This window comes from Streptomyces sp. NPDC057099 (assembly GCF_042671245.1).
GTDB classification, from domain to species: Bacteria; Actinomycetota; Actinomycetes; order Streptomycetales; family Streptomycetaceae; genus Streptomyces; species Streptomyces purpurascens.
The window spans coordinates 1-57,671 of sequence record NZ_JBHUTX010000030.1 but is presented as its reverse complement, the minus strand read 5'-3'; the positions used below and the strand labels follow the sequence as shown (position 1 = coordinate 57,671).

Below are 57,671 nucleotides of genomic sequence, written 5' to 3'. Positions count from 1 at the left end.
GTCGAGCGGGAAAGTGGGGTTTTTACCAGACTCTTCACGAATTCTTACGTCGGGACGGGACCGTATCGTCGCAACGTGAGCGTAGGCCTTTCGAGCGTCGGAACGCAACCGTTTCGTCGTGACGCCCCTATGCTGTCGGCATGACGACGAACGCGAACGCCGACGAGCCGCCGCAGCCGCGTCCGGAGCCACGTCCGCGCCGCCGGGCCCCCGCGGGGGCGGCCGTGCTGCGGGAGGACGTGACGGACGCGATCCGGGCGGCCGTGTTCGAGGAGCTCGCGGCCGTCGGCTACGCGCGGATGTCCATCGAGGGCATCGCGCGCCGGGCGGGGGTCGGGAAGACGGCGGTGTACCGCCGCTGGCGCTCGAAGCTGCACCTCGTGCTCGACATCGTCTCGGCGCTCGCCGTGCAGGGCCTGCCCGCGCCGGACACCGGCTCCCTGGAGGGCGACCTGCGGCTGCTGTACGAGGTGACGTCCCGCGCCCTGCGCCACCCCGTCGCCTCGCAGATCATCCCCGACCTCCAGGCCGAGGCGGCCCGCAACGCCGAGATCGCCGAGGCCCTCCAGAAGGCCCTGCGCGAGGGCCAGGACGGCGTCGCCACCGGCATCGTCACGGCGGCGGAACGCCGCGGCGAACTCCGCGAGGGCCTCGACCGCGACCTGGCCCTCGACCTGATCTCGGGCCCCCTGTACTGGCGCTCGGTGGTCATCCGCAGCCCGAAGCTCCCACAGGGGTACCTGGGCTCACTGGCCCGGGCCACGGCGGGGGCGCTGCGGGCGCTGTAGGGCTGGGGCCGGGTCCGGGTCGTCGCGCTGCCGGGGATCTGCCGGGGGTGTGGGCGGGGGCGCCGCATGCCGGGCTTGATCGGCGCCGGTGTCGGCCGACGGCCCGGTGGCGCTGATGGGTGGGGGTGCGCTCGGGCGCTCGGGCTCCGGGGTGTGGGGGTGGATGCCCCGGGGGCTTGTGAACCCCGTGCGGTGAGGGCAGTCGCCCAAGCCGCGCTGACCGCGCCCGGGCGGCTCGGTCCCCTGAGCGTGGGACGGAGGCCCGGGGCCTCGGGAACGCCGTGTGATGAGTGCGGTCGCCCCGGCCGCGCTGATGGGCGGGGGCGGGCCCGGGCGCTTGAGTCCGGGATGTGGGGGCGGAGGCCCAGGGGCTTGGGAACGTCGTGTGGTGAGTGCGGTCGCTCCGGCCGCGCTGATGGGCGGGGGTGTCCTCGGGCGCTATCGGGCCCCGGGGTGTGGGGCGGACACCCCCGGGGGGCTTGTGAACCCCGTGGCGGTGAGTGCGGTCGCTCCGGCCACGTTGATGGGCGGGTGCGCGGCCGGGCGCTCGGCCCCTGGGCGTGGCGCCGACGCCCCGGGGGCCTCGGGAACGCTGTGCGGTGAGTGCGGTCGCCCCCGCCGCGCTGATGGGTGGGGGCGTGCCCAGACGCTCGGGCTCTGGGGGCGGACGCCCCCAGGGGGCTTGGGAACCCCCTTCGGCGAGTGCGCGGTCGAACCGGCCGCGGCGACGAGCCGGACGCCGGTTCAGCGCCGCCTCGCCTCCGGGTGCTGCCGTACCCAGCCCTCCCACGCCGACGCGATCATGTCCTGGACATCGTGCCGGGCCTTCCAACCCAGTTCCGTGGCGGAGCGGTCGGCCGAGGCGACGACGCGGGGCGGGTCGCCGGGGCGGCGGGGGCAGATCGTGGGCGGGCGGTCGTAGCCGGTGATCGTGTTGATGCGGTCGATCATCTCGCGGACGGAGACGCCCTCGCCCCGGCCGATGTTGAGCGTGAGGTCGCGGCCGGGGGAGGAGCGCAGGGCCCGGGCCGCCGCGACATGGGCCTCGGCCAGGTCGACGACGTGGATGTAGTCGCGTACGCAGGTGCCGTCCGGGGTCGCGTAGTCGTCGCCGAAGACGCGCGGCGGGGCGCCCTCCGTGAGCTTCTCGAAGACCATGGGCACGAGGTTGTAGACCCCGGTGTCCGCGAGCTCCGGGCTCGCCGCGCCCGCCACGTTGAAGTAGCGCAGGCACGCGGTCGACAGGCCGCTCGCCCGGCCCGTCGCGCGGACCAGCCACTCACCGGCCAGCTTCGTCTCGCCGTAGGGCGACATCGGCACGCAGGGCGTCTCCTCCGTGACCAGGTCCACGTCCGGCATGCCGTACACCGCCGCCGAGGAGGAGAACACGAAGGACGGCACCTTCGCCGCCGTCACCGCGTCCAGCAGGATCCGCAGGCCCTCGACGTTCTCCCGGTAGTAGCGCAGCGGCTGCTCGACCGACTCTCCCACCTGCTTCTTCGCCGCGAGATGGACGACGCCGGTGACCGAGTGGTCCGCGAGGACGCGCGCGAGCCGCTCGCCGTCCAGCGTCGAGCCCACCACCAGCGGCACCCCCTCGGGCACCCGCCCGGCGATACCGGTGGACAGGTCGTCGTAGACCACGGCCCCTTCTCCCGCCGCGGTCATCGCCCGTACGACGTGCGCGCCGATGTAGCCGGCGCCGCCGGTGATCAACCAGGTCATGTGCGACCGTCCCCTCGTCAGCTGTCCCGTCGTCCACCCAGTGAAGCAGGCGCATCCTCGTGCTCGCGGCGCGCAGCGCCGCGGTATCGCTGCCCGTACCCGGCCGCTCCGCGGCCGGGTGTCGTCTCCCGCGGAGCGGGACGGTGTGCGGTGACGGGTTCACCCGGTCGGGTGATCAAGCGGGAACGTGCGGTGGGTGGTCGTACGTGTGTGTACGTTGAGTGATCGTGAAGCTGACCATGCAGGTGAGACTGCTGCCGACGCCCCAGCAGGCGGCGGCACTTGAGGCGACTCTGCGCGCCTGCAACGAGGCAGCCACCTGGGCCAGCGGTGTGGCGTTCGAGAAGGACGTAAAGCGGAACTTCGCGCTGCGTGAGCACACCTACGGCGAGATCAAGACGCGGTGGGGGCTGGGGGCGCAGGCCGCCCAGCACGTGATCAAGAAGACGTGTGATGCGTACGCCACGCTGAAGGCGAACCTGACGGCGGGGAATCTGGGCAGGCCCGGCTCGAAGCGGTACCAAAAGGCCACCGAGAAGCCGATCGTCTTCCGGCCGGAAGGGGCGCAGCCGTATGACGACCGGATGTTGTCCTGGCAGATCGCCGAGCGGCGGGTCTCGGTCTGGACCGTGGCCGGGCGCATCAAGGACGTGGCCTTCACTGCCTCTGCGGAGCAGCTGGCCACGCTGGCCCTGTACCGCAAGGGCGAGTCGGACTTGCTGTGCCGGGACGGCACGTGGTTCCTCCTGGCGACCTGCGAGGTCCCCGAGCCCGAGCCGAACACCGATCCGCACGACTTCCTCGGCGTCGACCTGGGCATCGTCAACATCGCCACCACCTCCGACGGCGAGATCATGGCCGGACGCGAGATCAACCGCGCCCGCACCAGGGAACGGACCCTGCGCGCCAAACTCCAGAAGAAGGACACACCCTCCGCCAAGCGCCGCCTGAACAAACGCAGGCGCAAGGAAGCGCGGCGGGCGAAGGACATCAACCACAAGATCGCGAAACATGTGGTGGCCGAGGCAGAACGCACCGGTCGCGGGATCGCCCTTGAAGATCTGACGGGCATCCGTGAGCGGGTACGGCTTCGAAAGCCCCAACGGGCCACCCACTCCAGCTGGGCCTTTGCCCAGCTGGGGCAGTTCATCGCGTACAAGGCCCGCAAGGCCGGTGTGCCGGTGGTGTACGTCGACCCGGCGTACACCTCCCGCACCTGCGCCGAATGCGGGCACATCGACAAGGCGAACCGGGTCTCCCAGGCTTGCTTCGCGTGCCGGAACTGCGGATTCGTTGATCACGCAGACCGCAATGGCTCCCGCAACATCCGCGCTCGTGCGTGGCAGTTGTGGCGACGCGGGGTCCCGTCAACGGCCCCCGCCCCACCACCGCGCCAGCGGGGCGGGGCCGGACGCGAACGCAGCATCACCGCCAGTGGTGCCCGTTGCGCAAGCCCGGCGCTTTAGCGCCGGGCAGTTGACTGAAGCAGGCGGCGCAGTCTCGCGCGTACGACGGACAGCACACCACGCACGCCGGGCGCCACCCGCAGCGCCAGCGCGCCGGAGTAGGTGGCGTACGGCTGCACGAGCACCACACCGTGCCGGGCGCTCGGCACGGCACTGCGGCGCAGCAGACCGGCGCCCGCGAGCGCGTGCGCCGTGACCTCGCGGCGCACACCGTCACGGAAGCGGACCCGAAGGCGCAGGTCCCAGGTGCCCGTACCGAGCGCGGCCAGCGCGGGCAGATCGAGGTCCGCCTCCGCCGACCAGCCGCCGGCGGCTTCCGCGAACCGGGTCGTGGCGCGGACGCTGACGTCCCCGTCGTCCCGGTGCCGCCACTCCGCCTCCACCGCCTCCGGTCCCGCCCGCGCCACCCGGCCGTACAGCTCGTGCAGGCGCAGCCGCAGCCGGGCACCCCGCGCCCGCGGCCGCAGCTCCGCGTCCACGGCGAGGGGCAGCGCACGCACCGGCCGGGTCAGCAGGGGCTCCAGGGAGACCTGCGGGAGGTCCTCCGACCAGACGGGCGTGCCGTCCGCGCCCCGGGCGTACGGCGGACACAGCCGGGCCGGACGCGCCGCCAGCTCCCGCAGCCGGGGCAGGTCGCGCGGCTCCGGGGAGGCCAAGACGACCCGCCCGGCCAGCCGGCCCGGAGCGGCCGGGTTGCGCGCCCAGTCGTCGGCGTCGTACTCCGCGAGATGCGCCCGCGTCAGCTCCCACCACGCGCGCCGGTAGGCGGCGTCGCGCAACCCCAGCTCGCGCACGTACATCCGCAGCTCGTGGTCGAGGAACTTGGCGCGTGCGGCCCGCGCGAGTTCCTTCTGCCCGGCGCCCAGCAGGATCTCGTACGCCTGCCGGCACGCCTCCGTCCGGGCCCGCCAGTTGTCGACGCCGGCCCGGTCCAGGGAGATCGACAGCCGCTCGGCGGACCGGCGTACGTGCCAGACGTACACCCGGTCGGGGATCAGGGCGATGCGCGGCGCCGCGGCCAGTACGCGCGCGGAGAAGACGACGTCCTCGTACGGGAAGCGGCCCTCGGGGAAGCGGATGCGGTGCTCGCGCAGGAAGTCGGTGCGGTAGAGCTTGTTGACGCAGAGCGTGTCGTGGACCAGGTGCGGGCGCTGCGCGGGGCGCGGGACCGCTGCGTGGAGCGCGTAGAGGCGCGCCTGCCAGGGCACTTCACGCCCCGACGGCAGCTCCCGGCGTACGCACAGACCGCCCGCGACCTCCGCGTGCGCTCCCGTCGCGGCCCCGAGCAGCGCGTCGACCGCGCCGGGCGGCAGGACGTCGTCGCTGTCCAGGAACATCACGTACGGCGATGTCACCGCGTCGAGCCCGGTGTTGCGCGGAGTGCCGCAGCCGCCGCTGTTGACCCGGCGGCGGATCACCCTGAGGCGTGGCTCCGACGCGGCGAGCCGTTCGAGGAGCTCGGCGCTGCCGTCCGCCGAGCAGTCGTCGACGGCCACGACCTCGCGCACGGCCGGGCCCTGCGCGAGCGCCGAGCGCACGGCGTCCGTCACATGGGCGGCGTCGTCGTAGCCGATGACCACGACGGCGACCTGGGGGCGAGGCCTGTCGGCCTCCACAGCGGCATTCATTACAAGGGATCGTAAGTCGGATGAATGCCGTGAAAGCGATAAAACGCCCTATGCGGCCACGGCTGTGACTACGACTGCCCGTCTCCCGGCACCCCGCCCGGCACCTCCGGCAGCGCCGCCGCGTCCAGCGCCGACGTGAGCTCGTCGAGGCGGGCCCGCAGGGCGCGGACCTCGGTGGTGTCGAAGCCGGTCGCGCCGGCGATCCGGCGCGGCACCTGGAGCGCCCGCGTCCGCAGCGCCGTGCCCTCCTCGGTCAGCCGCACCTCCACCGACCGCTCGTCGCGCGCGCTGCGCTCCCGGCGTACGAGACCGGCCGCCTCCAGCCGCTTGAGCAGCGGCGACAGGGTGCCGGAGTCGAGGCGCAGGTGCTCCCCGAGCTTCTTCACGGGCAGCTCGCCCTGCTCCCAGAGCACCAGCATCACCAGGTACTGCGGGTAGGTGAGCCCGAGGTCCTTGAGGATCACGCGGTACACGCCGTTGAAGGCGCGGGAGGCCGCGTGCAGGGAGAAGCAGATCTGCTGGTCCAGGCGGAGCCAGTCGTCGTCCGGCGTGTTCATGGCTCCAGGGTAGCTCGCACCCACCATTCAATTGCGCACAACTTAATTGTGTGCTCTAATCATGGCTGTCGGGCGGACCGGAAGCGGGCCCGCCGGCACCTGACGTGAGAGGGAAGGATTTCCATGGACGCGCTCTACACCGCTGTCGCCACCGCCACCCACGGCCGCGAGGGCCGTGCCGTCAGCTCCGACGGCACGCTGGACCTCGCGCTGGGCATGCCTCAGGCGCTGGGCGGCAACGGCCAGGGCACCAACCCGGAGCAGCTCTTCGCCGCCGGTTACGCCGCCTGCTTCGGCAGCGCCCTCGGCCTCGTCGGCCGTTCGGCCAAGGTCGACGTCAGCGACGCCGCCGTGACCGCCGAGGTCTCCATAGGCAAGCAGGGCGAGGGCTTCGGTCTCGCCGTCACGCTCCGCGTGGAACTGCCCGACAGCGTGGACGAGGCGACCGGCCGCAAGCTGGTCGAGCAGGCCCACCAGGTCTGCCCGTACTCCAACGCCACCCGCGGCAACATCGAGGTCGACCTCGTCATCGAGTAATCACCGGCACGTCACCCCCCGACCCGCGCCAGCACCTCCCCCGTCTCCTCGCTCCACGCCACCACCACGGCCTCCTCGGGCAGTGGGTGCCGGCGTGTGAGCAGCAGCCAGCGCACGTGTTGGCGGCGGACGACGGCGGCACGCCCGGCGCGGGTCGAACCGGGGGCCAGATAGGCCCGCACGTCGGCCGCCCGGCGCTCCCGCTCCCGCTCGTCCAGGGCCGGGTCGGGCCGCACGGGCGCGACGAGGTTCGGCCCGTACCCGGCGAGGGAGAGGCCGGCCCGGTACCCGTCGGTGATCACCACCTCGCCCGGCCCGATGTGCCGTGCCGCCCAGTCGTACGCCGGCCGGCGCACGGGCTGTGCGAACCCCACCGGGTCGACCGAGCGCGGCACGACCGCCCCGGCGTGCACGGTGACGAACCCGGCGCACACCCCGGCCGCCGCCGCCCCGCCCAGCACCTTCCGGGCCCGCCGCCAGGGCCGGGGAGCCGCCAGCTCCACCGCCAACGCGCACTGCGGCGGCAGCAGTACGGCCCACAGGGCCATGGCGTACGCGTGGTGCCCGCTCACCCAGCCGTACGCCACCAGCGGGCACTCCAGCAGGAACAGCAGCACCAGTGGGTCCCTCACCGACCTCCGGGCCCGCACCCACAGCGCGGGCAGGCCGAGCAGCGCCAGCCAGGAGTCGGCGAGCATCTCCTCGTACAGCCGCCGGTGCGGGTCGTCCATGCCGGGGTCGCCCACCGGCGCCAGGACGTCGTAGTACGGCCACGCCACCGCGACCGCCCCGCAGACGGCCCCGGCGAGCGCCCAGCGCGCCACGACCGGCCGGCGCCACCCGCGCTGCCGGGACGCCACGACCGCCACCGCGCCGATGAGCGCCGAGACGCCTGTGACGGAATGGGTGAGCAGGATCAGCCCGTACAGGCCGCCGAGCCCCGCGTACCCCGGCCGGCCGCCGAGTCCGCTCGGACCGACGAACCGCACGGGGGCGTCCGCACGCGCCCGCGTCGCCGTCCAGGCCCATGCCCAGAGCGTCAGCCCGATCGCGAGCGCGGACGGATAGCCCAGGTTCGTCGTCATCGGCATCAGCCCGAGCCGGCCGCTCCACAGGATCCGCGCCGTGCCCCACAGCAGCGTCATGAACAGCAGGGCCGGTACCGGCGCCCAGGGACGCGGGGTGAGGGTCCGGACGAAACGGCCGAGCCCCGTCAGCAGCACCAGCAGATGCACCGGCCCCGCGAGCTTCAGGACTCCCCAGCCGGACAGCCCCGTCAGCCGGGCCAAGGCGCCCTGCGCGACGGCGTACGGGCCGTAGTGCGGACTGCCCTCGCCCGGCAGGTCGGCCATGGGGTGGGCCGGATGGAGCAGATCGGCCCGGAGCCGCTCCACCACCGCCGCGTGCAGTCCGGCGTCGCAGCACAGCGGGACCCGCCAGTACGCCAGCGTCATCACCAGCCAGAACAGGGTGCCGAAGAGCTGGTACGGGGTGAGGTGCCCCACGCGGCCGCCGCGCAGCGCCGTCGCGCCGCGCACGGTCCGCCGGAGGAGGACCGAGGCGCTCACAGAAGTGGGGGCGGGCATGCGCCGAATGTTCCCGCCCCACGCATGCTCTGACCCCGGGTCACCTCATCGGGTCAGTCGCAGAGCGCCCTCTCCGCCGTCGCGGGCCAGCGCGCGAACCGGAACCCCGTCCGCTCGACGGACCCCGTCAGGTTCCGCCAGAACCGCTCGGCGGTGAGCGGCGCCCGCACCGACTCCTTCAGTTCGGCCAGTTCGCCGCAGTCCAGCGCGGCCCGGGCCGCCACGACCGTCTCCAGGGAGGACCCGGCCCGCAGCAGATCGCGCTCCGGCGGGTGCTGCACCGCCCACTCCGCGAAGACCCAGTGGTTGCGCAGGAACTTCTCGTGCCCGGGCCAGCTCCACCGCTCCAGCGCGAGATGCGCGCCGACGGGACTGGCCAGCCCCCAGGCGTCGTTGACGTAGGCGTCGAGCGGCGCCGCGGCTCCCGTGACGCCGAGATGACGGCCCACGATCACCACGTGGTACCGGGAGTCCGGCCGCATCGGCGTGGCGTGCAGCCGCCGCCCGGCGTCGAAGTACAGCAGCGTCGGCCCCGGCGCGCCCACGGCCCGTGCCAGCATGCCGCGCCCCTCCGGCAGGGCGGGCCAGTTGGCCACCCAGGTGGCGGTGCGCACCGGGTTGTGGTCGCCGAGGGCCTCCACGTCGGAGCTGCGCACATTGAAGGAACCGGGCGTGTCGCGCACGTCGAACGGCGTCCGAAGCGGGCTGACCGCAGCGCACAGCCACACCAGCAGCAGCGCGCTCGCGAGGCCGGTGAATCGGTTCGCCGGGACGACCAGCACCGGCAGGAGCAGCAGCAGAAGGGCGGGCAGGATCATGCGCGCGTGCATGTAGTCACCGCCGACGCGGATCACGTACGCGGACAGCAGCAGGCCCGCGGCCAGCGGAGCCAGCACCACCGCGAGCGAGGTCCGCCCGGGGGCGCGGTACCGCCGTTCCCGGCGCGTGCGGCGCACCAGCAGCACGGCCAGCGTGCCGAGCACGGGGACCACGGGCCACAGCCAGTACGGCCCGAGCGTCTCCTGTACGTATCCGGCGCCCCGGCTCCAGTCGCTGGCGCTCGCCTCCTTGGCGATGGCGGGCAGCGGCACCAGGATCCCGTAGTACCCCGCCCGGAAGACCTCGTAGGCCAGCGGCAGCGCTCCCGCCGAGGCCAGCATCGCGGCGGTGCCCCGCCGGGAGGGGCGCAGCACCCACCACTGCGCCGCCAGGAAACACGCCGTGACCACCGCGAGATCGGGCCGGACCAGCGGACCCAGCCCGAACACGAAGGCGGCCGCGTACACCGGCCGGGGCCGCTGGCCACGCCGGGTGCGCGTCAGCAGCCACCACGACAGGCCGGTCCAGAAGGCGCCCAGGCCGCTCTCCAGACCCGAGGTCATGTACGACCAGAACGGCGGCACGGCCGGCAGCACGCACACACCCGCCGGGAGCAGCAGCCTCGCGCCCCGGTGCAGCCGGCACGTGGCGTACAGGGCGAGCCCGAACCCGGCGGCGCTCAGCAGCAGCCCGAGCCCCACCGCGAGGAACGCGGGGTCCTCGCCGGTGACCCAGGCGGCGAGCGCGAGCAGCCACTGCCACAGGGTGCCGGTCGAACTCTCCGCCCGCTCTCCGACGTTGAACACGGGCCCGTTGCCCGCCAGGATCTGCCGGACCGGACGCAGATAGATCAGCCCGTCGTCGCAGATCCAGCGCCGCCGGTAGCCCAGCACGAACAGGGCCGCGGTGGGCACGGCGACCAGGGCCGCGTGCCACCAGTGCACCGGCCGCGGCCGCTGGGCGGCGGCCGGCGGCCGGGCCGAGGCGGCCCGCTGGCCGGGCAGGGACGGGACGGCCTCGGGGGTGGCGGGTGTTCTCATCGCTCGACCAGCGCCTCGGGCCTCGCTGCGGCACCCGCGGTCCGGCGGGCCGCGGGCAGCGGCGCACCGCCCCCTTCGCCCAGCATCAGCAGACGTACGACCCGCTCGGCGGCCCGCCCGTCCTCGAACTCGCAGTACCGCTCCCGGAAGCCCGCCCGCAGCCGCTCCGCCTCCCTGTCCTGCCAGGTGCCGGACGCGAACAGCCAGGCCAGCTCCCGGTAGGAGCGCGACACATGGCCCGGCGCGTCGGCGGTGATGTCGAAGTAGGCACCCCGGCTGGCCGCGAACGCGCCCCAGTCGTCGGCGTGGACCACGATCGGCCGGTCGAGGAGGGCGTAGTCGAACATCAGGGCCGAGTAGTCGGTGACCAGCGCGTCGGAGGCGAGCAGCACGTCCTCGACGTGCGGCTCGTCGGTCGCGTCCACGAGGACGCCCCGCCGGTGCAGCTCGGCCAGCCCCAGGCCGCGCGCCACGCCCCCGGCCAGCGAGGGGTGCAGCCGGACGACGAGGGTGTGGCCGGGGCCGAGATCCTCGGCGAACCGGGCCGGGTCGAACCGGTCGACATGGCCGCCCTTGCGGTAGTCGCGCCGGGTCGGCGCGTACAGCACGACGGTGTGACCGGCGGGGATGCCGAGCCGCTCGCGCACCTCCCGGCCCCGCTCGGGGTCCGCGCCGACCAGGACGTCGTTGCGCGGACTGCCGGTCCGCAGCGAGGCGAAGTGGCACGGGTAGGCCCGCTCCCAGGCCCGCTCCGCGTGCAGGCCCGCGACCAGGCTGTAGTCCCAGCGGTCGGCCCGGCGCAGCATCTGCGGCACATCGAAGCCGTGCCGGGCGCCCGGCTTGGTCAGCAGGTCGGCGCCCATGTACTTGAGCGGGGTGCCCTGGTGGGTGTGGATGTGGACGCTGCCGGGCCGCTTGGCCAGGGTGCCGGGCCAGTTGACGTTGTTCACCCAGTACGTGGCCCGTGCCATGACCTCGTGGTAGCGCCGCGAGCCCGGTGTCACATGGTCGATGCCGGGCGGCAGCGTGTCCACCGCGTCCTCCCGGACCACCCACACGCCCCGGATGTGCGGGGCGATCTCGCGGGCCTTGGAGTGGATCGCGGCCGGGTCGCCGGACACGCCCCGGTGGTGGGTCGCCGAGTAGACGGCGAGCTGCGGATCGAGGGGGCGCTTCGACTGAGCCGCGTACCAGGTGCGCAGAGCGGTCCCCGACGCCTTCCGCACCACCCGCCGCTTTCTGCCCAGGGCACTCGCGCGCAGGTCCCGCAGACGCCGCACCGCCGCGTACGACGCGTAGGGCGCCGACGCCAGCAGCCGCATCTCGACCCCGCGCCAGCCGTCCGGCTCCGGGAAGCCGCCCTCGGGGAGGTGACGGCGGTGGAAGGAGCGGATCTCGCGGTAGAAGTCGCCCCGGTCCGCGGGCCGCACCCGGTCCTCGCGGGCCAGCACGAACAGCATGTGGTCCAGTGCCCGCTCCAGCAGGAGCGGGCGCGCCCAGTCGAGGTCGGGGCGCTGCTCCAGGAACGCGAACAGGCCCTCGTACTGCGGGAAGATCTCGAAGTGCCGGCGCCCCGGCGTCCTGGTGATCGCGCCCTGCCTGCGCTGCCGGTACTCGACTCCGATCCGGCCCAGACAGGCGATACGGTCCGCCAGCACCATCGACCGGTAGGTGACCGGCGCGTCCTCGTACAGCCCCGCCGCGTACTCCAGGCCGTGCTCCTCGAGGAACGCGCGCCGGTAGGCCTTGTTCCAGGCGACCAGGAACAGCTTCAGGTACCGCGGGCTCTCCCGGATGCCGAACGTCTCCGTGCCCGCAGCGGCCAGCAGGTCCGCCGCCTCACTGCGCCCGCCCCGGCCCCACCAGTGGGTGCGCACATGGTCGAAGACCAGGATGTCCGGGTCGCCGGTCGTCTCGAGACGCGCGGCGACGGCGGCCAGCAGCCCTGGCGTGTAGCGGTCGTCGCTGTCGAGGAACAGGACGTAGTCGCCGGCCGCCCGCTCCCGCCCGGCGTTGCGGGCCCGGCCGAGGCCCACGTTCTCGGGCAGGTGCAGCACCCGCACCCGGGCGTCGCGGGCGGCGTACTCGTCGAGGATCGCGCCGCTGCCGTCGGGGGAGCGGTCGTCCACGGCGATGACCTCGAAGTCGCCGTACGACTGGGAGAGCACCGAGTCGAGACACTCGCGCAGGAAGCCCTGCACCTTGTAGACGGGGACGATGATGCTGAAGCGGGGCACTTCTTCGGTCAGCTCCTTACGAGGGTGGCGGCGGGGGCCGGGACGCGCTCCGCGAGCGGGATCACGGGCGGGATCGACTCGGGCGGCTCCCCCAGCAGCACCCGGCGTACGACGCGCTCGGCGGCCCGCCCGTCGTCGAACTGGCAGAAGCGCTCCCGGAACGCGGCACGCAGGGCCGTCGCCGACTCGTCCGTGTAACCGCCGTCGGTGAAGGCCGCCGCCAGCTCCTCGGGCGTACGGGCGACGCGGCCGGGCGGGCACTCCATCAGGTCGAAGTAGACGCCCCGGGTCTCCCGGTAGACGTCCCAGTCGTCGGCGTACACGACGATCGGGCGGTCCAGGTTGGCGTAGTCGAACATGATCGACGAGTAGTCGGTGATCAGCGCGTCGGCGGCCAGGCACACGTCCTCGGAGGACCGGTGCCCGGTGACGTCGATGATCCGGTCGCCGCCCCGGCCGGGCCCCCGGTCGTAGAAGTAGTGGGCGCGCAGCAGCACCACGTACTCGTCGCCGATCGCCTCGCAGAACTCGGCCAGGTCCAGGCCGGACGCGAAGCCGGTGGCCCAGTCGCGGTGCGTGGGGGCGTAGAGGATCGCCTTCTTGCCCTCGGGGACCCCGAGTTCCTTGCGGACACGGGCGACGTCCTCGGCGGACGCCGTGTAGTAGACGTCGTTGCGCGGATAGCCGTACTCGAGAATCTCGTGCGCTCCGGGGAACGCCTTCTCCCACATCTCGGTGGAGTGCCGGTTGGAGGTGAGGTTGTAGTCCCAGCGGTCCATCCGGGCCAGCAGCCTGGCGAAGCTCCCCGTCGCCGCGGCCACCACGGGATACGTCGCCTGGTCGGCGCCCATCGTCTTCAGCGGGGTCCCGTGCTGGGTCTGCAGATGCGTGCTGCCGGGGCGTTTGACCACGGCGTCCGCGAAGTTGGCGTTGTTGACCAGGTACCGGGCGCGGGCCAGCGCCTCCCAGTACTTCCGGCTGCCGATCACCGCGTACTCCACGTCCTTCGGCAGGGCGTCCACCGCGTCCGCCTCCACCAGGAACACCGAGCGCAGCTGCGGGGCGAGTACGCGGGCCTTGGCGTGGATCGCGGCCGGGTTGCAGGCGTAGCCGCGGCCCCAGTACGCGCAGTACACGGCGAGGTTCCGATCGAGGGGCAGGCGCAGGTTCGCCGCGTAGCGCAGGCGGGTGCGCAGCCCCCGGGGGCGCGGGAGCAGCGCGGCGGCCCGCAGCGCCCTCCGGTTGGCGGCGCGCAGGATGCGGAACGCCGGGTACGAACCGGCCGCCAGCAGCCGGTGCTGGACGCCGAGGCTGCCGCCGGGCGCCCGGTAGCCGGCCGGGCGGTGCCGCCGGTAGAGCGCGCCCGCCCGGCGGAAGAAGGCGCGGCGCCCGGACGGCAGCCGCCGGGGGTGGGCGGCCGTCTTCAGTACGGCGGCGAAGAGCTGGGTGAACAACGGCTCCAGCCGGTCCGCCGGCAGCCCCCGCTCTTCGGCCCGGGTCAGCACCAGCTCGGCCTGGTCGAGCAACTCGGCATGGTGCTCGCCCGGAAGGTTCAGCCGGTTGCCCTGCCGGCGCAGCAGATGCCGGACGACGACCGTGCGCAGGGCCGCCACCCGCTCCGCCCGCAGGGCGACCAGACCGCCGAACCCGATGTCGGTGAAGTGGCCCTCGGGGAAGGCGATGTCCCGCTCGGTGAGGAAGGTCCGGCGGTAGACCGCGCTCCATGCCGGGAGCGTCACGCCCGTCAGCTCCGGGGCCCGGTCGGGGGAGAAGACCCCGTCCGGTGTCCTGGCCAGCAGGGGCGCGGCCGGGTTGGCCGGCTCGCCCTCCCACCAGGGGGCACGCTCGTGCTCGACGTACAGCACGTCGACGTCGCCCACCGCGCTCAGCCGGGCGTCCAGCGCCGCCAGTGCCCCCGGGACCAGGACGTCGTCGCCGTCGAGGAACAGCACATGGCCGCCGACGGCCGCCCGCAGCCCGGTGTTGCGCGCCCCGGCCAGACCGGCCGACGGCGGGGAGTGCACCGGCGTCACCCGGGAGTCCCGCTCGGCGTACCCGGCGACGATGTCGGCCGCCGGCGCGTCGGGTGCGTCGCACACCGGGATCAGCTCGTAGTCGCCGAACGACTGGGCGAGGACCGAGTCCAGCGCCAGGGACAGCCGGCCCGCGACCCCATGGGACGGGACGACGATGCTGAAGCGGGGCATTCTGCTCTTTCTGCCGAGGGTCTACGGGGATCTTCGAGGGGCTTCGAGGCTCTTCAGAGGTGGTCGGTGACGTTCGGGGGACCGGCCGGCCGCGGCACCGTGGCGAGCGGCTCGCGCGCCAGCGAGGCCGCCGCCGACGGCACCGGACGGCGCTCGTCGAGCGGGACGACCGGCGGCAGCTCCGACTCGCCGAGAACGACACGGCGGACGACCCGCTCGGCGGCCCGTCCGTCGTCGTAGGTGCAGAAGCGCTCGCGGAACGCCGCGCGCAGCTGGGTCGAGCGGGAGCCCCGCCAGTGGCCGGTGGCGAAGATGTCGATCAGCTCGTCCTCGCCGCGCGCGAGGGCGCCCGGCGGGGCGGCGCGCAGGTCGAAGTAGGTGCCTCGGGCCGCCTCGTACGCCTCCCAGTCGTCGGCGTGGATCACGATCGGCCGGTCCAGGTTGGCATAGTCGAACATCAGCGACGAGTAGTCCGTGACCAGGGCGTCCGAGGCCAGGCAGAGCGACTCCACGCTCGGGTGGTCGCTGACGTCGACGACCCGGCCGCGGGTGGTGGCCAGCGGGGCGCCGTAGGCGTGGTGCGCGCGGGCCAGGACGACGAAGCGCGGGCCGAGGCGCCGCACGATCCGCTGGAGGTCGAGGGTGCGGTGCTGGGAGCGGCGGTAGTCGCGGTGGGTCGGCGCGTAGAGGATCGCCACCGTGCCCTCCGGGATGCCCAGCGAGGCGCGCAGCCGGGCCACGTCCGCCGGGGTCGCCGTCCGGAACACGTCGTTGCGCGGGTAGCCGTACTCCAGCGTGGTGTAGCGGCCGGGGTGGACGCGCTCCTGGGTCAGGGTGGTGTGGCGGTTGGCGGACAGCACGTAGTCCCACTGGTCGACGCCCTTGAGCAGCCGGGCGAAGTCCCTGCCGCGCGCCGCCGCCGGGCGTTCCTGGAGGTCCAGGCCGATGTGCCCCAGCGGGGTGCCCTGCCCGGTCTGGATCAGGACCTGGCCCCGGCGCTTGACCAGGCGGTCGTCGAAGTCGGTGTTGCTGACCAGGTACCGGGAACGGGCGAGCGCGGTCCAGTAGGCGGCCGTGCCGGGGACGAGACAGCGCGGGCCGGGCGGACTGGCGTGGTGGTGCTCGGGACGGGCGATCCATGCCGTGCGGATGTGCGGCGCGAGGCCGCGGATCGTGGATTCCAGCGCGCCCGGGTTGCAGCCGTGGCCGCGGCCGTCGTAGGCGGCGAAGACGGCACGGTCGGAGCGCACGGGGAGGCAGCGCTGGACGCCGTAGTGGACCCGGAGCGCGGCGGTTCGCAGACCGTGCAGGAGCTTGCCGGTGGTCCGGGCGGTGGCGCGGTGCAGGGCCGACGCCAGTTGCAGCGTGCGGTAGGTGCGGTGCAGGCCGAAGCGGATCAGGGTGTGGTGCACCCGGGCGCGCAGGGGGACGGGCGGGCCCGGGGTGCGGTAGCGGCGGTAGTGGGCGCGGGCCCGGCGCAGGAAGTGCGCCCGTGAGCCGCGCGGCAGCCGGTCCGGCCGGGAGTACACGATCGCCAAGTGGTTGATCATGCGGCGGAACAGCGCCGGCCGCCACCGGTTCAGTTCGGGGCGCTCGTCGAGATACGCGAACACCCGGTCGTACTGGTCGAAGACGTCGAAGTGCCGCTCGCTGGTGGTGCGCAGGATGCTGCCCATCCGCCGCTGCCGGTAGTGCACGCAGACGCGGTCGAGGGTCGCGATCGACTCGGCCGTCATCAGCACCGGGTACGTCCAGGGCGTGTCCTCGTAGTAGCCGGGCGGGAAGGCGAACCCCTTCTCCTCGACGAACTCCCGCCGGTAGGCCTTGTTCCAGGAGACCATCAGCAGCTTCAGCAGACCCGGCCGGTCCTCCAGGCGAAAGGGGGCCGGGCTCTCCTCGGAGAGCTGCAGGGCGGCCTGGTTGCGGACCGCCTCGCCCGTCCAGTACGTGCGCGCGTAGTCGAAGACCAGGACGTCCGGCTCGCCGGTCTCCTTCAGCCGGTCGGCGATGGAGCGCAGCGCGTCCGGCGTGAGGGTGTCGTCGCTGTCGAGGAACAGCAGGTAGTCGCCGCCGGCGTGCGCCACGCCGGCGTTGCGGGCGGGACCCAGGCCGACGTTCTCGGGCAGATGGACGGGCTGTACACGCGCGTCACGGGCGGCGAACTCGTCGATGATCGCGCCGCACCTGTCCGGCGAGCAGTCGTCGACGACGATCAGTTCCAGATCGGGACAGGACTGGGAGAGCACCGACTCCAGGCACTCGTGCAGGTACGCCTGAACCTGGTACGCGGGGACAATGACACTGAACCTGGGCAAGAGGCATCCATCGGTCGGCGCGGGCGTTCGGCCCGGGAACGGCCGGGAGGGCCACTTGGTTACGGCGGCTACGTCATCCGGGGGAATGTGGAAGGGGCGGACCGACACCGGTCCGCCCCTCCAACTCCCTTGCCGCTAAGGCTATTTGACCGCTCCGGCCATGACGCCGGACACGAACTGCCGCTGGAACGCGAAGAAGACGGCCAGCGGGACCACCATCGAGATGAACGCGCCGGGTGCCAGCACGTCGATGTTGTTGCCGAACTGCCTTACCTGCGTCTGGAGCGCGACCGTGATCGGCTGGCTCCCGGAGTCCGAGAAGATCAGCGCGACCAGCATGTCGTTCCACACCCACAGGAACTGGAAGATGCCGAGAGCGGCGATCGCCGGGCCGCCGAGCGGCAGCACGACACGGAAGAACAGCCGCAGTTCACCCGCCCCGTCCAGGCGTGCCGCCTCCAGCAGCTCCCTCGGGATCTCCGCGAAGAAGTTCCGCAGCAGGAACACCGCGAACGGCAGACCGAATCCGACGTGGAAGAGCACCACGCCGAGCACCGAGCCGAAGATGCCGATGGAGCCGAAGAGTTCGGCGATCGGGATCAGCGCGACCTGCACCGGTACGACCAGCAGGCCGACCACGGCCAGGAACCACCAGTCCCGGCCAGGGAAGTCCATCCACGCGAAGGCGTAACCCGCCAGCGAGCCGATGATCACCACCAGCAGGGTCGCCGGGACGGTGATCCACACCGTGTTCAGCAGGGAACCGGTGATGTCGTCGTTCTCCAGCAGCTTCGCGTAGCTGTCGAAGGTGATCTGCGAGGGCTCCGTGAACACCTTCCACCAGCCGCTCGCCGCGATGTCCTCCGGCGAGCGGAGACTGGCCAGCAGCAGACCGAGCGTCGGCACCAGCCAGAACAGGCCGACCAGGATGAGGAACACCCTCACCAGCCCACCGCTGACGCTCTCGGCGAGCCGGGACCCCAGCGACTGCTTCGCCTTCATCGCCGCACCTCCCGCCTCAGCCGACGCACGTTGAACCACATCACCGGGATCACGAGCAGCAGCAGGAACACCGAGATGGCGCTCGCGATACCGGGCTGGTCCTCGGAGAAGCCCTTGCGGTACAGCTCCAGGGCCAGGACGTTCGCGTCGTCCTGGGCGGAGCCGGGGGCGATGATGAAGACCAGGTCGAAGACCTTCAGCACATTGATCATCAGGGTGACGGTGACGACCGCGAGGACCGGCGCCAGCAGCGGCACCGTGACCCGTCTGAACACCTGCCACTCACTCGCCCCGTCGACCCGGGCGGCCTCCAGCAGCTCCCGGGGCACGCTCGCGAGCCCGGCCGCGATCAGCACCATCGCGAAGCCCGCCCACATCCAGATGTACGAGCCGATGACGGCCGGGGTGACCAGGGACGGGCCGAGCCAGTCCAGGCCGTTGTACGGCTCCTTGAAGTTGCTTGCCGGAAGCCTCAGTTGGGCCCCGTCCGCCGAGGCCGGCAGCGTGAAGGTGCCGTCGCCTGCCGCCGTCGCCGAGGCCACGGCCCTGCCGTCCTTCACCGCCTCGACCTTCATGCCGGCGTAGCCCAGTTCGGCCGCGTCGACCCCGCCCAGCGTGCCCACGCCCTTGCCCCGTGTGAAGTCCTGCCAGGTCGTACCGGTGATCTTGCCCGGCTCGGGCTTCGGCGCGACGGCGGCCTTCGCGCCGTCGGGCATCAGATCGGGCGCCACACCCACCAGGGGCAGCGAGACCGGCTCGCCCGCGCGGACGGGCGACTTGGTGATGAACGCGCCGCCGCCGGCCGGCTCCAGCGGCGACTCCCGGCCCGGGTGGGCCTTCGGGAACGCCGACGCCTGGGCGAACGTGTCGTGCACGCCCACCCACACCGCGTTCGCCACGCCCTTGTCCGGATCCTGGTCGTACACCAGGCGGAAGATGATGCCCGCCGCCAGCATCGAGATCGCCATCGGCATGAAGACGACCAGCTTGAACGCCGTACCCCAGCGCACCCGTTCGGTCAGCACCGCGAAGACCAGGCCGAGCGCCGTCGCGACCGTCGGCGCGAACACCACCCAGAACACGTTGTTCTTCAGCGCGGTGCGGATGCCCTCGTCGGTGAAGAGGGCCTTGTAGTTGTCTATCCCGGCGAAGCTCTCGCCGGGCTGGTCGTAGAAGCTCCGCACGACCGAGTACCCGATCGGGTACACCACGAGCGCGCCGAGCAGGACGAGCGCGGGCAGCAGGAACAGCGCCACGACGGTCCTGCGGGTGCCGGTCACGCTCTTGCGCGTCTTGGGAGCGGCAGGGGGCCCGTTGCCCCCTGCCGCCGTGGCCGACGTCATGACATCAGTCTCCGTAGGCCGCGGCCGCTGCGGCCTCCAGCTTCGCCTGGGTACCCGCGATGTCCTTCGGGCTCTTCAGGAAGTCCTGCAGGATCTTCCACTCGCCCTTGCCCGGTGTGCCGCCGAAGGCCTGCGGGGTCTGGTCGGACATGTCGAAGCGGAAGTCGTCGCCGGCGCCGATGAGCGCCTTGGCGATCTTCTGCTGCACCGCGTTCGGGTACGCGGAGTTCGGCACGTTCTTGTTCGGCGAGAGGTAGCCGCCCAGCTTGGCCTGGATCTGGGCCGCGTCGGGCGAGGCGAGCCAGGTGGCCAGGGCCTGCGCCCCCTTCGAGTCCTCCAGGATCACGGCCGCGTCGCCGCCCGAGACCACCGGCCCGTTGTCACCGACCGCCGGGAACGGGAACACCTTCGCGTCCGTGCCGACCTTCATGCTCGAGGGGATGTTGACCTGCGCGAAGTCGCCCGCGGCGACCATGGCGGCCTTGGGCTGGTCCCCGCCGGTGAAGACCTGGGTGACGGAGGCCGGGAAGTCGGTCTGCAACGCCCCGTTCGCCCCGCCCGCGATGTAGTCCGGCTTGCCCCAGACCTGCGCGAGCGTGGTCAGCGCGTCCTTCACGGACGGGTCCGTCCACTTGATCTCGTGCTGGGCCAACTGGTCGTACTTCTCCGGGCCCGCCTGGGAGAGGTAGACGTTCTCGAACCAGTCGGTCAGCGTCCAGCCCTCGGCGCCGCCGACGGAGAACGGGGTGACGCCGGAGTCGTAGACCGTCTGCGCGGTGTTGAGCAGATCCGGCCAGGTCTCGGGCTCGCTGGCCCCCGCGTTCTCGAAGACCTGGTTGTTGTACCAGATCAGGGACTTGTTGGCGGCCTTGTAGTAGACGCCGTACTGCTTGCCGCCCACCTTGCCGATGTCCTGCCAGCCCTGCGAGTAGTTCTCGCCGAGCTCCTTGAGGGCGTCGGCGCCCAGCGGCTTGGCCCAGCCCCGGTCGACGGCCTGCTTGATGGCGCCCGGCTGCGGCAGCATCACGACGTCCGGCGGCTGCCCGCCGGCCACCTTCGAGCCGATGAAGTTGACGATCGGGTCCTGGGCGGGCACGAACGTGACCTTGGCGCCCGTGCGCTTCTCGAACTCCGCCAGAACCTTCTTGAAGTTGGCCTGTTCGGTGCCGCTCCACACGGCGGCGATCTCCAGGCTCGTCCCGTCCAGCTTCGGCAGGGTGACGTTGTCGGCGGTCTCCTCGGCGGTGCCCTGGTTTCCACCGCCGCTGTCGCCGTCGCCTCCGCAGGCGGTGAGCGAGAGCGCGAGCGCTCCCGCGGCGACGGCGGCCGCGGCCTTGGCGGCTCTGCGGTGCTGGGGGGTCGCCTTGTCGTGCCTCGGCGACCAGCGTGTCCGGATGGTGCTGCTCGTCATGCGCATGACTGCCCCGTTCTTCGTTCCTCGTCGAACGTCGAGCGCGCTCCCGTGCGATCTGGTCTACGCCCGGGTGTGCGGGGGCGGCAAGATGGCGTCGGCTGTCGAGCGGGGGATCGTGACTCCCTCGTGACCAGGGGCTGAACCCTCTGTTCACGGGGCAGGGTCGGCTTCCGGCCAGTGCCATGTACGCGTGCCGGCGACTGCTACAGAAGGGACGGCACCTCTGCCGCCGAGACCTCCCTCGCCGCCCTTTCCAGCGCGCTGGCCAACAGTGCCAGGTCGGTCGGGCCGTTTCCGAGTTCCCGCACCGGGCGCCGGGCCGGAGGGTCACCCATGCGGTGCCATTCCAGCGGTACGACCGTGGGGCGCAGGGTCGCCGTCCGGGGGATACGGCCGGTGACCCGCCCGCCCTGCAGCGGTGTGACCCGCCCGTCCGCGCAGGTCAGGCTGCCCCGGCCGGGCGCGGGCTCGTCCGGACCCGGTGCCGGGGTGTCGAGCTTGACGCGCAGGGTGGCCCGGCGGGCCGGTTCCGTCTCCGCCGTACGGGGGCAGGGGCCGGAGGCCGTCACCAGGTGGACGCCCAGCCGCTCGCCCTCCCGGGCCACGGCCTCCAGCGCGCGCATCACCGAGCCGGCTGCGGGCCGCCCGGTCGAGCCGAGCGCGGGGGAGACCAGGGCGTCCAGATCGTCGACGACCACGACGAGCCGGGGCAGCGGCGACGCCGCCTCCGTCTGCCGCCGGGCCGCTCCGGGCCGTAGCCGCATGGTCGAGCTGGACGGGGAGTCGAGATCCCCGGCACCGGCCTCGGTCTGGGCGCCGCCCCGGGCCGTGGCCGTGCGCTGGGCGACCATACGGCCCGACAGCTCGCGACCGCTGTGCCACTCGGTGAAGTCCGAACGGCCCAGCAGCTCGGCGCGCCGCTTCAGCTCGGCGCTCAGGGACTGCGCGAACTCCCGCATGCGGACCGGGTCGTGGGCCGAGAGATGCGTGGTGACATGCGGTACGTCCGTACACACCCGCAGTCCCTCGCCGTGCCCGCCGCTCGAGCCCGCCGCGGGGCCGGGGCCGCCCCGGCCGTCGACCAGCACGATGCCCAGGCGGTCCGGCCGCTCGGCGGCGGCCAGGGACGCGACGACCGCCCGCAGCAGCTCGGTGCGGCCGCTGCCCGGCGGGCCCTCGATCAGCAGATGCGGTCCCTGGGCCGCGAGGTCCGCGCCGACCGGGCCGCGCGGCCCGGCGCCCAGCACCGCGCGCACCCGGCCGCCCAGCGCGTCCGCGTCGTCGGCCGCGTCCGCCCAACGTGCCATCAGCGACGCCGGGGTGGCCCGGGCCAGGCCCAGTTCGTCCAGCAGCCGGGCCGCCTGGGGCAGGGGCGCGGAGACGCGCGGCTGCCGCTCACTCGTCGCCGCGTCCGTCCGCAGGGGCGCCAGCGCCCGCGCGAAGCGCTCGGCCCAGGCGGGGGAGACGGCGTCGACGGTGGCGACGGTGCCGTGACCGGCCGGTGCGGAGCCCGCTCCGGCCCGGGCCACGCGCATCAGCCGCAGCGCCGTCGCCACGTCCCCGCTGAGCAGCGCGACCGCGCCGCACTGCCGGAACGTCGGCGACACCGCGCAGGCCGCCTCGTACGTCTCCGTCACCGGCGAGGCCGGGGAGGCGGCGGGCGTCTCGGCCAGACACACCACGTGGATACCGGCCCGCGGGCCCTCCGCCGCCAGCCGCGCCACGGCCTCGCGCAGATCGGCCCCGCCGGGGTCGCCGTCCACGACGAGCACGGTGAACGGGCCGGGGAAGGGGACGGCGTCCCTATCAGGACCGTCGTCGGGGGCCGGGTGGCCGGTGACGGGGTCGGTGCTCCCCGCCCCCGCCTCGGCCAACTGGTCCTCCAGGCGGCGGAGGAGCTCGTCGGCGCGGGCCGCGGCCTGTTCCCGGTCGTGGGCGAGGAGCAGCCGGCAGTCCTGGCCGTGCCCGGGCCGGACATGCGGCAGCCAGCCCAGCCAGGACCACTCGGCGGTGCGCTCCTCCAGCGGGCGGGAGCGGTCCGCGGCGATCAGGACGATCTCCAGCATGTCGGGGGAGTGCAGCGCGGTGAGCTGGGCCAGCAGGGCACGGGCCAGCCCGCCGAGCCGTGTCCGCGGTCCGGCCAGACCCAGCGCGCCGGCCTCGCGCAGCCCGGCGGTCACCGGCACCGCGGGCAGCAGGCCCGAGCCGTCCGGCACCGCCCGGTCGGCCGTGCCGAGACGCACCGCGAGCGCCTCCGGGTGACCCGGACCGCGCTCCCAGAGCCGGGGCCCGGGACCCAGTGCCGTCAGCAGCAGGGTGGCCGGATCCGGCCAGGTCTCCGGCACCGCCGGCGCGACGGCCGACCGCTCCGCCGCCCCGCCGGCCGGCTCGTCCTCGTACACCTCGCGCGGGTCCGGCCCCTGCTCCCCACGCCCTCCGGCCAGCCGCCGAGCCCAGGCCCCGATACCGCCCCGCCTGCGGGTCCCTTGGGGTATGTCGGTGCCGCGGAGGGGAGTGCCTTTACGTCCGCGCCCGGAGGGCTCGCCCGGGGTGCCGGCCGGGGTGTCCTGTCCGGGGTGAGCGTTTCGTCCGGCGTCAGGGTGTCCGGCCGGGGTGCCCTGCCCGGGGCCGCGATCGGGGCGAGCGTCTCGTCGTGCGTCGGGGTGTCCGGCCGGGGTGCCCCGACGCGGGCCGCCACCGGAGCGACCGTCCCGTCCCTGCCCGGCGTCCGAGGAGGCCGACCCGTCGACGGCTCCACCACGAGGCCCGGTGCCGAAGGCCCCACCGGTGCGGTCAGCCCCGCCACCGGCGTAAGCCCCGTCGTCGGCGCGGCCCCGACGGTCGGCGACCGCCCCGCCACCGCCGTGCGTCCCGCCCTCGGCGTATGCCCCGCCTCCGGGGTGTGTCCCGCCTCCGGGGTGTGTCCCGTCCTCGGCGCGTGCCCCACGGCCGGCGACTGCCCCGCCACCGCCGTGCGCCCCGCTACCGCCGTACGCCCCGCCACCGCAGTGCGCCCCGCCCCCGGCGACCTGTCCGCCCGGCGCCCCCGCTGCTCCGAAGCGCCCCGCATGGGTGTCGCCGTCGCCGAGGCCCGCCTGCGACGACGCGTCGTGCTGCCGGGAGGCGTGGGACGGGCCGTCGGGTGAGGCCATGGGCGACGAGCCGTCGGCGGCGCCGCGCTGCCGGGGCGGTCGGGCCACGCCGTCCGGAGAGGCCGGGCGCGTCCCTTCACGGGCGGAAGCACGCCCGGAGTCGTCGGGGAAGCCTGCCGAAGCCGTGCTTCCCGGGGCCCGTGAGACCCGCCGCCCACGCCCACCGGTGCCCGGCCTGGCCTGCTCGGCCCCCGGGTACGCCCCGAGCCCAACCGGCCCGGCCCCCTCCGCACCCCGGCTCTCCACCCGGGGCGCCCCGCCCTGCCCCGGCACCACGCCCGGGTCGCCCGAGCCCTGCCCGGTCGCGCCGGGCGTGCCCCAACCCGCCGAGCCGTAGGCATGCCGCGTAGGACCGGAAGGCCCGGCCGGCGTCGGGTTCGTCGCGTGCGGGCGGGCCGCCGAGCCGTCGTCCCCGGCAGGGTCCGGCACGCGCACGTGGCCCTCCCCGTCCGGCGTGGTACCGACCCGGGCGCCCGGTCCTCCGGCGGGAGCCAGCCGCAGGGCCGACTCGCCGATCCGCAGCAGCGCCCCGGGGGCGAACCGGACCGCGCGGCCGCTCACCGGCCTGCCGTCCAGCGTCGTGCCGTTCGTGGAGTCCAGGTCGGCGACCGCGACGCGGCCGTCGGCGCCCACGGTCACCGTGCAGTGCAGCCGCGAGACGTCCGGGTCGTCGAGGGGCACGTCGGCGTCGGCGGAGCGGCCGATGCGGATCTCGCCGCCGTGCAGCAGATGGACGCCGCCGGCGTCGGGGCCGGCGACCACCTGGAGCTGGGCCGGGGCGTCGTCCAGCTCGGGGTGCGGCTCCGGCTCGCCCGGCGCGCCCACGGACAGCACCGCGCCGTCGGTCAGCGGGGGCTCGCCGAGCGTGCAGCGCTGGGCGTCGAGCCGCTGCTCCCCGGCGTACAGCACCACCGTGCCCGAGCCGTCGCCGCCGGAGACCACCTGGGCGAGCCCCGAGGCCACCGCCGCGAGCGCCGTACCGGCGGGCGCCGTCACCAGCACGTCGCTGCGTGGGGCACGGCCCTGCGCCGGCGCCGACGGGCCCAGCGGGTCTACGACGGTCAGCCGGATCTGCATCGCCGTCAGCGGTCCCTTCTGCCCGGGCGCGGAGTCCCCCACCCCGCCCCAGCACGTCGGCCAATACTGCAGGCATCCTCGCACCTGCCACTGACACCGCGCCCCTCGCTCGGGAAAAGGTGATCTTGATTGGTCGGCTCTGCCCGCAAAAGTGCCTGAGAGATGACCCACAGGCGACGTCTTGAGATCAGTCACGTTCGTTATCGGCAACCACAAGACCGAGGTGAGCGTCTTCGCTTCGAACGGATGTGAGAACGGCTACGTAAGACCCACAGAAAGCTGACACTCCGGTCCCCGGCATCGCGGCACTACAGTGGGTCGGACACAGGCCAGCAGGCAAGGCAAGCAGCAGGGAGCGCATGACGTGCGGCCGGTAGGCAGCAAGTACCTGCTCGAGGAGCCGCTCGGACGCGGCGCCACGGGCACCGTCTGGCGAGCCCGCCAGCGCGAGACCGCGGGCGCCGAGGCGGCCGTGCCGGGACAGCCCGGCGAGACCGTCGCCATCAAGGTCCTCAAGGAGGAGCTGGCCAACGACGCGGACGTCGTGATGCGGTTCCTCCGGGAGCGCTCCGTCCTGCTCCGGCTGACCCACCCGAACATCGTCCGGGTCCGTGACCTGGTGGTCGAGGGCGATCTGCTGGCCCTGGTCATGGACCTCGTCGAGGGCCCCGACCTGCACCACTACCTGCGCGAGAACGGCCCCTTCAGCCCCGTCGCCGCGGCCCTGCTCACCGCCCAGATCGCGGACGCGCTCGCCGCCAGCCATGCCGACGGCGTCGTCCACCGCGACCTCAAGCCGGCGAACGTCCTGCTCCAGCAGTACGACGGCCGGATGCACCCGCTGCTGACCGACTTCGGCATCGCCCGCCTCGCGGACTCCCCGGGGCTGACCCGCACCCAGGAGTTCGTCGGCACCCCCGCGTACGTCGCGCCCGAGGGAGCCGAGGGCCGTCCGCAGACCTCCGCCGTGGACATCTACGGCGCCGGCATCCTGATGTACGAGCTGGTCACCGGCCGTCCGCCGTTCGCCGGCGGCTCCGCCCTCGAGGTGCTGCACCAGCACCTGAGCGCCGAGCCGCGCCGCCCCTCCACGGTCCCGGACCCGCTGTGGACGGTCATCGAGCGCTGTCTGCGCAAGAACCCGGACGAGCGGCCCAGCGCCGAGAACCTCGCCCGCGGCCTGCGCGTCGTCGCCGAGGGCATCGGCGTGCACGCGAACTCCGCGCAGATCGCCGCCGCCGAGGGCGTCGGCATGCTCCTGGCGCCCGACCCGGCGCCCGCGCCCGTGCCGGACATGTCCGGCCAGGCCGACCCCACCCAGGTCCTCCCGCAGGGCGCGGGTTCGTACGACCCGAACGCGGCGACCAGCGTCATGCCGCACACCGGCGGCCCGGCCGGCGCCGGCGACCCCACCTCGGTCATGCCCCACCGGGGCGCGGCCGACCCGACCGCCGTCATGCCCCCGGTCCCGCCGGGGTCGCCCGGCCACCCCGGTCAGCAGGGCCAGGGCGGCGGGCCCGAGGACCCGCACCCCTGGCAGAACCAGCTGCGGGCCGCCCGCGACCGCAACGAGCAGACGCAGGTCCAGAACTACCTCGACCCGGGGCAGGACCCGCTGCGCCGCCGCCCCCAGCGCCAGGTCGCCCGGCCGCAGCAGCCTCCGCAGCGAGGGCACCAGCCCCCGCCCGGACCCGGCTACGGCCATCCGCAGCAGCAGCCCCAGCAGTACGCCCCGCAGCATCAGGCCCAGCAGCCGCAGCGCTACGCCCCGCCCCCGCCGCCTCCTCAGCCGCAGCAGCCCCAGCAGCCCCAGCGGCCGCAGCGCGAGCCCCGGCAGCCGCGGCAGCGCAGCGCCAACCCGATGCGGATCCCCGGGCTCGGCTGTCTGAAGGGCTGCCTCTTCACGATCGTCATCCTGTTCGTCGCCGGCTGGCTGATCTGGGAACTGAGCCCGCTCCAGGAGTGGATCGGCACCGGCAAGGGCTACTGGGACCAGCTCACCGACTGGTTCGGCACGGTGACGGGCTGGATCGAGAAGCTCGGCGGGAGTTCGGGCGGGAACTGACCCGAACCGCCATGCGGGGTTGGTGATTTGTCGACACCTGGCGGGTGATTTCCGCCCGGGCGGTGAAGGTTGGCTCTTCCTGCGCGTAGTTTTAGCGACAACACGCGTCGGTAGGAGCAGCCTTGGCACGGAAGATCGGCAGCCGGTACACCGCCCACCAGATCCTGGGGCGGGGCAGCGCCGGCACGGTGTGGCTGGGCGAGGGGCCCGAGGGCCCGGTCGCCGTCAAGCTGCTGCGCGAGGACCTCGCGTCCGACCAGGAACTCGTCGGACGCTTCGTGCAGGAGCGGACGGCGCTGCTCGGCCTGGAGCATCCGCATGTCGTGTCCGTGCGCGACCTGGTGGTGGACGGCAACGACCTGGCGCTGGTCATGGACCTCGTCCGCGGTACGGATCTGCGGACCCGGCTGGAGCGGGAACGCCGGCTGCCGCCCGAGGCGGCCGTGGCGATCGCGGCGGACATCGCCGACGGGCTGGCGGCCGCGCACGCGGCGGGCGTCGTGCACCGGGACGTGAAGCCGGAGAACGTGCTCCTGGACATGCAGGGCCCGCTCGGCCCCGGCGGTTCCCACCGCGCGCTGCTGACCGACTTCGGCGTGGCGAAGCTCATCGACACCCCGCGCCGGACCAAGGCCACGAAGATCATCGGCACGCCGGACTACCTCGCCCCGGAGATCGTCGAGGGCCTGCCCCCGCGCGCGTCCGTCGACATCTACGCGCTCGCCACGGTGCTCTACGAGCTGCTCGCGGGCTTCACTCCGTTCGGCGGCGGCCATCCGGGCGCGGTCCTGCGCCGGCACGTCACGGAGACGGTCGTCCCGCTGCCCGGCATCCCCGACGAGCTGTGGCAACTGCTCGTGCAGTGCCTGGCCAAGGCGCCGGCCTCACGGCTGCGGGCCTCGGAGCTCGGGGCGCGACTGCGGGAGCTGCTGCCGATGCTGGCGGGCATGCCGCCGCTGGAGGTGGACGAGCCCGACCCGGAGTCCGAGGAGGAGGCCGACCGGGAGGAGCAGCCGGCGGGCCCGGCCCCTTCCGGGGAACGGATCCGGCGGCGCGGTGCGGTCCCCCTCGTCCCCGGCGCGAAACCGGCCGACTCCAACCGCGACACCCACACCTCGATGCGCGTCCCCGCCCCCGACGAACTGGCCGGCGGCGCCCACGGCACGGCCCGCGCCCCCCGCACCCCCGGTACCCCCCGCCCCGGCTCGGCCCGCAACCGCGCCGCCGCCCGCCGCCGCCGCGTGGCCCTGGGCGCGGCCGCGATCGCCCTGGCAGCCGCGATCGGCGTCGGCGCGTGGCTGTCCACCTCGGACGACGACACAAGCCCCCCTCCCCAGGACACAAGGAACTCGGCCCCACAGTCGCCCTGACCTGTCGGCCCTGCCCGCCCGGCGATGGCCGCCGGGCGGAGCCGTTACGCTGGAGGCGTGGCAGTCGTCGATGTATCCGAAGAGCTCAAGTCCCTCTCCTCGACCATGGAGTCGATCGAGGCCGTTCTGGACCTCGACAAGATGAGGGCAGACATCGCCGTGCTCGAGGAGCAGGCGGCCGCGCCGTCCCTGTGGGACAACCCCGATGAGGCGCAGAAGATCACCAGCAAGCTGTCCCACCTCCAGGCCGAGGTGCGCAAGGCCGAGGCCCTGCGCGGTCGCCTCGACGACCTGGGCGTCCTCTTCGAGATGGCCGAGGAGGAGGACGACCCGGACACCCGCGCCGAGGCCGAGTCCGAGCTCACGGCCGTGAAGAAGGCGCTGGACGAGATGGAGGTCCGCACCCTCCTCTCCGGCGAGTACGACTCCCGTGAGGCCCTGGTGAACATCCGCGCCGAGGCCGGCGGCGTCGACGCCGCCGACTTCGCCGAGAAGCTCCAGCGCATGTACCTGCGGTGGGCCGAGCAGCGCGGCTACAAGACCGAGATCTACGAGACGTCGTACGCGGAGGAGGCCGGCATCAAGTCGACCACCTTCGCCGTCCAGGCGCCCTACGCGTACGGCACGCTCTCCGTCGAGCAGGGCACGCACCGGCTCGTGCGCATCTCGCCCTTCGACAACCAGGGGCGCCGCCAGACCTCCTTCGCGGGCGTCGAGGTCCTCCCCGTGGTCGAGCAGACCGACCACATCGAGATCGACGAGTCCGAACTGCGCGTCGACGTGTACCGCTCGTCCGGCCCCGGCGGCCAGGGCGTCAACACCACCGACTCCGCGGTGCGCCTCACCCACATCCCCACCGGCATCGTCGTCTCCTGCCAGAACGAGCGCTCGCAGATCCAGAACAAGGCGACGGCCATGAACGTGCTCCAGGCCAAGCTGCTGGAGCGGCGCCGCCAGGAGGAGCAGGCCAAGATGGACGCCCTCAAGGGCGACGGCGGCAACTCCTGGGGCAACCAGATGCGTTCGTACGTGCTGCACCCGTACCAGATGGTCAAGGACCTGCGCACCGAGTGCGAGGTCGGCAACCCCGAGGCCGTGTTCAACGGTGAGATCGACGGGTTCCTGGAGGCCGGAATTCGCTGGCGCAAGCAGCAGGAGAAGTAAGTTTGTCGACAAGGCAACTGCCGATGCGCGTTCGGCAGTTGCCTTTTCTGTGCCCGCTTGTCTGGCTTTTACATCACACTCACAGAGTTCGACTCTCCGCATAGCCCCCAGAGTTGGACATGGCGCCCGCAAACGCCCTTGACGTGTTCTTGAAAAATGGGAAGGGTAAAGCGCGGCATGCGTGTCTCTGGGGCGCATGTGAACCGGGGGGCTCCTTCACCGCAGCCGCCCTGTCGATCGCAGCCCCGAGCCCTGCCTCACTGACGAGCTACTGGGGGTAGCAACCACATGACGAAGAAGACGCGGATCCGTGTCGCACGGATAGCGGCCGGCGCCGTGATCGCGGCCGGTGCCTCGCTGACCGCCGCCGGTGCCGCATCCGCCGCGGAGGCCGAGGACTGCCTGCTCGGCATCCTGTGCGCCGACGAGTCGCCCACTCCGACCCCGACGCCGACGGATGTCCCCACGGACATCCCCACCGACGTCCCGACGGACCTCCCGACCGACCCGCCGTCGACCGAGGAGCCCACCGACGAGCCCACCGAGCCCACGGACGAGCCCACCGAGCCGACCGAGGACCCGACCGACGCGCCGACCGACCCGGGCAACGGGAACGGCAACGGCGGCAACGGCAACGGTGGCAACAACGGCGGCGGCAACAACACCGACCCCGACGGCGGCACCTCCCCGCAGGAGGAGGGCTCCTCCTCCCTCACGGACACCGGCTCGGACTCCACCCCGGCGGCCCCGCAGGGCCAGGCTCAGGCCCAGGGCAACGGCGCGGAGCTCGCCGAGACGGGTGCCGCGCAGACCACCTTCCTGGTGATCGGCGCCGCCACGATGATCGCCGGCGGTGTCGGCTTCCGCCTCCTGCCGCGCCTCGTGGGCGGCCGCGGCGGGGCCGCCGCCTGACGGTGGCCGTGTCCGTACGGACCGTAGGCACAGCGTGACGCCGAGGGCCCGGAGCGAAATGCTCCGGGCCCTCGGTCTTGTCCTTCGCCTTCGCCTACGTCCTCGGGGGGCTTCCGGGTCTTCGGGCTTCCGGGTCTTCCGGTCGCGCCGCTACGCGGTCTGGTGGGCCAGCAGGGCCACGGCCGCGATCAGGATCGTCAGCAGGGCGATCAGCGCCATGGGGTTGAGGTTCGCGAGGAAGTTCTCCTGCTGCAGGCGCTCGCGGTTCGCGCGGCACACGGGGCAGCGGCCCTCGCTGACGGGGGCCGCGCAGTTCGCGCACACCAGCCGGTCGTACGTCATGCGCGTGCCCTCCTTGCGACGGTTCCACGTGTCCAACGTGTGCGGGGGCGGGAATGTTCCCCTCTCCACTTTGCCAGGTTCCTCCGCGGGGTGCGCGGTCGCCGACGAAGAGGTGGTGGCGCATCGCACCCCTCGGGGGTCGGCACAAAACGGAACATCCATGGCGCAACCACGGTCGGTGACTGCGCCGCCCTCCCCGGTTCGCGTATGGTCACGCTCATCTACCCCCGGCGACCCGTGGTGCATCCGTGATCCGATTCGACAATGTCTCCAAGGTCTACCCCAAGCAGACCCGCCCCGCCCTCAGGGATGTCTCCCTGGAGGTCGAGAAGGGCGAGTTCGTCTTCCTCGTGGGGTCCTCCGGCTCCGGAAAGTCCACCTTCCTGCGGCTGATCCTCCGCGAGGAGCGGTGCAGCCACGGGCAGGTGCACGTCCTGGGGAAGGACCTCGCGCGCCTCTCCAACTGGAAGGTGCCGCAGATGCGGCGCCAGCTGGGGACGGTCTTCCAGGACTTCCGCCTGCTGCCGAACAAGACGGTCGGCGAGAACGTCGCCTTCGCGCAGGAGGTCATCGGCAAGTCGCGCGGCGAGATCCGCAAGTCCGTACCGCAGGTGCTCGACCTCGTCGGGCTCGGCGGCAAGGACGACCGGATGCCCGGCGAGCTGTCCGGTGGTGAGCAGCAGCGCGTCGCCATCGCGCGGGCCTTCGTCAACCGTCCCAAGCTGCTCATCGCCGACGAGCCCACCGGCAACCTCGACCCGCAGACCTCCGTCGGCATCATGAAGCTGCTCGACCGCATCAACCGGACGGGCACCACCGTGGTGATGGCCACGCACGACCAGAACATCGTCGACCAGATGCGCAAGCGCGTCATCGAACTGGAGAAGGGCCGCCTCGTCCGCGACCAGGCCCGCGGTGTCTACGGCTACCAGCACTGAGACCGCACCCTAGATCACGGAAAGGCATAACCAGACGCCATGCGCGCCCAGTTCGTCCTGTCGGAGATCGGCGTCGGTCTCCGCCGCAATCTGACGATGACCTTCGCCGTCATCGTCTCCGTCGCCCTGTCGCTCGCCCTGTTCGGCGGGTCGCTCCTGATGAGTGACCAGGTCAACACCATGAAGGGCTACTGGTACGACAAGGTCAACGTCTCGGTCTTCCTCTGCAACAAGAGCGACGCCGAGTCCGACCCCAACTGCGCCAAGGGCGCGGTGACCGAGGACCAGAAGAAGCAGATCAACACCGACCTCGACAAGATGGGCGTGGTCGAGAAGGTCACGTACGAGTCGCAGGACGCGGCGTACAAGCACTACAAGGAGCAGTTCGGCGACTCCCCGCTGGCCAGCTCCCTCACGCCGGACCAGATGCAGGAGTCGTACCGCATCAAGCTGAAGGACCCGCAGAAGTACCAGGTCATCGCGACCGCCTTCGACGGGCGGGACGGCGTGCAGTCCGTTCAGGACCAAAAGGGTATTCTGGACAATCTGTTCGGTCTGCTCAACGGCATGAACTGGGCGGCGCGGGCGGTGATGGCGCTGATGCTCGTCGTCGCGCTGATGCTGATCGTCAACACCGTGCGCGTCTCGGCGTTCAGCCGGCGGCGCGAGACCGGCATCATGCGCCTGGTCGGAGCCTCGGGCTTCTACATCCAGGCGCCGTTCATCATGGAGGCCGCGGTCGCCGGGCTCATCGGCGGGACGGTCGCCTGCGGGTTCCTGGTGGTCGCGCGGTACTTCATCATCGACCACGGTCTGGCGCTGTCCGAGAAGCTGAATCTGATCAACTTCATCGGCTGGGACGCGGTCCTGACCAAGCTGCCGCTCATCCTCGCGACGAGTCTGCTGATGCCCGCGTTGGCCGCGTTCTTCGCGCTGCGCAAGTACTTGAAGGTGTGACACATGCCAACAGGGGCCGTGCGGTCAACCGACCGTACGGCCCTTCCCCTTGTCCTAGACTCACCGGCATGTCAGGTCGTGACCCGTTCTGTCAGCCCCGTCGCATCCGCCGCGGGGCGGCCCTGACCTTGCTCTTCACGAGCGTGCTCGTCGCCGGCGCGGCCACCGGGTCCCTCCCGCAGGCCGACCGGAAGTCCGCTCCGGACGAGGTCCGTTCGGCCACCCCGGCCGGGCGCCACGCCGCTGTCGCCCGGGCCGCCGAGGAGGCCATGGCCGACGGCAAGTCCCCGATGGAGGCCGCGAAGCGCGCGGTCAGCCGCAGCGGGGACCGCTGGGGCGCCGTCTACTCCCAGGGCGAGTACGAGGAGTTCGAGGAGTCCCTCGACGGCCAGTACACCGGCGTCGGGCTGTGGGCCCGCAGCGGACGGGACGGCCGGATCGAGGTGACCAAGGTGCGCTCCGGTTCGCCCGCGGCCACCGCCGGGATCCGCCCCGGAGACCTGCTGCGCAGCGTCGACGGCGAGAAGACCGACGGGCGGCCCGTCACCGAGGTCGTCTCCTTACTGCGCGGGGACGCCACCGAGGCCACCGCCGGCACCACCGTCCGCCTCGGCCTGGAGCGCGGCACGCGCGCGTGGAGCGAGACCCTGCGCCGGGCCCGGCTGTCCACGGACCCGGTCACCGTCCGGGAAGCCGCCGGTGCGGTCACCGTCATCAGGGTCGACACCTTCACCAAGGGCTCCGGCGACAGGATCCGCGAGGCCGTCCGGCAGGCCCCGCGCGGCGCCGGCATCGTCCTCGACCTGCGCGCCAACTCCGGCGGCCTGGTCACCGAGGCCGTCACCGCCGCCTCCGCCTTCCTCGACGGCGGCCTGGTCGCCACCTACGACGTCGACGGCGAACAGCGCGCCCTGCACGCCGACCCCGGCGGCGACACGACGAGACCCCTGGTCGCGCTCGTCGACGGCGGGACGATGAGCGCGGCCGAGCTTCTCACCGGCGCTGTCCAGGACCGCGGACGGGCCCTCGTCGTGGGCTCCCGCACCTTCGGCAAGGGCTCGGTCCAGATGCCGAGCCGGCTGCCCGACGGCTCCGTCGCGGAGCTGACCGTCGGGCACTACCGCACCCCCTCCGGCCGGGGGGTCGACGGCCGGGGCATCACACCGGACCTGGAGGTCGAGGACGGTGCCGAGAGGCGGGCCGAGACAGTATTGACTGGCCTCGGACCCCCCTCGTAGTGCGAAAATGGCCGCACTATGGCGAAGGAAAAGGTAAAACGCAAGGCCGCGAAGGCCGCCGAGAAGGCACCCGCCCGGAAGATGGTCGCGCAGAACAAGAAGGCGCGGCACGACTACCACATCATCGACACGTACGAGTGCGGCCTGGTCCTGATGGGGACCGAGGTCAAGTCGCTGCGGATGGGCCGGGCCTCCCTGGTGGACGGCTTCGTGCACATCGACCACGGCGAGGCATGGCTGCACAACATCCACGTCCCCGAGTACGTGCAGGGCACCTGGACCAACCACTCCGCCACCCGCAAGCGCAAGCTGCTGCTGCACCGGGCGGAGATCGACAAGCTGGAGTCCAAGTCCCAGGAGACGGGGCACACGATCGTGCCGCTGGCCCTGTACTTCAAGGACAGCCGGGTCAAGGTCGAGATCGCGCTCGCGAAGGGCAAGAAGGAGTACGACAAGCGGCAGACCCTCAAGGAGAAGCAGGACCTGCGGGAGACGAACCGCGCGGTCGCGGACGCCAAGCGGCGCCAGCGCGGCGCCTAGCGGGCGGCCGCGCCGAGCGGCTGACCGGCGGCTCCCCGTGGCTCCTGGCGGGCCGCGCGGGAATTGGCTGGCCCCCTCGGGCGTTGGTCACGTACGATGGGCACTGCCCCGCACAGCCGGGGCGTGGATTGATAAAACAACATGGGGATGATCGGTTTCGACAGCGGATGTCGAAGCAGGGGAAGCGAGCCGAGGAAGCGGCAATGATCTCGTAAACCATATGTCGCAACCAATAATCGCCAATTCCAAGAGCGATTCCCAGTCCTTCGCCCTCGCTGCCTAATAAGCAGTGAGTGAAGGACCCTTAATGGGTGTCAGCCCGGGGGTGTTCCCGACCCGGACCCTGGCATAATCTAGGGAACTAAACCATCGAGCCCGGTCACGGGGTTCGGTGGGAAATCAAACAGTGACTGGGCCCGTCGGAGACTTGTTCGCGAGATCACCGGGGCCGAGAAAATCGAAGCGAACTGCGCTCGGAGAAGCCCTCCTTTTGCACCGTTGGACGCGGGTTCGATTCCCGCCATCTCCACTCATCCCATGTGGGCACAGGCCCCGTCGCTTCGAGCGGCGGGGCCTTTGTCATGGCCGGACGGCGTGGCCGTCGGCATCGGCGTAGGCGTCGGCGAGAGTCCAGGGGGTCGCCGGGTCACTGCACGACGCTCGCAGGGCCTCCCCTTCGCGTACGACCGTGAAGGTCACGTCCCCGACCGGCACCGTCACCCGGTCGCCGTCCCGCAGGCCGTACGCCCGCAGGGTCACCCCGGCGGCATGGTCGTAGTCCGGGCGGTCGTCCACCGCGCCCACCGGGATCACGGCCCCGGGCCGGACCAGCAGCGGCACGCTCAGGAACCCGTGCCGCTCGCGCACCCAGCGCGGGCCGGTCACCGTCTCTCCGGTGAGGAAGTGGGTCCAGGTGCCCTCGGGGACGTAGTAGGTGACGTCGCCCTCGTCGCTGAACACCGGCGCGACCAGCAGGTCCGGGCCGAGCATGTACTGCCGCTCCAGGTGCGCGCACCCCGGGTCGTCCGGGAACTCCAGCACCATCGCCCGCATCACCGGCACGCCCTCGGCGTGGGCGGTCCGGGCCGCCTCGTACAGATAGGGCATGAGGCGCAGCTTCAGCCGGGTGAAGTGGCGCGCGACCTCCACCGACTCCTCGTCGAACAGCCAGGGCACGCGGTACGACGAGGAGCCGTGCAGCCGGCTGTGCGAGGAGAGCAGGCCGAAGGCCAGCCAGCGCTTGAACAGGGCCGGTGTCGGTGTGCCCTCGAAGCCGCCGATGTCATGGCTCCAGAAGCCGAACCCCGACAGGCCGAGGGACAGGCCGCCGCGCAGGGACTCGGCCATCGACTCGTACGTCGCCTCGCAGTCGCCGCCCCAGTGCACCGGGAACTGCTGGCTCCCCGTCGTCGCCGAGCGGGCGAAGAGGACCGCCTCCTCCTCGCCGCGCTGCTTGCGCAGCACCTCGAAGACCGTGCGGTTGTAGAGGTACGTGTAGTAGTTGTGCATCCGCTCCGGGTCGGAGCCGTCGGACCAGGTCACGTCGAGCGGCACGCGTTCGCCGAAGTCGGTCTTGAAGCAGTCGACGCCCTGCGCGAGCAGCGCCTCCAGCTTGGCGGCGTACCAGTCGCGGGCGGCCGCGCTGGTGAAGTCGACCAGGGCCATGCCGGGCTGCCACATGTCCCACTGCCAGACGCTGCCGTCCGCGCGCTTCAGCAGATGCCCGAGCGCCTTGCCCTCGGCGAACAGCGGGGAGCGCTGGGCGATGTACGGGTTGATCCAGACGCTGACCCGCAGGCCCCGGGCCTTCAGCCGGGCCAGCATGCCCTCCGGATCCGGGAAGACCCGCGGATCCCACTGGAAGTCGCACCACTGGTACTCGCGCATCCAGAAGCAGTCGAAGTGGAAGACGGAGAGCGGGAGCTCACGCTCCTTCATGCCCTCGATGAACGACGTCACCGTCTCCTCGTCGTACGAGGTGGTGAAGGACGTCGACAGCCACAGGCCGAACGACCAGGCGGGCGGCAGGGCCGGGCGGCCGGTCAGGGCCGTGTACTTGCGCAGGATGTCCTTCGGGGTGGGGCCGTAGATGACGTAGTACGTCAGCTCCTGGGTCTCCGCGCTGAACTGCACCCGGGAGACGACCTCCGAGGCGACCTCGAAGGACACCTGGCCCGGGTGGTCGACGAAGACGCCGTAGCCCGCGTCCGTGAGGTAGAAGGGCACGTTCTTGTAGGCCTGTTCGCTGCACGTGCCGCCGTCGGCCTGCCAGATGTCGACGACCTGTCCGTTCTTCACCAGCGGGCCGAAGCGCTCACCGAGGCCGTAGACGGCGGTGCCGACCTGGAGCACCAGCTGTTCGCGCAGGTGGTGGGCGCCGGTCGCGTCCCGCATGATGCCCATGCTCTGGCAGCCGCTGCTGGTGAGCGTGCGGCCGCGCGCGGCGAACTCGACGTGCCAGGGGCCGCCGCGGGCCACCCGGACCGACAGCTCGCCCGAGGTCAGGGTCGTGTGCTCGTCGTCGTACGCGATCCGCGCGGTCGGCCGGGAGTCGGTGAGTTCGAACTCCGGGCCGCGGGGCTGCCCGCCCGTGAAGTGCGTCATCGTCAGGCCGATGACGTCGGGCATGGGGGTGTGGGCGCGGAGTGTCAGGACGGGGCCCGTCATCAGGTCGCCGCGGGAGCGGATGGGCCGGGTCGGCGCGTGGAACTCCAGCGCGCCGTCCGACTCGGTGACGTCGAGGACCTCGGCCGGGTGGGCCGCGGTGACGCCCTCACGCAGGAGCCAGTAGCCGTCGGTGAACTTCATGTGGGGGCCCCTAACTTCCCGGCGCACGGTGTCCAAGCGGTGTCGAAGCGCTTCGACAAGCGAACGTATGCGGGGTGCGTGAGGGCGTCAATGGGGTGTCCAGCAATCGGTGAAGCGTTTCGACGCGCTGCCCAGGGACAGCACCAGGGCCAGGGCTGCCGCCGTCACCGGGATCCCGTAACCGGCCGTCGCCGACACATGCTCCACCGTCCAGTCGCCGAGCGCGCCGCCACCGGCGATGCCGCCCAGCAGGCCGGTCACCGCGAGGGTCATGCCCTCGTTCAGCCGGCCCTCGGGGGTGCGCTGCTGGACCAGCGCCATGGTGGTGACCATCGTCGGGGCCGTCGCCATCCCGGCGACCAGCAGCGCGCCCGCGAGGCAGAGGAGAGAGCCGGTGAGGCTCGCCGCGAGCAGCGGCAGGGTCAGCAGGGCGGCCATCGCGGCCACGCACCACGGCAGCCGTGTCGCCGCCGGCCCGGTGGGCTTCGCGGTGCCGTACAGGAGGCCCGCCGCGCAGGAACCGGCCGCCTGGAGCGCGAGTACGGCACCGGCCGCCGACTGGTGCCCCTGTCTGTCGGCGAACGCGAGGGTGACGACCTCTGTCGAGCCGAAGATCCCGCCCATCGCCAGACAGACCGCGAGCAGCGGGGGCATGCCGGGGGCGCGCAGCGGCGCCTTCGCGGGTATGCGCTCGCTGACCGGCGGCTCCGTCGCACGCCGGGTCGTGAACAGGAGCATCCCCGTCAGCAGCAGCACCGCGCCGACCAGCGTGCCCGCCTCCGGGAACGCCCCGCACAGGAAGGCCGCGAGGACCGGGCCCAGCATGAAGCACAGTTCGTCCGCCGCCTGCTCGAAGGAGTGGGCGGTGTGCAGGCCCTTCGGGTCACCGGCCAGCAGATGGGCCCAGCGGGCCCGGGACATGCCGCCGGTGTTGGGGGTCGTGGCGGTGGCGGCATAGGAGGCGAACAGGGTCCAGTCCGGGGCGTCGTGACGGACGCACAGCAGAGCCGCGAGGGAGCCGAGGACGGCGATCACCGTGGCGGGCAGGGCCACCCGGGCCTGGCCGTACCGGTCGACGAGCCGTGCGGTCCACGGCGCGACCACCGCCGTCGCCGCGAGCCCGGTCGCCGTGACGGCACCGGCCAGGGCGTACGAGCCCCGCGTCCCGGCGATCATGACGACCGCGCTGACGCTGAACATGCCCATCGGCAGCCGGGCGATCAGGTTCCCGGCGGTGAACGCGCGGGCGCCCGGCAGGCGGAAGAGGCGGCGGTACGGGGTGAGATGCGGCATGCCCCCACCGTCGCCCGGCGGTGATCAAGCGGTCCAACACCTGTTCCGTACGGACTCACGCACCTAGGTTGTAGGACACTTTACGTTTCTTCATACAGAGATATGGAGAGTCCTGATGCTTCTATTGGCGCATGGAAAAGATGCTCAACGGGGAAATCCTTCACTCGTTTGCCGCGCATCCGCCGAAGTGGGCCGACGGTTAGTCGGTACATGACCGAGGCGACCAGGAAAGACGGCTGGGCGGTAACGCTCGGCCCGTACACCTACATTCCCGCTCCGGCGCACTCGTCGGCCACTGTCAACGGCACGCTCACCAACGGCGGTTGCCCGGTCACGCTGCAGGTGACCGAGCCGGTTCTGCGCGATTTCATCGACACCATGAGCGTCCTCGAAAAGGATCTCGCGCGACGGTGGATCAGTGCGACGGAATGGCCCGCATTCGCGCTCGCAGAATAGTCGGGTCGCGCTATGTATGACAATAAAATCGAAGGCAGTGGCCGGCACCGGGCTCCGGACCGGGAATTCTTCACCCCCCTGACACCGCCGGACCCGACCTGGGATCCGGCCGAGGAACTGGCGTTCATCCTCGAGGAAGCCCTCGGGCAGCAGGCGGCGAGGGTTCCCGCCCCTCGTGACGAGGTGATCGAGGCGGACCTGGACCCGGTGGATCCGGAGCCCGTACCGGTCCGTGTCCCTTCGGGCGCCCACATGCGGCGTCTCCAGGACATCACCGAGGAACTGCCGCCCGTGCGGGACATCCACCGCCGCCACCGCAAGGTCCGCATCCGCAAGAGACCCGGCCTGCTCCGCACCACCAGCCTCTTCATCGCCGCCCTGGCGGCCGTGATCGCCTCCGCGGTGAGCCTCCTGGGCGGCATGGTCGCCTACGACCCCCTGCGCCTGGTCGGCGTCTCCCCTGAGGGGAAGAGCTTCGGGAGCTGGTGGCCCCTGTTGGTGTACGGGCCCTGGCTGGTGGCCTCCCTGTCCGTGCTGCGGGCCGCGCTCCACCAGCGCCGTGCCGTGCACTCCTGGTGCGTGGTCCTGGTCTTCTCCTGCGTCGCCGTACTGCTCTGTGTCGCCCAGGCGCCGAGGACCGTGCTCGGCACCGCGGCGGCAGCCCTCCCGGGCGTGGCGGCCCTGGCCTGCTTCCAGCAGGTCGTCCGCCAGATCACCCTGACCCGCCCGCCCCTGCGCTCGGTACCCCGCCACCGTCTGGGCCAGTCCGGACCACGCGACGCACCCGGCACCGAGTCCGGCGAGACGCCGGGCCAGGCCGAGACTCCCGGGCGGGGCGGGGCTCCGGGGCGGGGCGCCGGCTCCTGAGTCCTCGGGGTGTTGGGGGGAGCGGGCTGAGTCCTCGGGTTGTCGGGGCGAGCGGTGCCGGCTGAGCCCTCGGGCTGTGGGGGAGCGGCGACGCCCGAGCCCTCGGGCTGCCGGGGAAGCGGGGCCGCCTGAGTCCCCGCGCTGTCGGGGGAGCGGTGTGGTCCGAGCGCTCGGGCTGTCTGCGGAGCGGGGTGGCCTGAGTCCCCGCGCTGTCGGGGGAGCGGTGTGGTCCGAGCGCTCGGGCTGTCTGCGGAGCGGGGTGGCCTGAGTCCCCGCGCTGCTGGGGCGGCGGTGTCACCTGAGGCCCCGAACCGTCGGGGAGCGGCCTCGTCCCGCCGCTCCCCGCTGTAGGTTCGCCGCATGCCCGCCCACCTCGATCCCCGACTGCTGCGGGGCTTCGTCACCGTCGCCGAGGAGCTGCACTTCACCCGTGCCGCGGTGCGGCTTCACGTGGCGCAGCAGGCGCTCAGTCGGGATGTGCGGCGGCTGGAGCGGGAACTGGGGGCCGAGCTGTTCGTGCGGACCACCCGGCAGGTGACGCTCACGCCCGAGGGGGAGCGGCTGCTGCCGTACGCCCGGCGGGTGCTGCGGGCGCAGGACGAGCTGCTCGCCGCCTTCGACCAGGCCCGGCCCCTGCTGGTGGACCTCAACTCCCCGGGCCTGGCCACACCGCGCCGGGTGCTGCACCGGGCGCGCGAACTCGCCCCCGGCCACGAGCTGATGGCCCGCTACGAGAGCGGCCTGACCGGAGCCGCGGGGGAGTTGCTCGCCGGGCGGCTGGACGCGTCGTTCGGACGGTTCGAGGGGCTGGACCCGGCGCTGCGGGCCGGGCTCGACCACCAGCCCGTGCGGTACGAGCCGATGGCGGTCGTACTGCCCGAGGACCACCGGCTGGCCGCGCTGGAGACGGTGCCGCTCGCCGAGCTGGCCGGCGAGACCGTCTACGCGGGGCCGGCAATCCGCGCACACCGGAGTGGACCGCCCTCGCGCGGCAGCTGTTCGAGGGGCGGGGCATCGAGATCGCGCCGCCCGCGCCGCTGGCCGTGGGCGAGGAGGAGTTCCAGCGGATCATGGCCAGAACGCGCAACCCGGTCCTGGCCGTCGTGGGGTTCCCGGCCCTGCCGTCGATGGTGTCCCGGCCCCTGGTCGATCCCGTTCCGCTGTCTCCCGTGTCGCTGGTGTGGCGCAGGGGCCTGACCCACACCGCGTTCGACGCGCTGCGACTCGCGGCGGCCCGGCTGGCCGCGGAGGAGGGGTGGCTGGACAAGCCCGCCGGGGGATGGATTCCGGCCGGGGACGATGTCCGCATGGCGTCTCGCGACTGACACGATTCGGTACGCGGTCCACACGGAACCTCCGCGTGCGCTACATTCAACGCCTGAGCACGGTGTGGTAATGGGGGGCGCTCGGACAGGTGAGGGGGCCTGGTCCGACGACGGGTGCTCAGGTCGTCAGCGCACCTGAACCATCCCGTGGGGGGAAGTGCGTGCGCGTGGAAAAGTGGCGAGAAGACGCCCAACCCGAGTGGCCCGAGGCCGCGTCGGTGACCGGTGAACTCCCCTCTGACGGCAGAGTCCGTGACCGGAGAGCCACGCAGGCCTTCGCCGGGAGCGACCTCCAGGGAACCGCCCACGGGCTGCCCGCCGGGACGGAGATCCTGCGCGGCATCCCCCGGCAGAGCGAGGGCGCGGCCGACTCGTTCGGCCCGGACCCCGTAGCCCGGACCGCCGTCCGCGACCCTTGGCAGGAGCCGGAGGAAGCCGTCCCGTCCGAGCACAGCCACGACCCGCACGAGGTCACCGTCCAGCTCGACGCCGTACAACTCGGCGACGGTTTCGTCCGGCAGGTCAAGGAAGGCACCGGCGCGGGCTCCGAAGCCGCCGACTCGCCCGTGTTCGTCGACGAGTCCGGCCGCCGCAGCCGCCGCTTCCGCCGGATCGGCATGGCCGTAGCGCTGGCCTGCGGGGTCTACGCCGTCGTCATCGTCGCCACGCTGATGTCGGGCAACTCGCAGGCGCCCTGGCTGCCGGTACCGGACCGGCAGGAGGCCCCGCCGGCCGGGCAGGTCGACACCCCGCCGGTGCCCGAGCAGTCGGCACCGACCGACGACACCGGCGCCACCACCCCGGGCAGCACGCCGACGACCGTCGAGGGCACGGCACCCGCGCCCGGCGCGAGCGCCGGCGACCCCGCGGCCCCGGTGGCCCCCGCGGCCCCCGGCCGTTCCGGTACGACCGCCAAGCCCTCGCCGACCGCGTCCCGGACCGCACCGGCCCCGGGCACCGGCGGCACCGATCCGACCCCGAGCAAGCCGGCGGACCCGCCGAGCACGCCGGTGACCGAGCCGTCGCCGCCCGGCGAACCCACGCCCCTGCCGACCGAGACGACCGGCACCGGCACGGTCGCCGACGGGCCGGCGCCGACCCAGCCGGTCGCGCAGTCACCTGTCGCCGGCCAGCCCGCGGCCGAGCCGCCGGCGGCCGACCAGCCCGCGGCCTGAGCGCTTCGCCGAAGGTGCCGCGCGGTGCCGCCGCTCGTCCGCGGCACCGTCGTGGCCGGTCGCGCAGTTCCCCGCGCCCCCTTCAGGGCGCTGCCGTACCACCCACTCCCCCGCACCACCCGGAGTACCACCACCCATGGCATCCCGTACCCGTCGTTCCGGGCGCGCGTCCCGAGCCCGTGACGGCTCCAGGCGCCGCCGCCTGCCCATGCGCCTGCTGCTGCCCGTGCTTCTCCTCGTCGCCCTGATGGCGATGCTCATGCTGCGCGGCTACGTGCACAGCGAGATCCTCGCCGACCACCGGGTCGGGCCGCCCACGTCGAGCGACCAGGTCCCGAAGGACATCCTCGAGGGCGGGCCCGTCATAGACACCCGGGAGGAGAAGCCGACCGCGCTGGAACTCCCGGACCGCGAGCTGGTGCTGACCTTCGACGACGGGCCCGACCCCGAGTGGACGCCCAAGGTCCTCGACATGCTGAAGAAGCACGACGCCCACGCCGTCTTCTTCATCACCGGCACCATGGCCTCCCGTTACCCGGACCTCGTCCAGCGCATGGTCGACGAGGGCCACGAGATCGGACTGCACACCTTCAACCACCCGGACCTCGCCCTGCAGAGCAAGAGCCGGGTCGACTGGGAGCTGTCGCAGAGCCAGCTCGCCCTGGCCGGGGCGGCGGGCATCCGCACCTCGCTCTTCCGCCCGCCCTACTCGTCGTACTCCCACCTCATGGACAACAAGTCCTGGCCGGTGACCGAGTACATCGGCAGCAAGGGCTACATCACCATCGTCAACGACACCGACAGCCAGGACTGGCGCAGGCCCGGTGTCGACCGGATCATCCGCAACGCCACGCCGAAGAACGGCGACGGCGCCATCGTGCTGATGCACGACTCCGGCGGCGACCGCTCCCAGACCGTCGCCGCGCTCGACCGGTTCATCTCGGGGCTGCAGGACGAGGGCTACCGCTTCGACACCCTGACCGCCGCCCTGGACGCCCCCAGCGCGCACACCCCGGTCGCCGGGCTCGACGCGCTGAAGGGCAACGCGTGGGTCTTCCTCGTCCAGGCCTCCGAGAAGACGACCGGCGTTCTCGTCGCCGGGCTCGCCGTCGTCGGCGTGCTGGTCTTCGCCCGCCTCGGGCTGATGCTGATCCTTTCCGTGGCGCACGCCCGCCGGGTCCGCCGTCGCGGCTTCCGCTGGGGCGAGACCGTCACGGAACCGGTGTCCGTCCTCGTGCCCGCCTACAACGAGGCCAAGTGCATCGAGCAGACGGTCCGTTCCCTGGTCGCGAGCGACCATCCCATCGAGGTGCTGGTCATCGACGACGGGTCGAGCGACGGCACCGCGCGTATCGTCGAGAACCTCGGCCTGCCCGGCGTACGCGTCATCCGCCAGATGAACGCGGGCAAGCCCGCGGCCCTCAACCGGGGCATCGCCAACGCCCGCCACGACCTCATCGTGATGATGGACGGCGACACCGTCTTCGAACCGGCCACCGTCCGCGAACTGGTGCAGCCCTTCGGCGACCCGCGCGTCGGCGCCGTCGCGGGCAACGCCAAGGTCGGCAACCGTGACTCGCTGATCGGCGCGTGGCAGCACATCGAGTACGTGATGGGCTTCAACCTCGACCGCCGCATGTACGACGTGCTGCGCTGCATGCCGACCATTCCCGGCGCGGTCGGCGCCTTCCGGCGCAGCGCGCTGGAACGCGTCGGCGGCATGAGCGACGACACGCTCGCCGAGGACACCGACATCACCATGGCCCTGCACCGCGACGGCTGGCACGTCGTGTACGCGGAGAAGGCCCTCGCCTGGACCGAGGCCCCCGAGTCCGTCCAGCAGCTCTGGTCCCAGCGCTACCGCTGGTCGTACGGCACGATGCAGGCGATCTGGAAGCACCGCCGCTCCGTCGTGGAGAGCGGGCACTCGGGCCGCTTCGGGCGTGTGGGCATGCCGCTGGTGTCGATGTTCATGGTCGTGGCGCCGCTGCTGGCCCCGCTCATCGACGTGTTCCTGCTGTACGGGCTGGTGTTCGGCCCGACCGAGAAGACCATCGGCGCCTGGCTGGGCGTCCTCGCGGTGCAGGGCGTGTGCGCGGCCTACGCGTTCCACCTCGACAAGGAACGCATGACCCACCTGATCTCGCTCCCGCTCCAGCAGCTCCTGTACCGCCAGCTCATGTACGTCGTGCTGCTCCAGTCCTGGATCACCGCCCTCACCGGCGGCCGGCTGCGCTGGCAGAAGCTGCGGCGCACGGGCGCGGTCGGCCTGCCCGGTCCGGGCAGCGGCACGCCCCAGCAGCCGGTGGGCGGGAGGCAGGCCTGATGACCACGCACCCCGAAGCCGTAGCCCCCGCCCCCGAGAAGGAGCGGACCACCCGCACCGGCCCCGTCCGCGACCGGTACTTCGACCTGCTGCGCGCCCTCGCCCTGTTCCGTGTCGTGCTCTACCACCTGACGGGCTGGGCCTGGCTGCCGCTGGTGTTCCCGTCGATGGGCGTGATGTTCGCCCTCGCCGGCAACCTCATGGCCCGCTCGCTCAAGCGCCCGCCCGTGCAGGTGATCCGCGGCCGGCTGCGGCGGCTGCTGCCTCCGCTGTGGCTGCTGGGTGTCGTCGGTGTCACCGGCATGGTCCTCCAGGGCTGGGGGCCGGACGCCGACGGCCATCCCGGCTGGTGGTGGCTCCACCTCACCTTCTGGATCGTCCCGCTCAGCGACCCGCCGTACGCCGAGGGGCTGCCCGGCATCCACGGCTTCATCGGCGAGGACTGGGCCGCCGAACTCGCCGGACCGCTCTGGTACATCCGCGCCTACCTCTGGTACGTCCTGCTGTCCCCGCTGCTCCTGAAGGCCCTGCGCGCCCTGCCGGTGGTCACGATCCTGGCGCCGATCGCCCTGGCGGTCGCCTTCGAGCAGAGCTATCTCACGCTGCCCGGCGAGCGGATCCCCTCGGCGCTCACCGACTTCTCCACCTTCGGCGCCTGCTGGATCCTCGGCATGGCCCACCAGGAGGGCATCCTCAAGCGGCTGCCGCGCTACATCGTCCCGTCGGTGGCACCCGTCATCGCCCTGGCCGGCCTCTGGTACGCCCTCCACCACGGCTTCGGCCCGGGCAACGACCTGGACAGCATGCCCCTGGCGCAGGCCCTGTGGTCCCTCGGCACCGTGTTCCTGCTGCTCCACTTCAGCCCGTCCTGGTCCGAGTGGCCGCACAGGCTGCGCCGCTGGGCCGGGCCGATCACCCTGCTCAACTCCCGGGCCGTGACGATCTACCTGTGGCACAACACCTGCATCCTCGTCGCCGCGACCCTGTGGGACCGGCTGTGGGGCGTCACCGTGCTGGAGCAGAACGTCCCCGGGCTGCTGGAGAGCGTCTGGCCGGTGCTGGTCCTGGTCTGGCTGCTGATCGGCGTCTGCGTCCTGGCGTTCGGCTGGGTGGAGGACCTGGCGGCGAAACAGAAGCCCCGGTTGTGGCCGACGCGTGCGCCCCGGGTGAGGGCTCGCGGGAGCCGGAGACGAGCGGCGCGCGGCGGCTGATGCCCCTTTCCCCCGGGGCTCTCCGGTATGGAAAACTGCCCGAGTTGCGCATGTGAACGAATGCGATCGGTGAGTGACCGGGGGAGCGGTGGGATGAGTAAGCGGCAGACACAGAAGATGCTGCGGCTGATGGCGAGCGGAGAACCGGTCGAGCTCACCAGCCCGATGGCGTCCGTGAAGAAACTCGCCCGGCTGGCCTTCGTCGCCCAGCAGTTCGGCTACGAGTACGCGGACGTCCGGCAGAGCAGCGGCCGCAACGGCGCGCTCACCATGCTGATCCTGCCCGACCCCGGCCCGCACGCCCGGGGCCGGGCCGCGCAGAACTGGGCGCAGTATCCGAACGCCGCCGACGGCGTCTCCCTCCCGCCGCTCGTGCCCGACGCCTTCGAGCTCCTCAAGGCCCGTATCAACTTCGACCTCACCGGCAAGAGCGCCGAGAAGCGCATGGGCTACGCGGCCCTCGGCCTCACGGTCGGCTGCGTGATCCTCGGCGTACGCCTGGGCGGAGAGGCCTTCGACTTCGTCGCCGCGGGCGTGGTCTGGCTGCTCGTCATGGCGATCTTCGGCATCGGCCTCCTGGTCACCCGCAAGCGCAACGCGAAGTTCGCCGCCCGGCTGCAGGCGGCCGGCTTCATGCCGGTGACGGACGAGACCGGCCGGACGCGGTACCTGCCGCCCGGGGCGCAGCTGCCCGGGCACGGCAACCCGTTCGGCGGGGGGCCGTACGGCGCTGGGCCGGGGGCCGGGATGCCGGGCGCTGGTGGTCCGGGCGCTGGGGCGCCGGGGTATGCGGGTGCGGCGCCGGGGCAGGGCGGTGGAGCTCCGGGGTATGCGGGGGTGCCGGGACAGGCCGGTGGAGTGCCGGGCCAGGCACCTGGGGTGCCGAGTCAGGCCGGGGGTGCGCCTGGGTATGGCGGGGCGCCGGGTCAGGCCGGTGGAGTGCCTGCCCAAGCTCCTGGGGTGCCGGGTCAGGCCGGGGGTGCGCCTGGGTATGGCGGGGCGCCGGGTCAGGCCGGTGGAGTGCCTGCCCAAGCTCCCGGGGCGCCGGGTCAGGCCGGTGGAGTGCCGGGTCAGGCGCCTGGGGTGCCGGGGCAGCCGGCCGGGGTGCCGGGTCAGGCCGGGGGTGCGCCTGGGTATGGCGGGGCGCCGGGTCAGGCCGGTGGAGTGCCTGACCAAGCTCCCGGGGTGCCGGGTCAGGCCGGTGGAGTGCCGGGCCAGGCGCCTGGAGCGCCGGGCCAGGCGCCTGGGGTGCCGGGGCAGCCGGCCGGTATGCCCGGTCCGGCCGTGGGGGCGCCCGCGGGGTACGGACATCAGCAGCCCGGGCCGGCACCGGCACCGGGCCCGTATGCCCAGCATGCCCAGCCGGCCCCGGGACCGTACGCCCAGCCCGCCCCGGGCCCGTACCCGCCGCAGCCCGCGCCCGGTCCGTACGGAGCGCAGCCCCCTGCCACGCCGTATCCCCCGCAGCAGCAGCCCGGCCCCTACGCGCCGCAGCAGCCGCCCCACCCCGAGCAGAACCCCCACTGGCAGCACCCGCAACGCTGACACAATGCCTCCGAACCTCTCATCCCGCCCGAGCGCGGGGTGAGAGCGAAGTTCCCTCTCGGTCACTCGATGGCACAGTCACGAAACGCGCCCTCCCTACCTTCGGAATGAGCCACTCGAAGTACGACCGAGTCCCGGAGCAAGTGGAGGCGTCATGACAGGCCCTGGCACGGCACCCGCACCCCCGAGCAGGGGCGGACGCTGGATCCAGCACTGGGATCCCGAGAACGAGACCTTCTGGAACGAGACCGGAGAGAAGGTCGCCCGGCGGAACCTCTTCTTCTCGGTTCTGTCCGAGCACATCGGCTTCTCGATCTGGACCCTGTGGTCCGTGCTGGTGCTCTTCATGGGCCCGGAGTACGGGCTGACCCCGGCCGACAAGTTCATGCTGACCTCGATGGTCACGCTGGTCGGCGCCGTCGTCCGCGTCCCCTACACCTTCGCCGTAGCGATCTTCGGCGGCCGGAACTGGACGATCATCTCCGCCGGCCTCCTGCTGGTCCCGACCGTCGCCGCGTTCACCGTGATGGAGCCGGGCACCTCCTTCTCCACCTTCCTGCTCGTCGGCCTGCTCGCCGGCATCGGCGGCGGCAACTTCGCCTCCTCCATGACCAACATCAACGCCTTCTTCCCGCTGCGGAAGAAGGGCTGGGCCCTCGGCCTCAACGCGGGCGGCGGCAACATCGGTGTGCCGGTGATCCAGCTGGCCGCGCTCGCGATCATCGGCGCCGGCGGCGGGCCGCGGGTGCTGCTCGGGATCTACATTCCGCTGATCGTCGTGGCCGCCGTCATGGCCGCGCTCTTCATGGACAACCTGGAGAACGTCAAAAACGACACCGGTGCCGCCAAGGACGCCGCGCGGGACGCCCACACGTGGATCATGTCCTTCCTCTACATCGGCACGTTCGGGTCGTTCATCGGATACAGCTTCGCCTTCGGGCAGGTCCTGCAGAACCAGTTCGGACGCACCCCGCTGGAGGCGGCGTACGTCACCTTCATCGGTCCGCTCCTCGGCTCGCTGATCCGGCCCCTGGGCGGCTGGATGGCCGACAAGTACGGCGGCGCGAAGATCAGCCTGTGGAACTACGTCGGCATGGGCGTCGCGACGGCGGTCCTGATCGGTGCCTCCATGGAGAAGTCGCTGGCGCTGTTCACCGGGTCGTTCGTGGTGCTGTTCGTGCTCAGCGGGCTCGGCAACGGCTCGACGTTCAAGATGATCCCGGGCATCTTCCAGAACAAGGCCCTGGCCAAGGGGCTGGAGGGCGAGGAGGCCGCGGCCTACGGGCGCAGGCTCTCCGGCGCCTCCATGGGACTCATCGGCGCGGTGGGCGCGCTCGGCGGTGTCGGCATCAACCTCGCCTTCCGCCAGTCCTTCCTCTCCTACGGTTCCGGTACCGGCGCGTTCGTCGCCTTCCTCGCCTTCTACGCGGTCTGCTTCGCGGTCACTTGGGCCGTATACCTTCGGCGTACGACTCCCCGGGTACCCGTCACGACGGCGACCTCGGAGGCGAAGCCGCAGCTCAGCTACGCCAAGGTGTGACGTAACACCGCCGACATCATGCCGATCCGAGCCTGTCACGAGCCGTTGACAGGCTCGATCGGCATACACGTACGCCGAACCAATGGAGTACGACGACTCGAATGCGGGACGAGAGCATGCACGAGGAACAACAGCGACCGGAACACGGCCCACTGGCGGGATTCACCGTGGGCGTCACGGCCGCGCGCCGGGCCGAAGAGCTGGGCACGCTGCTCCAGCGGCGCGGCGCCACCGTCCTGCATGCCCCCGCCCTGCGGATCGTGCCGCTCGCCGACGACAGCGAGCTGCTGGCCGCGACCAAGGAGATCATCCACCAGGTGCCGGACATCGTCGTGGCGACGACCGCGATCGGGTTCCGGGGCTGGGTCGAGGCCGCGGACGGCTGGGGACTGGGCGAGGATCTGCTGGCGCGGCTGAGCGGCGTACGGATCATGGCGCGCGGGCCCAAGGTCAAGGGCGCGGTCCGGGCCGCCGGGCTGACGGAGGAGTGGTCGCCGTCGTCGGAGTCCATGGCGGAGGTGCTCGACCGGCTGCTGGAGGAGGGCGTCGACGGTCTGCGGATCGCGATCCAGCTGCACGGTGAGCCGCTGCCCGGGTTCGTGGAGTCGCTGCGCGCGGCCGGTGCCGAAGTCGTCGGGGTGCCCGTCTACCGGTGGATGCCGCCGGAGGACATCGGGCCGGTCGACCGTCTCCTGGACGCGACGGTGGCCCGCGGTGTCGACGCGCTGACCTTCACCAGCGCGCCCGCCGCGGCGTCCCTGCTCTCCCGGGCGGAGGAACGCGGACTGCTCCCCGAGGTGCTGGCGGCACTCGGCCACGACGTCCTGCCGGCCTGTGTCGGCCCGGTCACCGCGCTGCCGCTGCAGGGCCACGGCATCGACACGGTCCAGCCCGAGCGCTTCCGGCTCGGCCCGCTCGTCCAGCTCCTCTGCCAGGAGCTGCCCGCGCGGGCGCGCTCGCTGCCGATCGCCGGGCACCGGGTGGAGATCCGCGGCCATGCCGTCCTGGTCGACGGCGACCTCAAGCCCGTACCGCCCGCCGGCATGGCCCTCCTGCGCACCCTCTCCCGCCGCCCCGGCTGGGTCGTCGCCCGCGCCGAGCTGCTGCGCGCCCTGCCCGGCGCCGGCCGCGACGAACACGCCGTCGAAACGGCCATGGCCCGCCTCCGCACGGCCCTCGGCGCCCCGAAACTGATCCAGACGGTGGTCAAGCGGGGCTACCGCCTGGCCCTGGACCCGGCAGCGGAGACGAAGTACGCGGACGCGTGAGGCCGCACGGGGGTTGAGCGACATACCGCCATCGGCGCACGCCGGGCGCTCCGGCCGACGTGTGCCGCTGCGCATGCCCACGCGGCGAGCCCGACGTGAAGGCCTCGGCGACGCCGACAGTGGTCACCCCCCCCCGGGGGGGGCGACGCCGACGGTGGCCCCCGGGCGATGTCGACTGCGGTCGGTCCCTGGCCGGAACCCCCACCCCCGCGGGTCGGCCCGCCGGGTCGGGCCCGTGCCGAGGGGTTTCCGGTGGGGGAGTGGGCAGGCACTGTAGGAGGGAACGGTTTCCCAGCCCTCTCACTGGCATCTCACCGGCCCTCTCGCGACCGGGGTGAACCCCTAGGCGGTGACAGGCACATGGCATTGGGTACGGCCACGGCCCCGTACGAGCTGCGGTTCGATGCCGGGCGGATCTGCCTGGATCTGCTCTCCACCACGCATCCGGAGGAGCGGCTCGACTCCGTGGCTGTGCTGTGCGCCTGGATCACCGGCTCCGGTCTCGTCCCGGCGGACACCGTCCTGGCCCACGCCGACGCCGCCTGGCCGGCCGCCTTCCGCGAACTGCGCGACCAGATCGGGAGATTGGTGCGCGGCTGGACGGCGCCCCGGGCCCGGGCGTACGACTTCGCGCTCGCCCGCGTCAACGACCTGGCCACTCCCGCACCCCCCGCCTCACGCGCCGTCCGCGACGGAGACGGCGAGCTCATACGGCAGTTGGACGGTCCGCCCGACTGCGCCGCCCTGCTCGCCGCCGTCGCCCGGGACGCCGTCGACCTGCTCACCGACCCCGTCGCCCGCGCGGCCCTGCGTCAGTGCGAGGGCGACAACTGCCCGATCGTGTACCTCGACACCTCCCGGGGACGCAGGAGGCGCTGGTGCTCCAGTGAGGTCTGCGGGAACCGCGAACGAGTCGCCCGGCATCGCCGCCGCGCGGCACTCGCACGGGCTTAAGTCCCATTTGCCCACCACGGCCCGGCCGTTGCGTGGCCACTGCACTCAATTTCCGTGTCCTAAAAGACACTTATGAGAACGCACTGTCGAAGTGATTTCGATTACATACCGTTTACCTACGCCACCGTAGGGAAGTCCTCGGTTGATCTTGCCCGTGTGGCGGAAATGTGAAGATCGCGGGGTGGGAATGTGACCCCATGTCCAGCTCGTCACGTCATCTCGAAGAAAACTGTCACGTCTCCTTGAACGCCCAACCGCTCGCTTGCGTACGGCATGTGGAGCGACCGACTGGGGGAACCCCCGGACACCGGAGGTGGGCGTGCGCAAGGATTCCGTCGTGGCCAATGAACGTGCACCGAGGGCCCGACATCGCATGTCCCAGCCCTCGGAACCCGACGAGGAGCTGATGCGTGCTCTGTACAGAGAACACGCCGGTCCCCTGCTGGCTTACGTCCTGCGCCTGGTCGCCGGAGACCGGCAGCGCGCCGAGGACGTCGTGCAGGAGACGCTCATCCGTGCCTGGAAGAACGCCGGTCAGCTCAATCGGGCGACCGGATCGGTACGCCCCTGGCTGGTGACGGTCGCCCGGCGCATCGTCATCGACGGCCACCGCAGCCGGCAGGCCCGGCCGCAGGAGGTCGACCCGTCGCCGCTGGAGGTCATCCCCGCGGAGGACGAGATCGACAAGGCGCTGTGGCTGATGACTCTGTCGGACGCACTCGACGACCTGACCCCCGCCCACCGGGAGGTGCTCGTCGAGACGTACTTCAAGGGGCGTACCGTCAATGAGGCGGCCGAGACTCTGGGCATACCCAGCGGAACCGTCCGCTCGAGGGTCTTCTACGCCCTGCGTTCGATGAAGCTCGCACTGGAGGAGCGGGGGGTGACGGCGTGATGAGTGTTTACGGGGGTAACCAAGGGTTCGGTACGGGAGGCATGGGTATGTCAGGACCCATGCAGGAATCTCCGGTGCCGAACGAGCACGAGACCGTCGGCGCCTACGCCCTCGGCATCCTCGACGACGCCGAAGCAACCGCTTTCGAAGCCCACCTCGCGGGCTGCGAATGGTGCGCCCAGCAGCTCGACGAACTGGCCGGCATGGAGCCCATGCTCGCCGCCCTCGCCGACCTGCCCGGCTCCGGCACACCCGCGATCGGCGAGTCGCTGTCCGCGAAGCCCCGGCCGCGCCTGGTGGAGAAGCTCGTCGACGAGGTCGCCGAGCGCCGCGCCCAGAAGCGCCGCCGCAGCTTCTACATGGTGGCCGCGTCCGCCGCGCTGATCGTCGGCGGTCCCTTCGTCGCGGTCGCGACCAACGGCGGCGGCGAAGGCGGGGGAGCGGAGAACCGCCCGCTCGCCGCGAGCCCGGCCAAGGAGGCCTTCAACGGCATCTCCGACAAGATCACGGCCACCGACCCGACCACCAAGGTCACCGCGACGGTCGCCCTCCAGAAGAAGGACTGGGGCACCGGCATGGTCCTGGAGGCGAAGAACCTCAAGGGCCCGCTGAAGTGCGCCCTCGTCGCGGTCGGGAAGAACGGCGAGCGCGAGACCCTCTCCTCCTGGTCCGTCCCGAACTGGGGCTACGGCATCCCGGACGCCACGACCGAGAAGGCCAAGGAGCCGCTGTACGTCCAGGGCGGCGCCGCCTTCCAGCCCAACGAGATCGACCACTTCGAGATCGTGACCTTCGACGGCAAGCGCCTGGTCGAGGTCGACGCGTAGCCTTTCGGGGTCCCCTTCGCGTACGGTAGACGGCTGCCATGCACGTCAGAAGGGGGCCCGGTGGCCGCTCAGGCTCAGCAGGAAGCCGCGCTCGATGACTCCTTGAGAGACCGCGAGATCGGCGTCGAGCAGGAACACCTCGACCGGGTGTACCGACGTCTCGAGGAGAAGATCCACGAGGCCGAGTTCCTCATGAACGACGCGGCCCAGCGCGGCCAGGTCGGCACGCCCGGCGCCCTGGCCGAGCGGGACGCACAGGTCTTCCGGGCCGGCGTCCACCTCAACCGGCTCAACAACGAGTTCGAGGACTTCCTCTTCGGCCGTATCGACCTGCTGACCGGCAAGGACGGCAAGAAGGGGCCCGACGGCGCGTACACGGCGGTGGAGCCCGCCGAGGGCGCGGTCCGTGAGGACGACACCGCCGACATCGCCGAGACCCTGCACATCGGCCGCATCGGCGTCCTCGACCAGGACTACGCCCCGCTGGTCATCGACTGGCGGGCCCCGGCCGCCGCCCCCTTCTACCGCTCCACCCCCGTCGACCCCGGCCGCGTCGTCCGCCGCCGCGTCATCCGCTCCAAGGGCCGCAAGGTGCTCGGCGTCGAGGACGACCTGATGCGCCCCGAGCTGACGGCCTTCCTCGACGGCGACGAACTGCCCGTCATCGGCGACGGCGCCCTGATGGCCGCGCTCGGCCAGGCCCGCAGCCACACCATGCGCGACATCGTCGCCTCCATCCAGGCCGAACAGGACCTGGTCATCCGCGCCCCCGCCGCCTCCGTGACCTACGTCGAGGGCGGCCCCGGCACCGGCAAGACCGCCGTGGCCCTGCACCGCGCGGCCTACCTCCTCTACCAGGACCGGCGCCGGTACGCGGGCGGCATCCTGATCGTCTCGCCGACCCCGCTGCTCGTCGCCTACACCGAAGGCGTGCTGCCCTCCCTCGGCGAGGAGGGCCAGGTCGCCATCCGCGCCATCGGCTCCCTGGTCGAGGGCAACGAGGCCGCGCTCTACGACGCCCCGTCCGTGGCCCGCGCCAAGGGCTCGTACCGCATGCTCAAGGTGCTGCGGAAGGCCGCGCGCGGAGCCCTGGAGATGAACGACACGCCGACCCGGCTGCGCGTGGTCGCCTTCGGCCGCCGCCTGGAGCTGGAGGCCGAGGAGCTGGAGGGCATCCGCCGCGCCGCCCTCGGCGGCACCGCCCCCGTCAACCTGCTGCGCCCGCGCGCCCGCAAGCTGCTCCTGGACGCCCTGTGGGAGCAGTCCGGCTCGGCCAACCGGCACAGCGATCCGGAGCTGGCCGCCGAGCTGCGCTCCTCCTTCGACGAGGACATCACCTCCGAGGACGCCTTCATCGCCTTCCTCGACGCCTGGTGGCCGGAGCTGACCCCGGCGGCCGTCCTGGACGCCATGACCGACGAGCGGCGCCTCGGCCGCTGGGCCCGGCGGATCCTCAACCCGGGCGAGGTCCGCAAGGTCTCCCGCTCCCTCAAGCGCGACGGCCGCTCCGTGCACGACATCGCCCTGCTCGACGAGCTCCAGGCCATCCTCGGCGCCCCCGCCCGCCCCCGGAGGAAGCGCGAGCTCGACCCGCTGGACCAGCTCACCGGCCTGGAGGAGCTGATGCCGGTGCGCGAGGAGTCCCAGCGCGAGCGGGCCGAGCGACTCGCCCAGGAGCGCACCGAGTACGCGCACGTCATCGTCGACGAGGCGCAGGACCTCACCCCGATGCAGTGGCGCATGGTCGGCCGCCGCGGCCGGCACGCCACCTGGACGGTCGTCGGCGACCCGGCCCAGTCCTCCTGGTCCGACCCGGACGAGGCGGCCCAGGCCCGCGACGAGGCCCTCGGCACCCGCCCGCGCCGCCGCTTCCAGCTCACCGTGAACTACCGCAACCCGGCCGAGATCGCCGACCTGGCCGCGAAGGTGCTGGCCCTGGCCATGCCCGGCTCCGAGTCCCCGAAAGCGGTCCGCTCCACCGGCGTCGAACCCCGCTTCACGGTCGTCGAGGACAGCCTCGCCGAAACGGTCCGCGAGGAGGCGGCCCGGCTGCTGGAGCGCGTCGACGGCACGGTCGGCGTGGTCGTCGCCATGCAGCGCCGCGCGGAAGCCCGGCGCTGGCTCGCCGGGCTGGGCGACCGGGTGGTGGCGCTCGGCAGCCTGGAGGCGAAGGGTCTGGAGTACGACGCGACGGTCGTGGTCTCCCCGGCGGAGATCGCCGACGAGTCCCCGGCCGGACTGCGTGTGCTCTATGTCGCACTGACCCGCGCCACCCAGCAGCTCACGGTCGTCTCGGCCGAGCGGGACGAGCCCGACGCGGCGGGAGTTCCGGACCTGCTGAGGGACTGATCCGGGCCCTCCGGCGGACCGCGCCCGGATACCCACTTGTCGGCGAAATGAACTCCCGGTACGGGAATGGCCTTACGGGATCTGTTTGTTAGCCTGGATGTGGCACCGGCTCGATCCAAGCCCCCGGGCCCAACCTTCGTCGCTACGAGCGACCACTTGCCGCGAGGCGAGCATGGCGGGTCGGTGCCACCTAACTTTCACAGGGGACTTGCGCAGAGACCCACGTCCGAGTGACGTGGGTCTCTTTTTGCTGGCCTGTTCCGCGAACAAAAAGTTCGCAATCGGAGGCGGCTACCAGCTACCCAGCGGTAGGTGCGACGATCGGACCGCACAACTCAGCGTCAGGTGAAAGCAGAGGAAGTCGGCCATGGCAACGGCGCCCAGCGTCTCCTACTCGATGACGGTCCGGCTGGAGGTGCCCGCGAGCGGAACCGCCGTCTCGCAGCTCACCACCGCCGTGGAGTCCTCCGGAGGCTCGGTGACCGGCCTCGACGTCACCGCATCCGGTCACGAGAAGCTCCGTATCGACGTCACCATCGCGGCCTCGTCGACCGCGCACGCGGACGAGATCGTCGAGGAACTCCGCGGCATCGAGGGCGTCACGCTGGGCAAGGTCTCGGACCGGACCTTCCTCATGCACCTCGGTGGCAAGATCGAGATGGCGTCGAAGCACCCCATCCGCAACCGTGACGACCTGTCCATGGTCTACACGCCGGGCGTGGCCCGCGTCTGCATGGCGATCGCCGAGAACCCCGAGGACGCCCGCCGCCTCACCATCAAGCGCAACTCCGTTGCGGTCGTGACGGACGGTTCCGCCGTGCTGGGCCTGGGCAACATCGGCCCGAAGGCCGCGCTGCCCGTCATGGAGGGCAAGGCGGCCCTCTTCAAGCGGTTCGCCGGTATCGACGCCTGGCCGATCTGCCTCGACACCCAGGACACCGACGCGATCGTCGAGATCGTCAAGGCCATCGCCCCGGGCTTCGCCGGCATCAACCTCGAGGACATCTCCGCCCCCCGCTGCTTCGAGATCGAGGCCCGGCTGCGCGAGGCCCTCGACATCCCCGTCTTCCACGACGACCAGCACGGCACCGCGATCGTCGTCCTCGCCGCGCTGACCAACGCGCTGCGTGTCACGGGCAAGGCCATCGAGAACATCCGCGTCGTCATGTCCGGCGCGGGCGCGGCCGGTACGGCCATCCTGAAGCTGCTGCTCGCCGCGGGCGTCAAGAACGCCGTCGTCGCCGACATCCACGGTGTGGTGCACGCGGGCCGCGAGGACCTGGTGGACGCCGCCCCGGACTCCGCGCTGCGCTGGATCGCCGACAACACCAACCCCGAGGGCCTCACGGGCTCGCTCAAGGAGGCCGTGCGCGGTGCCGACGTCTTCATCGGCGTCTCGGCCCCGAACGTTCTCGACGGCGACGACGTGGCCGCCATGGCCGACGGTGCCATCGTGTTCGCGCTTGCGAACCCGGACCCCGAGGTCGACCCGGCGATCGCCCGCCAGACCGCGGCCGTTGTCGCGACCGGCCGTTCCGACTTCCCGAACCAGATCAACAACGTGCTGGTCTTCCCGGGTGTCTTCCGCGGTCTGCTGGACGCCCAGTCCCGCACGGTCAACACCGAGATGATGCTGGCCGCCGCGACCGCCCTCGCGGACGTGGTGACCGAGGACGAGATCAACCCGAACTACATCATCCCGAGCGTTTTCAACGACAAGGTCGCGGGCGCGGTCGCCGGGGCCGTGCGGGAGGCCGCCAAGGCGGCGGGGGCGTCCGCCCTCTGACTGTGAGTATCCCCACGGCAGCCCGGGGAACGGCGCGTCGCAGGACCTCTGTGAGCAGCGGAGCCCTATCGTGGCGGCCAGGCTCAGGCCCTCTTTTCGTGTGACTCCTGAAGGGTGTACTCACGACACGTGCGGGTGCCGGATTGGCTTTCCCGCCGCAGGTAGGGGCAGGATGCGTCTCTGGGCGCGAGGGTCTGACGACGGACCCGGTCCGGGGACTCACGGAGGACCCTGGCAGCATCGGCTTCGATCTGACGCCTCAACGGCAAGATGAACACGGGAGTAACAACATGAACCGCAGTGAGCTGGTGGCCGCGCTGGCCGACCGCGCCGAGGTGACCCGCAAGGACGCCGACGCCGTGCTGGCCGCGTTCGCCGAGGTCGTCGGCGACATCGTCTCCAAGGGCGACGAGAAGGTCACGATCCCCGGCTTCCTGACCTTCGAGCGCACCCACCGTGCCGCTCGCACCGCCCGCAACCCGCAGACCGGCGAGCCCATCCAGATCCCCGCCGGCTACAGCGTGAAGGTCTCCGCGGGCTCGAAGCTCAAGGAAGCGGCCAAGGGTAAGTAATCCCTGTTCTTCGTACGCCCCGGACGGCGTACGAGGCACAGTGACACCCAAGGGG

The 57,671-nt window shown here is 72.3% G+C and carries 39 protein-coding genes, 1 other RNA gene and 2 pseudogenes; 27 read left to right on the top strand and 15 right to left on the bottom strand.

Annotation, left to right across the window (positions count from 1 at the left end; translation table 11 throughout):
- The first annotated feature begins 140 nt into the window (after positions 1-140).
- A complete protein-coding gene (locus tag ACFT4A_RS28960; RefSeq protein WP_382835533.1) occupies positions 141-788 on the top strand; it encodes a TetR/AcrR family transcriptional regulator in 648 nt (215 codons plus the stop codon).
- A 744-nt stretch (positions 789-1,532) separates the two neighbouring features.
- Here the strand turns inward: ACFT4A_RS28960 and galE are convergent.
- Entirely contained in the window at positions 1,533-2,513 is a 981-nt protein-coding gene (galE, locus tag ACFT4A_RS28955; RefSeq protein WP_382835530.1) for a UDP-glucose 4-epimerase GalE, read from the bottom strand.
- Between the two features lie 227 nt (positions 2,514-2,740).
- Between galE and ACFT4A_RS28950 the strand changes: the two genes are divergently transcribed.
- Positions 2,741-3,979, top strand: coding sequence for an RNA-guided endonuclease InsQ/TnpB family protein (locus tag ACFT4A_RS28950; RefSeq protein ID WP_382835527.1), 1,239 nt, complete (start codon positions 2,741-2,743; stop codon positions 3,977-3,979).
- On the opposite strand, the gene ACFT4A_RS28945 is transcribed toward ACFT4A_RS28950, so the two are convergent.
- Together ACFT4A_RS28945 and ACFT4A_RS28940 are read right to left on the bottom strand one after the other, a co-directional pair.
- On the bottom strand, positions 3,976-5,607 hold the full coding sequence (locus tag ACFT4A_RS28945) for a glycosyltransferase (protein ID WP_382835524.1): 1,632 nt from the start codon (positions 5,605-5,607) through the stop codon (positions 3,976-3,978). The genes ACFT4A_RS28950 and ACFT4A_RS28945 overlap by 4 nt on opposite strands.
- Positions 5,608-5,675: 68 nt before the next feature.
- Positions 5,676-6,191 carry a MarR family winged helix-turn-helix transcriptional regulator gene (locus ACFT4A_RS28940; RefSeq protein ID WP_382835521.1) on the bottom strand — a complete coding sequence of 172 codons (516 nt, stop codon included), beginning with the start codon at positions 6,189-6,191 and terminating at the stop codon, positions 5,676-5,678.
- A 96-nt stretch (positions 6,192-6,287) separates the two neighbouring features.
- On the opposite strand from ACFT4A_RS28940, the gene ACFT4A_RS28935 reads away from it, so the two are divergent.
- Complete coding sequence (locus tag ACFT4A_RS28935) at positions 6,288-6,701, top strand: organic hydroperoxide resistance protein (RefSeq protein ID WP_382835519.1); 414 nt, start codon at positions 6,288-6,290, stop codon at positions 6,699-6,701.
- Between the two features lie 11 nt (positions 6,702-6,712).
- On the opposite strand, the gene ACFT4A_RS28930 is transcribed toward ACFT4A_RS28935, so the two are convergent.
- The 9 genes from ACFT4A_RS28930 to ACFT4A_RS28890 all read right to left on the bottom strand — a co-directional run bounded on the left by ACFT4A_RS28930 (position 6,713) and on the right by ACFT4A_RS28890 (position 24,893).
- A complete protein-coding gene (locus ACFT4A_RS28930) occupies positions 6,713-8,269 on the bottom strand; it encodes a hypothetical protein (protein WP_382835598.1) in 1,557 nt (518 codons plus the stop codon).
- Positions 8,270-8,340: 71 nt separating this feature from the next.
- Positions 8,341-10,146: a hypothetical protein gene (locus tag ACFT4A_RS28925; protein WP_382835517.1), complete on the bottom strand. Its 1,806-nt coding sequence runs from the start codon at positions 10,144-10,146 to the stop codon at positions 8,341-8,343.
- A complete protein-coding gene (locus ACFT4A_RS28920) occupies positions 10,143-12,383 on the bottom strand; it encodes a CDP-glycerol glycerophosphotransferase family protein (RefSeq protein WP_382835514.1) in 2,241 nt (746 codons plus the stop codon). The genes ACFT4A_RS28925 and ACFT4A_RS28920 overlap by 4 nt, the downstream gene beginning before the upstream one ends.
- A gap of 8 nt (positions 12,384-12,391) precedes the next feature.
- Complete coding sequence (locus ACFT4A_RS28915) at positions 12,392-14,590, bottom strand: CDP-glycerol glycerophosphotransferase family protein (protein ID WP_382835511.1); 2,199 nt, start codon at positions 14,588-14,590, stop codon at positions 12,392-12,394.
- A 53-nt stretch (positions 14,591-14,643) separates the two neighbouring features.
- Positions 14,644-16,905, bottom strand: a complete 2,262-nt coding sequence (locus ACFT4A_RS28910; protein WP_382835508.1) for a CDP-glycerol glycerophosphotransferase family protein — start codon at positions 16,903-16,905, stop codon at positions 14,644-14,646.
- Between the two features lie 141 nt (positions 16,906-17,046).
- On the bottom strand, positions 17,047-17,907 hold the full coding sequence (locus ACFT4A_RS28905) for a carbohydrate ABC transporter permease (protein ID WP_382835505.1): 861 nt from the start codon (positions 17,905-17,907) through the stop codon (positions 17,047-17,049).
- Positions 17,904-19,250, bottom strand: coding sequence for a carbohydrate ABC transporter permease (locus tag ACFT4A_RS28900; protein WP_382835502.1), 1,347 nt, complete (start codon positions 19,248-19,250; stop codon positions 17,904-17,906). Before ACFT4A_RS28900 ends, ACFT4A_RS28905 begins: the two co-directional genes overlap by 4 nt.
- Before the next feature lie 4 nt (positions 19,251-19,254).
- Positions 19,255-20,667 carry an ABC transporter substrate-binding protein gene (locus ACFT4A_RS28895; RefSeq protein ID WP_382835499.1) on the bottom strand — a complete coding sequence of 471 codons (1,413 nt, stop codon included), beginning with the start codon at positions 20,665-20,667 and terminating at the stop codon, positions 19,255-19,257.
- 200 nt (positions 20,668-20,867) lie between these two features.
- A complete protein-coding gene (locus ACFT4A_RS28890) occupies positions 20,868-24,893 on the bottom strand; it encodes an FHA domain-containing protein (RefSeq protein WP_382835495.1) in 4,026 nt (1,341 codons plus the stop codon).
- A 364-nt stretch (positions 24,894-25,257) separates the two neighbouring features.
- Here ACFT4A_RS28890 and ACFT4A_RS28885 point away from each other — a divergent pair, with 364 nt between their 5' ends.
- The 4 genes from ACFT4A_RS28885 to ACFT4A_RS28870 all read left to right on the top strand — a co-directional run bounded on the left by ACFT4A_RS28885 (position 25,258) and on the right by ACFT4A_RS28870 (position 30,404).
- Positions 25,258-26,958, top strand: coding sequence for a serine/threonine-protein kinase (locus ACFT4A_RS28885; RefSeq protein ID WP_382835493.1), 1,701 nt, complete (start codon positions 25,258-25,260; stop codon positions 26,956-26,958).
- 122 nt (positions 26,959-27,080) lie between these two features.
- The gene (locus tag ACFT4A_RS28880) at positions 27,081-28,328 is read left to right on the top strand and encodes a serine/threonine-protein kinase (protein WP_382835490.1); all 1,248 of its coding nucleotides are present in this window, start codon (positions 27,081-27,083) and stop codon (positions 28,326-28,328) included.
- A 57-nt stretch (positions 28,329-28,385) separates the two neighbouring features.
- A complete protein-coding gene (gene prfB, locus ACFT4A_RS28875) occupies positions 28,386-29,492 on the top strand; it encodes a peptide chain release factor 2 (RefSeq protein WP_189723994.1) in 1,107 nt (368 codons plus the stop codon).
- A gap of 288 nt (positions 29,493-29,780) precedes the next feature.
- The gene (locus ACFT4A_RS28870; RefSeq protein WP_382835487.1) at positions 29,781-30,404 is read left to right on the top strand and encodes a hypothetical protein; all 624 of its coding nucleotides are present in this window, start codon (positions 29,781-29,783) and stop codon (positions 30,402-30,404) included.
- Positions 30,405-30,554: 150 nt separating this feature from the next.
- Here ACFT4A_RS28870 and ACFT4A_RS28865 read toward each other — a convergent pair whose 3' ends face one another.
- Entirely contained in the window at positions 30,555-30,746 is a 192-nt protein-coding gene (locus ACFT4A_RS28865; protein ID WP_382835484.1) for a hypothetical protein, read from the bottom strand.
- Between the two features lie 248 nt (positions 30,747-30,994).
- Here ACFT4A_RS28865 and ftsE point away from each other — a divergent pair, with 248 nt between their 5' ends.
- The 5 genes from ftsE (at position 30,995) to ssrA (ending at position 34,951) form a co-directional block, all read left to right on the top strand.
- Entirely contained in the window at positions 30,995-31,684 is a 690-nt protein-coding gene (ftsE, locus tag ACFT4A_RS28860; protein ID WP_184593314.1) for a cell division ATP-binding protein FtsE, read from the top strand.
- A gap of 39 nt (positions 31,685-31,723) precedes the next feature.
- Positions 31,724-32,641, top strand: a complete 918-nt coding sequence (gene ftsX / locus ACFT4A_RS28855) for a permease-like cell division protein FtsX (RefSeq protein WP_382835479.1) — start codon at positions 31,724-31,726, stop codon at positions 32,639-32,641.
- A 68-nt stretch (positions 32,642-32,709) separates the two neighbouring features.
- Positions 32,710-33,879: a S41 family peptidase gene (locus ACFT4A_RS28850; RefSeq protein WP_382835477.1), complete on the top strand. Its 1,170-nt coding sequence runs from the start codon at positions 32,710-32,712 to the stop codon at positions 33,877-33,879.
- A gap of 18 nt (positions 33,880-33,897) precedes the next feature.
- Positions 33,898-34,419, top strand: a complete 522-nt coding sequence (gene smpB, locus ACFT4A_RS28845) for an SsrA-binding protein SmpB (protein WP_215121058.1) — start codon at positions 33,898-33,900, stop codon at positions 34,417-34,419.
- Between the two features lie 143 nt (positions 34,420-34,562).
- Positions 34,563-34,951: a transfer-messenger RNA gene (gene ssrA / locus ACFT4A_RS28840) on the top strand.
- Between the two features lie 47 nt (positions 34,952-34,998).
- Here ssrA and yicI read toward each other — a convergent pair.
- Both yicI and ACFT4A_RS28830 read right to left on the bottom strand, forming a co-directional pair.
- A complete protein-coding gene (yicI, locus tag ACFT4A_RS28835) occupies positions 34,999-37,227 on the bottom strand; it encodes an alpha-xylosidase (RefSeq protein ID WP_382835474.1) in 2,229 nt (742 codons plus the stop codon).
- Between the two features lie 87 nt (positions 37,228-37,314).
- Positions 37,315-38,520: an MFS transporter gene (locus tag ACFT4A_RS28830; protein ID WP_382835471.1), complete on the bottom strand. Its 1,206-nt coding sequence runs from the start codon at positions 38,518-38,520 to the stop codon at positions 37,315-37,317.
- A 210-nt stretch (positions 38,521-38,730) separates the two neighbouring features.
- Between ACFT4A_RS28830 and ACFT4A_RS28825 the strand changes: the two genes are divergently transcribed.
- The 15 genes and pseudogenes from ACFT4A_RS28825 (at position 38,731) to ACFT4A_RS28755 (ending at position 57,616) form a co-directional block, all read left to right on the top strand.
- Complete coding sequence (locus ACFT4A_RS28825) at positions 38,731-38,976, top strand: hypothetical protein (protein WP_086604464.1); 246 nt, start codon at positions 38,731-38,733, stop codon at positions 38,974-38,976.
- A gap of 12 nt (positions 38,977-38,988) precedes the next feature.
- A complete protein-coding gene (locus ACFT4A_RS28820) occupies positions 38,989-39,843 on the top strand; it encodes a hypothetical protein (RefSeq protein WP_382835468.1) in 855 nt (284 codons plus the stop codon).
- Positions 39,844-40,203: 360 nt separating this feature from the next.
- Positions 40,204-41,168: pseudogene (locus tag ACFT4A_RS28815) on the top strand (LysR family transcriptional regulator).
- A 167-nt stretch (positions 41,169-41,335) separates the two neighbouring features.
- Positions 41,336-42,343: a hypothetical protein gene (locus ACFT4A_RS28810; RefSeq protein WP_382835465.1), complete on the top strand. Its 1,008-nt coding sequence runs from the start codon at positions 41,336-41,338 to the stop codon at positions 42,341-42,343.
- Positions 42,344-42,479: 136 nt separating this feature from the next.
- Positions 42,480-44,669, top strand: a complete 2,190-nt coding sequence (locus tag ACFT4A_RS28805) for a bifunctional polysaccharide deacetylase/glycosyltransferase family 2 protein (RefSeq protein ID WP_382835463.1) — start codon at positions 42,480-42,482, stop codon at positions 44,667-44,669.
- Entirely contained in the window at positions 44,669-45,880 is a 1,212-nt protein-coding gene (locus tag ACFT4A_RS28800; protein ID WP_382835460.1) for an acyltransferase family protein, read from the top strand. The genes ACFT4A_RS28805 and ACFT4A_RS28800 overlap by 1 nt, the downstream gene beginning before the upstream one ends.
- Before the next feature lie 93 nt (positions 45,881-45,973).
- Positions 45,974-46,846: pseudogene (locus tag ACFT4A_RS28795) on the top strand (hypothetical protein); the annotation flags it as partial.
- 733 nt (positions 46,847-47,579) lie between these two features.
- A complete protein-coding gene (locus ACFT4A_RS28790) occupies positions 47,580-48,965 on the top strand; it encodes a nitrate/nitrite transporter (protein WP_382835457.1) in 1,386 nt (461 codons plus the stop codon).
- A gap of 116 nt (positions 48,966-49,081) precedes the next feature.
- Positions 49,082-50,233 (top strand): uroporphyrinogen-III synthase, encoded by a 1,152-nt coding sequence (locus ACFT4A_RS28785; RefSeq protein WP_382835594.1) that lies wholly within the window; start codon positions 49,082-49,084, stop codon positions 50,231-50,233.
- A gap of 360 nt (positions 50,234-50,593) precedes the next feature.
- Positions 50,594-51,187 (top strand): CGNR zinc finger domain-containing protein, encoded by a 594-nt coding sequence (locus ACFT4A_RS28780; RefSeq protein WP_382835454.1) that lies wholly within the window; start codon positions 50,594-50,596, stop codon positions 51,185-51,187.
- Positions 51,188-51,560: 373 nt separating this feature from the next.
- Positions 51,561-52,082, top strand: coding sequence for a sigma-70 family RNA polymerase sigma factor (locus ACFT4A_RS28775; protein ID WP_010039908.1), 522 nt, complete (start codon positions 51,561-51,563; stop codon positions 52,080-52,082).
- Positions 52,082-52,909 carry an anti-sigma factor family protein gene (locus tag ACFT4A_RS28770; RefSeq protein WP_382835452.1) on the top strand — a complete coding sequence of 276 codons (828 nt, stop codon included), beginning with the start codon at positions 52,082-52,084 and terminating at the stop codon, positions 52,907-52,909. The genes ACFT4A_RS28775 and ACFT4A_RS28770 overlap by 1 nt, the downstream gene beginning before the upstream one ends.
- 60 nt (positions 52,910-52,969) lie before the next feature.
- Entirely contained in the window at positions 52,970-55,258 is a 2,289-nt protein-coding gene (locus tag ACFT4A_RS28765) for a HelD family protein (protein ID WP_382835449.1), read from the top strand.
- A gap of 367 nt (positions 55,259-55,625) precedes the next feature.
- Positions 55,626-57,044, top strand: a complete 1,419-nt coding sequence (locus ACFT4A_RS28760; RefSeq protein WP_382835447.1) for an NAD-dependent malic enzyme — start codon at positions 55,626-55,628, stop codon at positions 57,042-57,044.
- A gap of 290 nt (positions 57,045-57,334) precedes the next feature.
- Complete coding sequence (locus tag ACFT4A_RS28755; protein WP_003950507.1) at positions 57,335-57,616, top strand: HU family DNA-binding protein; 282 nt, start codon at positions 57,335-57,337, stop codon at positions 57,614-57,616.
- Positions 57,617-57,671 lie beyond the last annotated feature (55 nt).

Bases quoted from the DNA above. Each gene is read 5' to 3' on its own strand.
- ACFT4A_RS28775 (WP_010039908.1), top strand. From the start codon at position 51,561: ATGTCCCAGCCCTCGGAACCCGACGAGGAGCTGATGCGTGCTCTGTAC.
- ACFT4A_RS28850 (WP_382835477.1), top strand. From the start codon at position 32,710: ATGTCAGGTCGTGACCCGTTCTGTCAGCCCCGTCGCATCCGCCGCGGG.
- ACFT4A_RS28760 (WP_382835447.1), top strand. From the start codon at position 55,626: ATGGCAACGGCGCCCAGCGTCTCCTACTCGATGACGGTCCGGCTGGAG.
- ACFT4A_RS28960 (WP_382835533.1), top strand. From the start codon at position 141: ATGACGACGAACGCGAACGCCGACGAGCCGCCGCAGCCGCGTCCGGAG.
- ACFT4A_RS28770 (WP_382835452.1), top strand. From the start codon at position 52,082: ATGAGTGTTTACGGGGGTAACCAAGGGTTCGGTACGGGAGGCATGGGT.
- ACFT4A_RS28755 (WP_003950507.1), top strand. From the start codon at position 57,335: ATGAACCGCAGTGAGCTGGTGGCCGCGCTGGCCGACCGCGCCGAGGTG.
- ACFT4A_RS28820 (WP_382835468.1), top strand. From the start codon at position 38,989: ATGTATGACAATAAAATCGAAGGCAGTGGCCGGCACCGGGCTCCGGAC.
- ACFT4A_RS28790 (WP_382835457.1), top strand. From the start codon at position 47,580: ATGACAGGCCCTGGCACGGCACCCGCACCCCCGAGCAGGGGCGGACGC.
- ftsX (WP_382835479.1), top strand. From the start codon at position 31,724: ATGCGCGCCCAGTTCGTCCTGTCGGAGATCGGCGTCGGTCTCCGCCGC.
- ACFT4A_RS28785 (WP_382835594.1), top strand. From the start codon at position 49,082: ATGCACGAGGAACAACAGCGACCGGAACACGGCCCACTGGCGGGATTC.
- ACFT4A_RS28935 (WP_382835519.1), top strand. From the start codon at position 6,288: ATGGACGCGCTCTACACCGCTGTCGCCACCGCCACCCACGGCCGCGAG.
- ACFT4A_RS28780 (WP_382835454.1), top strand. From the start codon at position 50,594: ATGGCATTGGGTACGGCCACGGCCCCGTACGAGCTGCGGTTCGATGCC.
- ACFT4A_RS28945 (WP_382835524.1), bottom strand. From the start codon at position 5,607: ATGAATGCCGCTGTGGAGGCCGACAGGCCTCGCCCCCAGGTCGCCGTC.
- ACFT4A_RS28905 (WP_382835505.1), bottom strand. From the start codon at position 17,907: ATGAAGGCGAAGCAGTCGCTGGGGTCCCGGCTCGCCGAGAGCGTCAGC.
- ACFT4A_RS28825 (WP_086604464.1), top strand. From the start codon at position 38,731: ATGACCGAGGCGACCAGGAAAGACGGCTGGGCGGTAACGCTCGGCCCG.
- ACFT4A_RS28940 (WP_382835521.1), bottom strand. From the start codon at position 6,191: ATGGTGGGTGCGAGCTACCCTGGAGCCATGAACACGCCGGACGACGAC.
- ACFT4A_RS28890 (WP_382835495.1), bottom strand. From the start codon at position 24,893: ATGCAGATCCGGCTGACCGTCGTAGACCCGCTGGGCCCGTCGGCGCCG.
- ACFT4A_RS28900 (WP_382835502.1), bottom strand. From the start codon at position 19,250: ATGACGTCGGCCACGGCGGCAGGGGGCAACGGGCCCCCTGCCGCTCCC.
- smpB (WP_215121058.1), top strand. From the start codon at position 33,898: ATGGCGAAGGAAAAGGTAAAACGCAAGGCCGCGAAGGCCGCCGAGAAG.
- ACFT4A_RS28915 (WP_382835511.1), bottom strand. From the start codon at position 14,590: ATGCCCCGCTTCAGCATCGTCGTCCCGTCCCATGGGGTCGCGGGCCGG.
- yicI (WP_382835474.1), bottom strand. From the start codon at position 37,227: ATGAAGTTCACCGACGGCTACTGGCTCCTGCGTGAGGGCGTCACCGCG.
- ACFT4A_RS28925 (WP_382835517.1), bottom strand. From the start codon at position 10,146: ATGAGAACACCCGCCACCCCCGAGGCCGTCCCGTCCCTGCCCGGCCAG.
- ACFT4A_RS28895 (WP_382835499.1), bottom strand. From the start codon at position 20,667: ATGCGCATGACGAGCAGCACCATCCGGACACGCTGGTCGCCGAGGCAC.
- galE (WP_382835530.1), bottom strand. From the start codon at position 2,513: ATGACCTGGTTGATCACCGGCGGCGCCGGCTACATCGGCGCGCACGTC.
- ACFT4A_RS28870 (WP_382835487.1), top strand. From the start codon at position 29,781: ATGACGAAGAAGACGCGGATCCGTGTCGCACGGATAGCGGCCGGCGCC.
- ACFT4A_RS28805 (WP_382835463.1), top strand. From the start codon at position 42,480: ATGGCATCCCGTACCCGTCGTTCCGGGCGCGCGTCCCGAGCCCGTGAC.
- ACFT4A_RS28800 (WP_382835460.1), top strand. From the start codon at position 44,669: ATGACCACGCACCCCGAAGCCGTAGCCCCCGCCCCCGAGAAGGAGCGG.
- ACFT4A_RS28865 (WP_382835484.1), bottom strand. From the start codon at position 30,746: ATGACGTACGACCGGCTGGTGTGCGCGAACTGCGCGGCCCCCGTCAGC.
- ACFT4A_RS28830 (WP_382835471.1), bottom strand. From the start codon at position 38,520: ATGCCGCATCTCACCCCGTACCGCCGCCTCTTCCGCCTGCCGGGCGCC.